61 protein-coding genes (2 of these 61 cut by a window edge) are annotated in these 57,072 nt (G+C 39.5%); 41 read left to right on the forward strand and 20 right to left on the reverse strand.

The genetic code is table 11. The features are described from left to right. The 4 genes from BUA53_RS01410 to BUA53_RS01425 all read left to right on the forward strand — a co-directional run. Window positions 1–1,391, forward strand: partial view of a M61 family metallopeptidase gene (locus BUA53_RS01410; RefSeq protein WP_072833447.1) — the 3' portion only. 418 nt of this gene lie to the left of the window's left edge; only the last 1,391 of its 1,809 coding nucleotides appear in the window; its start codon lies off the left edge, out of view; its stop codon occupies window positions 1,389–1,391. Window positions 1,392–1,553: 162 nt separating this feature from the next. Continuing rightward, a complete protein-coding gene (locus BUA53_RS01415) occupies window positions 1,554–2,798 on the forward strand; it encodes an MFS transporter (protein WP_072833448.1) in 1,245 nt (414 codons plus the stop codon). Between the two features lie 61 nt (window positions 2,799–2,859). Then, window positions 2,860–3,456, forward strand: a complete 597-nt coding sequence (locus BUA53_RS01420; protein WP_072833449.1) for a Crp/Fnr family transcriptional regulator — start codon at window positions 2,860–2,862, stop codon at window positions 3,454–3,456. A 101-nt stretch (window positions 3,457–3,557) separates the two neighbouring features. Next, the gene (locus BUA53_RS01425) at window positions 3,558–4,268 is read left to right on the forward strand and encodes a hypothetical protein (protein ID WP_072833450.1); all 711 of its coding nucleotides are present in this window, start codon (window positions 3,558–3,560) and stop codon (window positions 4,266–4,268) included. A 13-nt stretch (window positions 4,269–4,281) separates the two neighbouring features. Here BUA53_RS01425 and BUA53_RS01430 read toward each other — a convergent pair whose 3' ends face one another. After that, window positions 4,282–4,752 (reverse strand): TspO/MBR family protein, encoded by a 471-nt coding sequence (locus BUA53_RS01430; RefSeq protein WP_072833451.1) that lies wholly within the window; start codon window positions 4,750–4,752, stop codon window positions 4,282–4,284. Between the two features lie 271 nt (window positions 4,753–5,023). Between BUA53_RS01430 and BUA53_RS01435 the strand changes: the two genes are divergently transcribed. After that, entirely contained in the window at window positions 5,024–5,719 is a 696-nt protein-coding gene (locus BUA53_RS01435; RefSeq protein ID WP_072833452.1) for a DUF4397 domain-containing protein, read from the forward strand. A gap of 118 nt (window positions 5,720–5,837) precedes the next feature. Further along, entirely contained in the window at window positions 5,838–7,061 is a 1,224-nt protein-coding gene (locus tag BUA53_RS01440; protein WP_245792987.1) for an NAD(P)-dependent malic enzyme, read from the forward strand. Between the two features lie 41 nt (window positions 7,062–7,102). Here BUA53_RS01440 and BUA53_RS01445 read toward each other — a convergent pair whose 3' ends face one another. The 4 genes from BUA53_RS01445 to BUA53_RS01460 form a co-directional block, all read right to left on the reverse strand. Beyond that, window positions 7,103–7,348 carry a hypothetical protein gene (locus BUA53_RS01445; protein WP_072833453.1) on the reverse strand — a complete coding sequence of 82 codons (246 nt, stop codon included), beginning with the start codon at window positions 7,346–7,348 and terminating at the stop codon, window positions 7,103–7,105. A gap of 63 nt (window positions 7,349–7,411) precedes the next feature. After that, the gene (locus BUA53_RS01450; RefSeq protein WP_072833454.1) at window positions 7,412–8,173 is read right to left on the reverse strand and encodes a ZIP family metal transporter; all 762 of its coding nucleotides are present in this window, start codon (window positions 8,171–8,173) and stop codon (window positions 7,412–7,414) included. A gap of 142 nt (window positions 8,174–8,315) precedes the next feature. Then, window positions 8,316–8,690, reverse strand: coding sequence for a response regulator (locus tag BUA53_RS01455; protein WP_072833455.1), 375 nt, complete (start codon window positions 8,688–8,690; stop codon window positions 8,316–8,318). Between the two features lie 157 nt (window positions 8,691–8,847). After that, window positions 8,848–9,822 carry a PKD domain-containing protein gene (locus BUA53_RS01460; protein ID WP_072833456.1) on the reverse strand — a complete coding sequence of 325 codons (975 nt, stop codon included), beginning with the start codon at window positions 9,820–9,822 and terminating at the stop codon, window positions 8,848–8,850. Window positions 9,823–9,971: 149 nt separating this feature from the next. Here BUA53_RS01460 and BUA53_RS01465 point away from each other — a divergent pair, with 149 nt between their 5' ends. Together BUA53_RS01465 and BUA53_RS01470 are read left to right on the forward strand one after the other, a co-directional pair. Continuing rightward, a complete protein-coding gene (locus BUA53_RS01465; RefSeq protein ID WP_072833457.1) occupies window positions 9,972–12,419 on the forward strand; it encodes an ABC transporter permease in 2,448 nt (815 codons plus the stop codon). Window positions 12,420–12,509: 90 nt separating this feature from the next. Then, the gene (locus BUA53_RS01470) at window positions 12,510–13,487 is read left to right on the forward strand and encodes a carboxylesterase family protein (RefSeq protein ID WP_072833458.1); all 978 of its coding nucleotides are present in this window, start codon (window positions 12,510–12,512) and stop codon (window positions 13,485–13,487) included. Window positions 13,488–13,491: 4 nt separating this feature from the next. Here the strand turns inward: BUA53_RS01470 and BUA53_RS01475 are convergent, their stop codons facing one another. From BUA53_RS01475 to BUA53_RS01505, 7 genes are all read right to left on the reverse strand, one after another. Then, window positions 13,492–13,911: a DUF3037 domain-containing protein gene (locus BUA53_RS01475; RefSeq protein ID WP_072833459.1), complete on the reverse strand. Its 420-nt coding sequence runs from the start codon at window positions 13,909–13,911 to the stop codon at window positions 13,492–13,494. Further along, on the reverse strand, window positions 13,889–14,683 hold the full coding sequence (locus BUA53_RS01480; protein WP_072833460.1) for a HipA family kinase: 795 nt from the start codon (window positions 14,681–14,683) through the stop codon (window positions 13,889–13,891). Before BUA53_RS01480 ends, BUA53_RS01475 begins: the two co-directional genes overlap by 23 nt. 190 nt (window positions 14,684–14,873) lie before the next feature. Further along, window positions 14,874–15,089, reverse strand: a complete 216-nt coding sequence (locus BUA53_RS01485) for a hypothetical protein (protein WP_072833461.1) — start codon at window positions 15,087–15,089, stop codon at window positions 14,874–14,876. A gap of 118 nt (window positions 15,090–15,207) precedes the next feature. Beyond that, a complete protein-coding gene (locus tag BUA53_RS01490; protein ID WP_072833462.1) occupies window positions 15,208–15,951 on the reverse strand; it encodes a hypothetical protein in 744 nt (247 codons plus the stop codon). A 153-nt stretch (window positions 15,952–16,104) separates the two neighbouring features. Then, on the reverse strand, window positions 16,105–17,181 hold the full coding sequence (locus tag BUA53_RS01495; protein ID WP_072833463.1) for a fatty acid desaturase family protein: 1,077 nt from the start codon (window positions 17,179–17,181) through the stop codon (window positions 16,105–16,107). A 129-nt stretch (window positions 17,182–17,310) separates the two neighbouring features. After that, the gene (locus tag BUA53_RS01500) at window positions 17,311–17,631 is read right to left on the reverse strand and encodes a hypothetical protein (protein WP_072833464.1); all 321 of its coding nucleotides are present in this window, start codon (window positions 17,629–17,631) and stop codon (window positions 17,311–17,313) included. Then, the gene (locus tag BUA53_RS01505) at window positions 17,628–17,906 is read right to left on the reverse strand and encodes an RNA recognition motif domain-containing protein (protein WP_072833465.1); all 279 of its coding nucleotides are present in this window, start codon (window positions 17,904–17,906) and stop codon (window positions 17,628–17,630) included. Before BUA53_RS01505 ends, BUA53_RS01500 begins: the two co-directional genes overlap by 4 nt. A gap of 442 nt (window positions 17,907–18,348) precedes the next feature. On the opposite strand from BUA53_RS01505, the gene BUA53_RS01510 reads away from it, so the two are divergent. Continuing rightward, complete coding sequence (locus tag BUA53_RS01510) at window positions 18,349–18,657, forward strand: RNA recognition motif domain-containing protein (protein ID WP_072833466.1); 309 nt, start codon at window positions 18,349–18,351, stop codon at window positions 18,655–18,657. Between the two features lie 228 nt (window positions 18,658–18,885). Here BUA53_RS01510 and BUA53_RS01515 read toward each other — a convergent pair whose 3' ends face one another. Both BUA53_RS01515 and BUA53_RS01520 read right to left on the reverse strand, forming a co-directional pair. Beyond that, entirely contained in the window at window positions 18,886–19,335 is a 450-nt protein-coding gene (locus BUA53_RS01515; RefSeq protein ID WP_072833467.1) for a cold shock domain-containing protein, read from the reverse strand. A 130-nt stretch (window positions 19,336–19,465) separates the two neighbouring features. After that, window positions 19,466–19,783, reverse strand: a complete 318-nt coding sequence (locus BUA53_RS01520; protein WP_072833468.1) for an RNA recognition motif domain-containing protein — start codon at window positions 19,781–19,783, stop codon at window positions 19,466–19,468. Window positions 19,784–20,122: 339 nt separating this feature from the next. Between BUA53_RS01520 and BUA53_RS01525 the strand changes: the two genes are divergently transcribed. The 5 genes from BUA53_RS01525 (at window position 20,123) to BUA53_RS01545 (ending at window position 25,455) form a co-directional block, all read left to right on the forward strand. Next, on the forward strand, window positions 20,123–20,887 hold the full coding sequence (locus BUA53_RS01525) for an SDR family NAD(P)-dependent oxidoreductase (RefSeq protein ID WP_072833469.1): 765 nt from the start codon (window positions 20,123–20,125) through the stop codon (window positions 20,885–20,887). After that, window positions 20,884–21,327 carry a DUF5990 family protein gene (locus BUA53_RS01530; RefSeq protein WP_072833470.1) on the forward strand — a complete coding sequence of 148 codons (444 nt, stop codon included), beginning with the start codon at window positions 20,884–20,886 and terminating at the stop codon, window positions 21,325–21,327. Before BUA53_RS01525 ends, BUA53_RS01530 begins: the two co-directional genes overlap by 4 nt. Window positions 21,328–21,450: 123 nt before the next feature. Further along, window positions 21,451–22,494, forward strand: a complete 1,044-nt coding sequence (locus BUA53_RS01535; RefSeq protein ID WP_072833471.1) for a S41 family peptidase — start codon at window positions 21,451–21,453, stop codon at window positions 22,492–22,494. A gap of 202 nt (window positions 22,495–22,696) precedes the next feature. Next, window positions 22,697–23,773 (forward strand): methyltransferase, encoded by a 1,077-nt coding sequence (locus tag BUA53_RS01540; protein ID WP_072833472.1) that lies wholly within the window; start codon window positions 22,697–22,699, stop codon window positions 23,771–23,773. A gap of 212 nt (window positions 23,774–23,985) precedes the next feature. Further along, complete coding sequence (locus BUA53_RS01545) at window positions 23,986–25,455, forward strand: tetratricopeptide repeat protein (RefSeq protein ID WP_072833473.1); 1,470 nt, start codon at window positions 23,986–23,988, stop codon at window positions 25,453–25,455. A 65-nt stretch (window positions 25,456–25,520) separates the two neighbouring features. Here BUA53_RS01545 and BUA53_RS01550 read toward each other — a convergent pair whose 3' ends face one another. Then, window positions 25,521–27,215 carry an FAD-dependent oxidoreductase gene (locus tag BUA53_RS01550; protein WP_072833474.1) on the reverse strand — a complete coding sequence of 565 codons (1,695 nt, stop codon included), beginning with the start codon at window positions 27,213–27,215 and terminating at the stop codon, window positions 25,521–25,523. A gap of 765 nt (window positions 27,216–27,980) precedes the next feature. On the opposite strand from BUA53_RS01550, the gene BUA53_RS01555 reads away from it, so the two are divergent. The 3 genes from BUA53_RS01555 (at window position 27,981) to BUA53_RS01565 (ending at window position 30,903) form a co-directional block, all read left to right on the forward strand. Continuing rightward, the gene (locus tag BUA53_RS01555; RefSeq protein WP_084079744.1) at window positions 27,981–29,588 is read left to right on the forward strand and encodes an OmpA family protein; all 1,608 of its coding nucleotides are present in this window, start codon (window positions 27,981–27,983) and stop codon (window positions 29,586–29,588) included. A gap of 303 nt (window positions 29,589–29,891) precedes the next feature. Beyond that, window positions 29,892–30,281 carry a hypothetical protein gene (locus BUA53_RS01560; protein ID WP_072833475.1) on the forward strand — a complete coding sequence of 130 codons (390 nt, stop codon included), beginning with the start codon at window positions 29,892–29,894 and terminating at the stop codon, window positions 30,279–30,281. Window positions 30,282–30,312: 31 nt separating this feature from the next. Next, the gene (locus BUA53_RS01565) at window positions 30,313–30,903 is read left to right on the forward strand and encodes a DsbA family protein (protein ID WP_072833476.1); all 591 of its coding nucleotides are present in this window, start codon (window positions 30,313–30,315) and stop codon (window positions 30,901–30,903) included. A 49-nt stretch (window positions 30,904–30,952) separates the two neighbouring features. Here the strand turns inward: BUA53_RS01565 and BUA53_RS01570 are convergent, their stop codons facing one another. After that, on the reverse strand, window positions 30,953–31,609 hold the full coding sequence (locus BUA53_RS01570) for a TMEM175 family protein (protein WP_245792988.1): 657 nt from the start codon (window positions 31,607–31,609) through the stop codon (window positions 30,953–30,955). 197 nt (window positions 31,610–31,806) lie between these two features. On the opposite strand from BUA53_RS01570, the gene BUA53_RS01575 reads away from it, so the two are divergent. From BUA53_RS01575 to BUA53_RS01620, 10 genes are all read left to right on the forward strand, one after another. Next, the gene (locus BUA53_RS01575) at window positions 31,807–32,475 is read left to right on the forward strand and encodes an HAD family hydrolase (protein WP_072833477.1); all 669 of its coding nucleotides are present in this window, start codon (window positions 31,807–31,809) and stop codon (window positions 32,473–32,475) included. A gap of 23 nt (window positions 32,476–32,498) precedes the next feature. Then, the gene (locus tag BUA53_RS01580) at window positions 32,499–32,870 is read left to right on the forward strand and encodes a nuclear transport factor 2 family protein (RefSeq protein WP_072833478.1); all 372 of its coding nucleotides are present in this window, start codon (window positions 32,499–32,501) and stop codon (window positions 32,868–32,870) included. Window positions 32,871–32,888: 18 nt separating this feature from the next. Next, on the forward strand, window positions 32,889–33,440 hold the full coding sequence (locus BUA53_RS01585) for a GNAT family N-acetyltransferase (RefSeq protein ID WP_072833479.1): 552 nt from the start codon (window positions 32,889–32,891) through the stop codon (window positions 33,438–33,440). Between the two features lie 102 nt (window positions 33,441–33,542). Then, complete coding sequence (locus BUA53_RS01590) at window positions 33,543–34,442, forward strand: DnaJ C-terminal domain-containing protein (RefSeq protein ID WP_072833609.1); 900 nt, start codon at window positions 33,543–33,545, stop codon at window positions 34,440–34,442. Beyond that, complete coding sequence (locus tag BUA53_RS01595; RefSeq protein ID WP_245792989.1) at window positions 34,439–34,744, forward strand: chaperone modulator CbpM; 306 nt, start codon at window positions 34,439–34,441, stop codon at window positions 34,742–34,744. Before BUA53_RS01590 ends, BUA53_RS01595 begins: the two co-directional genes overlap by 4 nt. A 20-nt stretch (window positions 34,745–34,764) precedes the next feature. After that, entirely contained in the window at window positions 34,765–35,991 is a 1,227-nt protein-coding gene (locus tag BUA53_RS01600) for a serine hydrolase (RefSeq protein WP_072833480.1), read from the forward strand. A gap of 116 nt (window positions 35,992–36,107) precedes the next feature. Next, entirely contained in the window at window positions 36,108–37,097 is a 990-nt protein-coding gene (locus BUA53_RS01605) for an aldo/keto reductase (protein ID WP_072833481.1), read from the forward strand. Window positions 37,098–37,228: 131 nt separating this feature from the next. Next, window positions 37,229–37,732, forward strand: coding sequence for a DUF4382 domain-containing protein (locus BUA53_RS01610; RefSeq protein WP_072833482.1), 504 nt, complete (start codon window positions 37,229–37,231; stop codon window positions 37,730–37,732). 194 nt (window positions 37,733–37,926) lie between these two features. After that, window positions 37,927–38,133: a dodecin family protein gene (locus tag BUA53_RS01615; protein WP_072833483.1), complete on the forward strand. Its 207-nt coding sequence runs from the start codon at window positions 37,927–37,929 to the stop codon at window positions 38,131–38,133. A 38-nt stretch (window positions 38,134–38,171) separates the two neighbouring features. Continuing rightward, window positions 38,172–38,717 carry a DUF937 domain-containing protein gene (locus tag BUA53_RS01620; protein WP_072833484.1) on the forward strand — a complete coding sequence of 182 codons (546 nt, stop codon included), beginning with the start codon at window positions 38,172–38,174 and terminating at the stop codon, window positions 38,715–38,717. A gap of 359 nt (window positions 38,718–39,076) precedes the next feature. Here the strand turns inward: BUA53_RS01620 and BUA53_RS01625 are convergent, their stop codons facing one another. After that, complete coding sequence (locus BUA53_RS01625; RefSeq protein WP_072833485.1) at window positions 39,077–41,827, reverse strand: M16 family metallopeptidase; 2,751 nt, start codon at window positions 41,825–41,827, stop codon at window positions 39,077–39,079. A gap of 159 nt (window positions 41,828–41,986) precedes the next feature. On the opposite strand from BUA53_RS01625, the gene BUA53_RS01630 reads away from it, so the two are divergent. The 9 genes from BUA53_RS01630 (at window position 41,987) to BUA53_RS01670 (ending at window position 48,124) form a co-directional block, all read left to right on the forward strand. After that, a complete protein-coding gene (locus BUA53_RS01630) occupies window positions 41,987–42,199 on the forward strand; it encodes a hypothetical protein (RefSeq protein ID WP_139256305.1) in 213 nt (70 codons plus the stop codon). A gap of 136 nt (window positions 42,200–42,335) precedes the next feature. Further along, entirely contained in the window at window positions 42,336–43,406 is a 1,071-nt protein-coding gene (locus tag BUA53_RS01635; protein ID WP_072833487.1) for a 3-oxoacyl-ACP synthase III family protein, read from the forward strand. Between the two features lie 129 nt (window positions 43,407–43,535). Then, the gene (locus BUA53_RS01640) at window positions 43,536–44,279 is read left to right on the forward strand and encodes a nucleotidyltransferase (protein WP_072833488.1); all 744 of its coding nucleotides are present in this window, start codon (window positions 43,536–43,538) and stop codon (window positions 44,277–44,279) included. Between the two features lies 1 nt (window position 44,280). Beyond that, a complete protein-coding gene (locus tag BUA53_RS01645) occupies window positions 44,281–45,018 on the forward strand; it encodes a metallophosphoesterase family protein (RefSeq protein ID WP_072833489.1) in 738 nt (245 codons plus the stop codon). Between the two features lie 95 nt (window positions 45,019–45,113). Next, window positions 45,114–45,617 carry a GNAT family N-acetyltransferase gene (locus BUA53_RS01650; protein WP_072833490.1) on the forward strand — a complete coding sequence of 168 codons (504 nt, stop codon included), beginning with the start codon at window positions 45,114–45,116 and terminating at the stop codon, window positions 45,615–45,617. 18 nt (window positions 45,618–45,635) lie between these two features. Beyond that, a complete protein-coding gene (locus tag BUA53_RS01655) occupies window positions 45,636–46,076 on the forward strand; it encodes a GNAT family N-acetyltransferase (RefSeq protein WP_072833491.1) in 441 nt (146 codons plus the stop codon). 64 nt (window positions 46,077–46,140) lie between these two features. Continuing rightward, complete coding sequence (locus tag BUA53_RS01660; protein ID WP_072833492.1) at window positions 46,141–47,100, forward strand: NAD(P)/FAD-dependent oxidoreductase; 960 nt, start codon at window positions 46,141–46,143, stop codon at window positions 47,098–47,100. Between the two features lie 89 nt (window positions 47,101–47,189). Continuing rightward, window positions 47,190–47,693: a DUF4251 domain-containing protein gene (locus tag BUA53_RS01665; RefSeq protein WP_072833611.1), complete on the forward strand. Its 504-nt coding sequence runs from the start codon at window positions 47,190–47,192 to the stop codon at window positions 47,691–47,693. Window positions 47,694–47,821: 128 nt separating this feature from the next. Beyond that, the gene (locus BUA53_RS01670; RefSeq protein ID WP_072833493.1) at window positions 47,822–48,124 is read left to right on the forward strand and encodes a hypothetical protein; all 303 of its coding nucleotides are present in this window, start codon (window positions 47,822–47,824) and stop codon (window positions 48,122–48,124) included. Between the two features lie 72 nt (window positions 48,125–48,196). Here BUA53_RS01670 and BUA53_RS01675 read toward each other — a convergent pair whose 3' ends face one another. Further along, window positions 48,197–48,700 (reverse strand): hypothetical protein, encoded by a 504-nt coding sequence (locus BUA53_RS01675; protein ID WP_139256306.1) that lies wholly within the window; start codon window positions 48,698–48,700, stop codon window positions 48,197–48,199. Window positions 48,701–48,912: 212 nt separating this feature from the next. Here BUA53_RS01675 and BUA53_RS01680 point away from each other — a divergent pair, with 212 nt between their 5' ends. After that, complete coding sequence (locus BUA53_RS01680; RefSeq protein WP_072833612.1) at window positions 48,913–51,381, forward strand: DUF5686 and carboxypeptidase regulatory-like domain-containing protein; 2,469 nt, start codon at window positions 48,913–48,915, stop codon at window positions 51,379–51,381. Between the two features lie 56 nt (window positions 51,382–51,437). Here the strand turns inward: BUA53_RS01680 and BUA53_RS01685 are convergent, their stop codons facing one another. Then, window positions 51,438–51,899, reverse strand: a complete 462-nt coding sequence (locus tag BUA53_RS01685) for a DUF4268 domain-containing protein (RefSeq protein ID WP_072833495.1) — start codon at window positions 51,897–51,899, stop codon at window positions 51,438–51,440. A 165-nt stretch (window positions 51,900–52,064) separates the two neighbouring features. Between BUA53_RS01685 and BUA53_RS01690 the strand changes: the two genes are divergently transcribed. The 4 genes from BUA53_RS01690 to BUA53_RS01700 all read left to right on the forward strand — a co-directional run bounded on the left by BUA53_RS01690 (window position 52,065) and on the right by BUA53_RS01700 (window position 56,651). After that, window positions 52,065–54,671 carry a PKD domain-containing protein gene (locus BUA53_RS01690; protein WP_072833496.1) on the forward strand — a complete coding sequence of 869 codons (2,607 nt, stop codon included), beginning with the start codon at window positions 52,065–52,067 and terminating at the stop codon, window positions 54,669–54,671. 123 nt (window positions 54,672–54,794) lie between these two features. Next, window positions 54,795–54,938 carry a hypothetical protein gene (locus tag BUA53_RS21110; protein ID WP_175545993.1) on the forward strand — a complete coding sequence of 48 codons (144 nt, stop codon included), beginning with the start codon at window positions 54,795–54,797 and terminating at the stop codon, window positions 54,936–54,938. 316 nt (window positions 54,939–55,254) lie between these two features. Then, a complete protein-coding gene (locus tag BUA53_RS01695; protein WP_072833497.1) occupies window positions 55,255–55,776 on the forward strand; it encodes a GNAT family N-acetyltransferase in 522 nt (173 codons plus the stop codon). Between the two features lie 149 nt (window positions 55,777–55,925). After that, window positions 55,926–56,651 (forward strand): pyridoxine 5'-phosphate synthase, encoded by a 726-nt coding sequence (locus BUA53_RS01700; RefSeq protein ID WP_072833498.1) that lies wholly within the window; start codon window positions 55,926–55,928, stop codon window positions 56,649–56,651. A gap of 80 nt (window positions 56,652–56,731) precedes the next feature. On the opposite strand, the gene BUA53_RS01705 is transcribed toward BUA53_RS01700, so the two are convergent. After that, window positions 56,732–57,072, reverse strand: partial view of an MBL fold metallo-hydrolase gene (locus BUA53_RS01705; protein ID WP_072833499.1) — the final stretch only. Its footprint extends 766 nt past the window's final position; 341 of the gene's 1,107 nt are visible here — the last part of the coding sequence; the start codon falls outside the window, past its right edge; it ends in the stop codon at window positions 56,732–56,734.

Consider the following 57,072-nt stretch of genomic DNA (forward strand, 5'->3'; position numbering starts at 1 on the left):
TGGAAAATGCGCCCATCACCATCCATTTTTCCGATGTTGACAAAAGCTGGAAGATCGCTACACAGCTAAAGCCTTCCGGAGAGGCCAATACTTTTACAGCTTCGGGATTACAATATTTCATGGATTCTCCTGTCAAGATCGGTAAGCTGCATACCAGGGAATGGAAGGTGACCAATCCTGACCATAAGACCTACACCTTCAAGCTGGCGCTGGAAGCAGAAGCATCTGAATCGCTGGTTGATTCCTTCACCCAAAAACTACAGCTTATTGTAAAAGAAGCACAGGCCGTGTTTGGAGAAGTGCCTGCTTATGATAATGGAAGCTATACATTTATTGCCAGCTTAAACCCTTATGTGCACGGAGATGGCATGGAACACCGCAATTCAACTATGATTACCAGTGGCCGGGTATTCACCGGAGCTAATAGTTTCCTGGGCACTTTTGCTCATGAATTTTTTCACTGCTGGAATGTGGAACGAATACGCCCCAAATCGCTTGAGCCCTTCAATTTTGAAAAGAGCAATATGAGTGAAGGCCTGTGGGTGGCTGAAGGGTTCACTCAATATTACGGATTGCTCTTAATGAGAAGAGCAGGTTTAACCCCTGATTCTATTTTCACCCTGCAAATGGCTTCCCTTGTCAATGCAAAGGAAAACACGCCAGGGGGGAAATATTATACTCCCCTTGAAAACAGCCAGCGTGCGGTATTTGTAGATGCAGGTGTTTCTGTTGACAGGACCAATTACCCAAACATGTTTACTTCTTATTATTCTCATGGTGGCGCATTAGCACTTGCGCTGGATATGGAACTGCGGGATAGGCCCGGCAAATCGCTGGATGGGTTTATGCGTGAACTCTGGAAGCGCTTTGGCAAAACTGAAAAACCATATACTATGAATGGCTTACAGGATGCATTGGCTGCTTATACGAATGCTGATTTTGCTAAAGTATTTTTTACAAAATATGTATACGGGCATGCTTCCATTGATTATAGAAAGCTATTATCAAAAGCAGGTCTTGAAGTTTCAAGTACAGGTGCAGTAGCTGACATTACAGGCAGTACACGTTTGGAAACAGAAAAGGGCAAACTGGTAGTTGCAGATAATACCATTCGCGATACCCCCTTGTATGATGCAGGTGTGGATGCTGGGGATGAATTAACAGAATTAGATGGTGAGGCACTTCATAATGAACAGGATTTAGAAAGTATCTTGTCAAGGCACAAAGCTGGCGAACAGTTGAAACTGGTTTATAAGCACCGCAATGCGTTAATTGAAACCAGCATAAAATTGAAAGGCAATACTGTGTTGAATGTTATCCCATCCAACAAGCTTAATACTTCCGGGAATGAAAAATTAAAATCCGATTGGCAATCATCAAGGGCAAAGTAAAAACAGAAAACATAAAAAGATAATGCAAATGCATCCAGCGTAAATTATTAACCACGAAGGAGAAGAAAAGCGACCCCTATGTAAAACACTCGCATTTAAGCATAAACTTTGTTTAGCATTCCAGGGACAGGTTATATATAGAAAGGCTTTAAAAAGTGCCAGATGAAATTACCAGGTGGTTTAAAAGCATTGCATTATTATAATTTCCGGCTATATTTTTCAGGACAGGCTATTTCATTGATAGGTACCTGGATGCAACGTATAGCCGTGAATTGGCTGGTATATACGGTGACGCATTCAGCTTTTATGCTCGGCCTTGTTGCTTTTGCGGGACAGATACCGATGTTGATATTATCACCCTATGCCGGAGCCTTTGTTGACCGTCATAGCCGTTATCGTACGTTATTAGTTACACAGATAGCATCAATGGTGCAGGCAGGCCTCCTGGCCCTTATCGTATTGACAGGCTTTTATAATATTCCTGCCATTATCTTTTTAAGTGTGCTGTTGGGTGTGATCAATGCATTTGATACTCCTGCCCGGCAATCGCTCATGATAGTACTTGTAGAAAACAAGGGCGACCTTCCCAATGCCATTGCACTGAATTCCTCGATGGTAACCCTGGCGCGGCTCATTGGCCCCGCGCTTGCTGGTATCCTGCTAAGCAGCTTTGGTGAAGGTGTTTGTTTTCTTGTCAATTTCCTGAGTTTTATTGCAGTCATCCTATCGCTGCTTTTGATGAAAATTAAGGTGCCGGAACGTAAAAAACATACTGAACCCATATGGAAAGGATTAGTGGAAGGGTTTAATTACATGAAAAAGCATAGGGGCATCAGTTCTGCAATTGGTTTAATGGCGTTGACAAGCCTGATCGTAATGCCTTATTCCAATCTGTTCCCGGTGTTTGCCCAAACCATTTTCAAAGGCAATGTCACCACCTTCAGCTGGCTTAACAGCATATCTGGTTTAGGAGCCCTTTTTGGAGCTATTTATATGACCACTATCAAGCCTGGAAAAAGCCTGTTGCGCATCATCGTTTTATCAAGCCTGCTTTTATCTGTATCCCTGATGTTTTTTGCATATAGCCATTCCCTGCTTGCTGCCCTCATTTTCATACTGGTGGGTGAAAGCGGCATGCTGGCACAGATAGCTGCTACCAACACCTATGTGCAAACGAATGTTGATGAACATATGCGGGGAAGAGTTATCAGTTATTACGTTATGGCTTTCCAGGGCATGCAGCCAATAGGAAGCTTATTGGTTGGCTGGTCAGCACATGCAGGAAGTGCACAGGCAACAGTTTTCCTGGAAGGATTGGCAGGTGTTGTCATTGCCTTGTTGTTTATCCCCGCTTTGAAAAGAGTTAAAAGAATGTCCCTGGAAAAACAACTGCACCGTAACAACTGATCATAGCTCCCTGTCAATAAGATGCTATTATCTTTTCTAACTTTAGGAAAAGCATCTAACCATGAGCGACGAAGATAAAAAGAAGTTGCACCTATTCTTTGAACAAAGTGGATTCATCAATGCTTTAAAAGCGAGAGAAATTGGTGAATTTTTTAATCAAAGAAAAATTGATAAGAACCAGCTATTTTTAAAAGAAGGACAGGTAAATAATGAATACCTTATCCTGGAGGAAGGGTGCATGCGGGCATATACTTATGATGTTACAGGAATGGAAGTAACTACTGCATTTTATGAAGCAATAGAACCTGTCTTTGAAGTAGCCTCCTATTTTAACCGTACGCCTTCAAGAGAAAACATCCAGGCTTTAACAAGCTGCAAAGGTTGGAGTATCAGTTATGAGAAACTGAATTACATTTTTCATGCTATACCCGAGTTCAGGGAATTTGGCAGGTCAATACTGGTGAAGGGCTTTGCCGGTTTGAAAGTCAGGATGCTCTCTATGATCACTGAAACAGCAGAAGAAAGATATACTGGATTATTAACCGCTAAGCCCGGGATATTTCAATATGCTCCACTAAAATATATTGCTTCCTATCTTGGCGTTACTGACACTTCCTTAAGCAGGATAAGAAAAGAAAGAATGAAAAAAATCAATTAGTCCATCGAATTATTTCAATTTTATTGGAGCAGTTAATTCTTGCCATTTGGCAAGAGAAATGAATTTGAACTTTAATTCCTTTGTTGTATAAATATTCATTTATGCAACACTTACCTTTCTGGCTGCCACTCCTTTTCATACTGATCACATTTTGCACCATCAGTGTATTCTATTTCGCTTCAGGCAAACGAACAATTTTTCTTGTTATCATTCTATGCTTCCTCCTGGTAGAAGCTGGTCTGGGCCTCTCAGGCTTTTTTACAAAAACAGCTGGCATACCTCCAAGACTGGCTTTGCTTGTCCTACCTCCCCTATTATTCATTATTGGCCTGTTCATTTCCTCAAAAGGACGTTCTTTTATTGATAGTTTGAATATGGCAACACTCACCATTTTACATACCATCAGGATAGGGGTTGAGATAGTGTTATTTGGCTTGTTTCTTTATAAGGCAGTACCCGGGTTAATGACATTTGAAGGCAGGAATATGGATATCATTTCAGGCCTTTCCGCTCCCATTGTTTATTATTTTGGGTATAAAAAAGCCAAGCTACCTTCAGCAGTCATTCTTGGTTGGAACCTGCTTTGCCTGGCCATATTGCTCTTTACAGTTATCAATGCTATTTTATCTGCACCTACACCTCTGCAACAATTGGCTTTTGATCAGCCAATGATCGCCATTCTGTATTTTCCATTTGTATGGCTGCCGGGAATAGTAGTACCTCTTGTTATACTATCACATCTTTCTGCAATTAGACAACTGGTAAAGTCATTACTATTAAAAAAGCAAACAAGGGTAACATTGGCCATTTAAAGCAATGCCAGGATCAATTTAATTTCCAGATGGTATAATTTAATATGCCGGCAAAACTGACCCAGGATATATAGGGTACTAATAACCAGGCGGCAGTTTTATTGATTTGGGAAAAGAGGATTATAGTCACCAGCAAACAAATCCAAAGCAATACGATATCAATAAAAGCCAGTCCTATCTGGTGTTGATTGAAGAAAATAAAGGACCAACAGAAATTAAAAAATAATTGTAATGCAAAAAAGACCAGTGCCACTCTTTTTTCGTCTACCGGCTTATCATTCTTCCATACCAGGTATAGCGCAATGCCCATAAGGATATACAGTATTGTCCATACGGGACCAAAAACCCAATTTGGCGGGTTCCATGAAGGGGTTTTAATGGACCTGTACCAGGTACCTGTCCCAGTAGCTGTAAAATAACCTGCAATTGCTGCCACTACCAGGGGAATGGCTATTGATATAACGAGTTTGGTTGTGTTATTCATATCCGTGACGATAAATTTAATACAATCGAATAGAAGAATTGTTTATTGTCCTGCCAGATAATGAGCAGAACTGAAACAAAACCCGGATTGAAAAAGTGTTGCTATTCCACAATTTGTCATGGAATGATTGTTTATACATTTTGTGGAATAAAAAATCAATGGATAAACAATATTATGTACACCACAATAAATCTTCTATTTTGATTAAAAAAAACATGCTAATCCTTCAACAATTTTTGATCCAGCGGTGTTATTCTGACAAATTAATCATATGAAAAGAATACTGTTGCACTCACTCCCATTACTATTATTAATAGGTTTTCTAACCTCCTGTTCAAAAGAAGATGATGTGATGGCACCTGCTACCGCCCGCGTGATGGTGGTGCATGCTTCACCCAATGCACCTGCTGTAGACGTAAGAGTAAATAACACTGTTGCCTTATCCAATGTGGCCTATCCTGTGAACAGCGCTTATACAAGTATCAATGCTGGCAGTACGAATTTAAAAGTGTCGCCAGCCGGATCCACCAATTATGTTATTGATGCTACTGTAGATCTGAAGAGTAATATGAACTATTCAGTATTTGCTATAGATTCAGTTTCTAAGATCAAGGCAGCGGTTGTTATGGACGATCTGACTGCACCAGCAACTGGAAAAGTACATGTGCGTTTTTTCCATTTCAGCCCTAATGCCCCGGCAGTGGATATTGCTGTAACCGGAGGACCAGTAGTGTTTTCAAACAGGATGTTCAATGACCAGGCAACAAACGCTTCTTTGTCCAATTTCACTCCTTTGGATGCTGGTACCTATAACCTCGAGGTTAGGCTGGCAGGAACCAATACTGTTGTATTAGCGCTCCCTAATGTAACGTTAACTGCAGGCAAGATCTACACTGTTTTTGCCAAAGGATTTGCAGGCGGAACTGGCATGCAGGCATTAGGTGCACAGATCATAGTAAATAACTAATTATCCTTATTATCTAGCTATTGTGCCCCGCTTTATGTGGGGCATAGTACTATATGATATTTATTTTTATACTGACCATCATCTGTCCTTATTATAACCAAAATCATAGATTACGGGTGTGTCTCCTACTACCTTTACACCCTATATGGAATACTATAAACAATCATTGGCACTTCATAAGCGCCTGGAAGGTAAAATTGAAACAGCCATTAAAATTGATATAGAAACCAAAGAAGATCTTTCACTTTTATACTCGCCGGGTGTAGCCCAGCCCTGCATCGAGATTTCCAAAGACCCTTCCACTGTATATGATTATACGCTTAAAGGGAATACCATAGCTATTGTATCCGATGGCTCTGCCATCCTGGGCATAGGTAACCTTGGTGCCCTTGCAGCCATTCCGGTAATGGAAGGCAAGGCTATGCTATTCAAGAAATTTGGCGGTGTTAATGCTTTCCCTATTTGCCTGGATACGCAGGACACGGAAGAGATCATTGAAACCATCAGGAGAATAGCCCCTGTATTCGGTGGCATCAACCTGGAAGACATTTCTTCCCCACGTTGCTTTGAAATAGAAGAGCGCCTGCAAGACCTGGGCATACCAGTTTTTCATGATGACCAGCATGGAACAGCTATCGTAGTACTTGCTGGACTTATTAATGCCTGTAAAGTGGTAGGTAAGAATATATCAGACCTGAAAGTGGTGATCAATGGAGCAGGAGCCGCAGGAATTGCCATTACAAAGATGCTCAAGTGCATTGGCTATGATGACACTATTGAATGCACACCTGTAAAAGATGTCATTGTTTGTGATACTAAAGGTATTATCCATAGTGGAAGAAAGGACCTCAATAAAGTAAAGATTGGCCTGCTTGATTATACCAATACGAATGATATTTCCGGGACGCTGAAAGATGCTTTGAAAGATGCAGATGTATTTATTGGTGTGAGTGGACCAGGTATGCTGCATGAAAGTGAAGTGCATACAATGGCCCCGGATCCGATCATATTTGCCTGCGCTAACCCTACTCCTGAAATAACCCCTGAGGAAGCTTTCAAAGGTGGTGCTGCTATATTCGGTACTGGCCGAAGCGACCTGCCCAACCAGGTAAATAATGTGTTGGCCTTTCCTGGTTTGTTCCGTGGCGCGCTGAATGCAAAAGCAACCTGCATTACCCCGGGCATGAAACTGGCCGCAGCCTATGCTATTGCTGCCTGTGTGGAATTCCCAACAAAAGACAAGATCATTCCGTGCATTCTCGATCTGACTGTAGCTGATAAAGTGGCAGTTGCGGTCAGTGACGCATGGAAAGAATACCAGGAAGCCTTGCTTGTTGGATGAACATTTTACTAAATAAATAATTCTGCCTAATCAGACAGGAGCTAAGCTTGTTGCTCTATTGATTTACGTGCATAGGTTAAAGCTGCAACGGGAGATTCAAATAATTTAATATTCCCGTCTTCATCTTTGATAAACTCACCCCTATCCGATTCAACTTCAGGTTCATTGCTGAAAAAGCTCACAGTGAAATATTCTGTAGGTATGATTTGGGGGTTGGAACGTTCCACTTTATAAGGATCTACTTTTAACCAAACGTCCCTATCCCTGATGGTTTGTTTTTCTATCATAACTGTTTTAATAAAAAGTACAAAGTTGAGGCCATGTACATTCTTTCTTTAAAGTAATCAGATCTACATCTTGGTCAAAAGGAATGCAGCCAGGAAGCCCAGCACCGTAATAATCCCAACAAAATCATGTCCTTCTTCAAATGCTTCAGGCATCATAGTATTGGATAACATGGTAAGGATAGCTCCTGCGGCTACAGCTACAGTTGCTGATATCACCTCAGTAGAAAACATTCGGAATACAGAAAAGCCTACCAGGGAAGCTATCCCGGAAATAACAGCTATAGCTGACCAAACTGTGAAAATGTATTTAGCTGACCTGCCAGCCTTTTTCATACCCGCAGAACTTGACATTCCTTCAGGCAAATTGGAAAGGAAAATAGCAATAACAGCAGCCGTGCTAACTGCACCCCCAGCTATCATGCTTACCCCTATGGCAATTGATTCAGGAATTCCATCAATCAGTGCGCCTATTGCTATGGCCAGGCCACTCCCCGGATGTGACGATTCATCAGCTTGTTGTTCTCCAGACCTTTTCCGGTGCCGGGCTCCTTTTTTATTTACAAGGTAATTAGCCAGGGAATAGATCAATGCCCCTGAAACAAAACCAATGGCTGTAGCCGGAAATCCACTCCTTTGAAAGGCCTCATCCATCAGGTCAAAAGCAAGTGCTGATATCAACACACCGCTACCAAATGCCATAACAAAAGCGATGATCCTTTTTGGCAAATCTGCCATATAGCCTGTGGCGGCCCCAATCACCAATGCAGAACCAGAAAGAAATCCCCAGAGGCTGGCTTTTAGCCATAATGGTAAAAAAAGGAGCATAGTTTATGGATGGTGCAACAATACTAATGCCCCAGTTACAAGCTTTATAATGTAGTCTGAAAAAGACTGCTGGAAAATGAAGAAACCAGGCCTGATAGCCCGGCTTCTAAAAATAATGGTTAAGGGTGCGGAAATGCTTTTATTAATTTGACAATTCTACAATAGACTTATACAACTGGTCACGCGTAAAAGGCTTTTCGAGGAAAATATCAGCACCATTTTCAATGGCTACATCCTTTGCGGAAGAATCAAAGCCCGATATCATAATGATCTTTATATCAGGATAATTCTTTTTGATGGTAGTAATAAAATCTATTCCAAATCCATCAGGAAGCTTGTTATCCAGGATTACTACAGAAGGTTTTTCCTCCTTCAGATATGCTTCGGCTTTGGAAAGGTTTTGAACGTGGTCAAGCTCCATGTCTTTACCATTGAGTAAAATATTCAACAATAAGCACATGTCCCCTTCATCCTCGATAATAAGTACCTTCTTTTTTGCAATAGCAGTCTTTGACATGATGTGAGTATTTATAAATGATTTAAATGGTTTAATAGGCAGTATCGGGTGGCAAGCTATGTCTATTTCCAACCTAAATAAGCAGCCTTATCCGTATATAATAAAAAACCGTTCCAATTTTTTTGTGGAATTACACGCGCTTTCCTGGCTCCCGGGATCAAATAAATCTTACTTTAACCAATACAGGTTTTCCAATAAAACTGCTGGCACCTGCAAGTGGAGTCCTGTAAACAAATAATGTTCTTTGATTAACCAGGTAGTAGTATTTTGAGCCGGCAGGTAAAGGATCTTTGTATGGAAGTACAGTCACCCATGTATTGTTATCCTGCACAACAACTTCCATAGGAATATTTGGGTTTGCAAAAAGATTAAAACCAGGCAGGATTGTGACAAATACATCATTATCATCACAACGATCTTTACAGGTCCAGAAAAGGTTGAATGTAAAGCCCCCGCCTTGAACTACAGGTTGAAGCAATTCACATTGTATTGTGTCTGCCCCAGACAGTCCACCATTATCCGTTACAATTAATACGAAATGGTAAGTTCCTTTTTTTAAATTCGTAACCAGGGTATGTACATTATTGATGTCTTCTATATTGGCCAGTGCAGGCCCATCCAGCTGTTTCCATTCATAGGAAACGATCCTTCCATCCGGATCAAAAGAAGAACTACCATCAAGGTTCATGGTATCTGCAGGCAATGTAAAACTTTGGTCCTTTCCTGAGATGGCAACGGGTGGAATATTGCCTGTTGATGGCACAACACTTATCTGAAGAGTATCACTTCCCGTTGCACCTTTATTATCTGTTACTATTAATTGAACCTGGTAGGTACCTACAACCAGATTCCTGAATATAGTTTGTACGGAATGGGGATTATTAAAAAGGTACAGCGCAGGTCCTGAAATAACAGTCCATTCATATTCTAAAATCTTTCCATCAGGATCGAAGGAGGCAGAGCCATCTAATAAAATACTATCTAATGGCTTTTGAAGGACCTGGTCGGCACCTGCCTTTGCTATGGGAACCTGATTAATCCCATCTATGCAATTTTCACATGAGCGTTCTTTCTGGCAGGAAATCATCCAAAAACCAGTGATGCATAAGATTAAAAGGTGTAGCGCTTTCATTTTAATTGCCCACTATAGCAAGTTAGTATAAATACACCTAGTGAAAACCCAACCAATTTAGTGAACGCCACCACCTATTGTGATGAACGGCACGAAAGCCATCGTATTTCTTTCTACCTTTTATTTCTTGTTTACTTAAAATTGATAAGATGCTTAAAACTTATATCAAACTGGCTTTCAGAAGCCTGATAAAAAACAGGGTATTTTCCTTTATCAATATTTTCGGTCTTTCCCTTGGCCTCACCAGCTGTTTGCTCATATCTTTTTATGTACTCAGCGAGTTTAGCTATGACTCTTACCAAAAACTAGGCCCACGCCTTTTCCAACTTGACGCCGTATCAGCCAGGGATGGAAAAGAATATTCTACCGGCCATACACCCGCACCTATGTCGCAAGCGCTTCAGTTGGAATTTCCAGAAATAGAGTCTACTACAAGACTAATTGACGCCTTCCAGGATGATAAGACCTTATTACAATATCAATCAGGAAATGATATAAAGTCTCTTTATGAAACCAAAGTTTTTTTTGCCGACTCTAACTTCTTCAGATTATTCACCTACAAGTTTAAAGAAGGTAATTCCCTCACTGCTCTCAATGAACCCAATACGGTGGTGCTATCAGAGGATATTGCCAAAAAGCTTTTTGGTAACGAACCTGCTTTGAACAAAGTGATTCATATTAATAGCAATACAAATGGAGAATATGATTTTAAAATAACCGGTGTTTTCAAATCCATAGCAACACCTTCTCACATAGACGCTCGCCTTATAATGAGCATCAAAGGAGGCAGCATAAGTGAGTGGATCAATTCCATGGGCAATAACCTGGTGGACAACAATATGTTTTTTACTTATTTGCTATTAAAGCCTGGTATAGACCATAAACAACTGGAAAGTAAGTTGAAAAACTTCATGGAAAAACATGCAGGAACTGAACTCAGAAGTTCCGGGCGTTCTGTAAAACATTTCCTGGTGCCGGTAAAGGATATTCATTTATATGCAACAGAAGGTAATGTATCTGCCGGAGGCAACATTGCATACCTCTTTATCCTTATTTCCATTGCTATCGTTATATTATTAATAGCCTGTGTAAATTTCATGAATCTTTCCACCGCCCGTTCTTCCAAAAGAGCTATTGAAATAGGCGTTCGGAAAGTGCTGGGAGCTGAAAAAAACTCCTTGATATTACAATTTCTTTGGGAAGCTATTTTGCTTTCTTTTTTCGCATTCCTTGTCTCTCTTTGTTTCGCAGTATTATTATTACCCTTATTTGAAAAAGTTACAGGAAATGAATTTCAGTTCACAACATTTCAATCTATTTATTTACTCATTGGACTATTAATTATAACAATCCTGGTAGGATTACTGGCAGGCATCTACCCCGCTTTTTATTTATCAGCATTTAAACCCGTTAAAGTATTAAAAGGAAAATTCACTAATTCGCTTGGGGCGGTTTCATTTCGAAAAGTACTGGTAGTTTTTCAATTTATAATAGCTGTTACACTGATAGTCGCATCCATAACGATAGGCAATCAAATGAAATATTTACACACTAAGGACCTGGGTTTTGAAAAAGACCAGCAAGTTGTCATTCCTCTCCGCACATCAACTTCAAAAAATATTTATCCCGCCTTAAAAAACGAATTATCAATGAATTCATTTGTTTCCAGGGCAGGAGGATCACTATATTACCCAGGTATAAAAAATGTAACAGACTGGCTTTTGTATAAAAAAGGCAATTCACCTAATCAAACCAGGGACGTTTTTATTAATTGGGTTGATACAAGTTATTTGCAAACCATTGGCGTTCACCTTGTAGCTGGAAGGTTATTTTCCAGGGAGTTTCGGGCTGATACAGCCAACAGGATCATTTTGAATGAACAGGCAGCCGGGGATTTTGGGTTTACTTCAGCAGAAGAAGCAATTGGTAAGGAAATAGCAGCCATGCGCGGCAACAGGGAAGATATTTATACTATTGTAGGTATAGTTAAGGATTTTAATTTTGAGGGATTACATTCCCAGATAAAGCCCTATGGGTTTTTATTAAATCACGGAAATGACTACAACTACCTGGTAGCACATACAGCAACGGGTACTATCCAAACTGCTTTAAAAGCAATATCTGAAGCATGGTCAAGGTTAAATCCTAACGAGCCATTTGAGTATAGCTTTCTTGATGAGGATTTTCAGAAAAACTATATTTCAGATGAGCGCATGGCGGCAATCATCCGCTATTTCACTGTCATTGCCATATTTATCTCCTGTCTCGGATTGTTTGGATTGACAACATTCAGCGTTGAACAAAGAATAAAAGAGATAGGGATACGAAAAGTGTTAGGGGCAAGTACAATGGGTATTGTATCATTATTATCGAAGGACTTTTTAAAACTGGTTTCTATTGCTTTTCTTGTTGCCTCTCCTCTTGCCTGGTTTTTTATTCATAAATGGCTACAGGATTTTGCATACAAAGTCCCATTTACTATATGGATCATTATAGCGGCATGGGTTCTGGCGTTATTGATCGCTTTTTTAACCATAAGTATACAGGCAGTGAAAGTTGCCCTGACAAACCCTGTCCAAAATTTACGAACAGAATAAAGTGGATAATATCCGAAACCGTAGATGTTTTATAATCGATGATTTAATGGATAGTTGGAATTGAAGTAACTTTCTATGATAAATAAAATCATGACTAGCGCTTCATCTTATAAGATCATCTTGCTGCTGTTTATATTGTTTTTTAAAGGTCTGCCGTCAATCGCACAACAGACAGCACAACAATTCACGCAGCAGATCAGTTATTTATTAGCACTACCGGAAGGTTATGATAAGGATACAACTGCAAGGTGGCCGCTTGTCATCTTCCTTCATGGAAGCGGGGAAAGAGGCAATGACCTTGGAAAAGTAAAAAAGAATGGGCCACCTAAATTAGTTGACCAGGGTAAAAAATTTCCATTCATCCTGGTATCTCCTCAGGCAGGTGCTGAAGCAGCCTGGGACCCTGAAATGCTTTATCGGTTGGAGCAATACCTTAAAAAAGAATACAGGGTCAATAGCGATAAGGTTTACCTGACGGGTTTAAGCATGGGTGGATATGGTACCTGGGACCTCGCCATGAAACACCCTGAGGAATTTGCAGCCATTGCACCCATATGCGGCGGCGGCGATGCTGCATCTGCCTGGAAATTGCGCAATATACCTATATGGTGCTTTCATGGTGCAAAGGATAATGTAGTGCCCTTAGCAGCTAGTGAAAATATGGTCAAGGCTGCAAAGGAATATAACCCTGATGTAAAGTTTACTGTATATCCCAATGCAGATCATAACAGTTGGGATGCCAGTTACAATAATGATGCTCTATATACCTGGCTATTGTCAAATAAAAAATATGTTTATAAAGAGGTTTCTGTGAAACCTGCTATTCTAAGATCATATGCCGGGAAATATTTGGGCCCGGATAAGGACACTGTGTCCCTGGTTTTTGAAAAAGGAAAACTAATAGCAAGACCAGGTAAGGACACGGTACCTTTAAAACCGGCAGGTGATAATCTATTTTTTATAGACGCGAATAAGCCTATGGATATCCGCTTCCAGCGAAATAAATCAGGAATTGTATCCTTCTTATTCCTGGGCGATAGAAAGTTATTGTATCGAAAGTTCAAATAATAAATCAGGAAATACCTGCTACATTAGTACTATCTGATGGTATCAACACCAATTGTTCCAAAAGCTTTTTGATTGCTTCACCCGGATTACCACAAAACCCTGGATGAACTTTGGAAGTTTGTACAATGGTGCTTCGGGTTGCTGTAAGCCACCTGAAACGTGAAGCAAGATCCATTCTTGCAATAGGTCCACCCCCACTGTCTCCTTTTGATATTAATTCAAATGCGCGCAGATGATGTTCAATATCATTAATATCAAGTGAAGGATTGAGAGCTTTCAGCCTGTTTGAATCCAAAGCAAAAAGGGTTTGCAGAAATTTAGCGTCTCTTGAATAAAGTATGATACCTACATTCAAAAACTCTTCTCTCTCCACTCTTGGCACAACCCGGATAACGGCATACTCAAATAATTGCTTTTCTTGCATGTTGTGCTTCATTTAAAAATATGGCGGCATGAGCTAAACGGTTCATTAAGAACTCTTCGTAAACTTTTCGGTTTGCTTCAGGATCAGGAAGGGTTTCAAAAACCAACCATTCCGCAGGGATAAAGCTAACAATAGTCTTTATTTTTTCGGGTGTTAATTGTTCCAGGAAAATAGCATTGACCTCTTCCAGTGCTGAAGCCCATGGCAACAAAACATGATCCTTCACCTGGACAAAAGGCCTTTCTGACTGTTGTTTCCAGTTATCCCATGAATGGTGAAAATAGAAAGAAGCACCATGATCTATCAGCCACAACTCTTTTTTCCACATGAGCATATTTGTATTCCTTACGGTGCGGTCAACATTGGTAATAAGACAATCCAGCCAAACAATTTGCGATGCCAGTAATGGATCTGGCTTATTCACTCCCGGATCAAAGGTTATGGCGCCCGACAGGTAATGTAACCCAAGATTCAAACCTTCACTGAATTTAAGCAGATCCTGTATTTCTTCATCCGGCTCTGTTCTGCCAAATGCAGGATCTACATTTGCATATACTATTTCAGGCACCCGGAAGCCCAGAATCCGGGCTATTTCCCCACCAAGAAGTTCTGCAATTAATGCTTTGATCCCCTGACCTGCACCCCTGAACTTCAGTACATACAAAAAGCCATCATCAGCTTCTACAATTGCAGGCAGTGAGCCACCTTCCCGCAAAGGTGTTACATAACGTGTTACATCAACCGTCCTTATCAGTGCATTATTATTTACCATCTATGATATTATGTACCTGCAGAATCCAGGAAAAAGAAAATTAAATTATAAAAACAAACCTGATCTCCAACGAATGAAATTAGCACAACAGGAGAGTTTTACTCTAAAGATGAAGGCTGCAAACAGGTATGTACACCTGGAACCAATTGAAGTTCATGAAGTATTTTGTTAATCAGGAATAATTAAAACTTCATCCTGCGATGCCTTTATTAAAAGATACACTTTCAATCCAGGTTTTAACTTCCGAAATAGATTTATTCATTTTCCGGGATAATCTTTCCAATAGTTCTTTTTCACCTCCAGGCTTTAATTCCAGGTCTTCATCTGTCAATTCCATGTTCACTTCTTTGAGCATTTCTTTGACCTCAGGCCAGGGAGCTTCCAGTTTTAATTGATAACTATCCATGTTCATTGTTTTATGCATCCCAAAGGTACCTGTTCTGCTTAGCCGAAAAAAGAATAAATAGTACTGGTATTAATGATGAGCCGGTAATTCCGAACAAGGAATTCCCCAATTTCTCATATCACAAAGGTGCTGTTGCTGTTGCAATTTCAGTTCCTTTTATGTCCACTTCAGCACTTGTGGTTGTTGAAGTAAAGGCATTGATTAAGGCTTTCCAGAAAAATAGTACCATCAACAGCATTACAAGCGTATGTATGATTATAATATCAGGAGTACCCATTATGGTTATACCTGTTCCTATACCTTTATGCAAAAGGTAGTTGAGGAACATATGGTGGTAAAGCATTCCATAAATAAGAGGCAGCGCTAAAAAAGCGGCTATGATCCACCCCCGCAATTTATTGGAAAGATTACGGTACACCAGTACTACCGGCGGGATAGCCAATAATCCTACTATCAAAATAGCTGCTATTTTGGGAAATATACCCAGGCCTGTCAAATGTTGCAATACCACTTTCTCATCTCCCCCTCCCATAAAAGCTGTAAAAAGTCGTGCAAAAGGAAGGTTGGCAAATAGTATAGAAAAACCAAGCGCTTTTCTGGAAATATTTAAGCTCCTGCTAAACCACAGGCCCCCAAGCCACATCAGTATAAAAGAGTAGATCGGTCCTGCGAGGGTGGCCAGGAAACTCCAATCTGAATGGGCACAATTATCACAGGTTGACCATACACTAAAGTCGCGCTCACCGTAGCAACCACAAATGAAGTAGCCTGTTGTAATATGTGCCTGCTCATGAAGTTCACCAAGAAACATATTCAGGCCAAAAAATGCCAGTACATATTGCCAGCTGATCCTGAAAGACATAATTACCTTTTGATAAGTAAATTAAGGTCCTTAGGCCATGCCTGGTCCTGGCATTGACATTAACTGTACATTTTCTGTCATGAATTGAAAAACTGTCCTGGAGAATAGAAGAAATAAAATAATGCCTGATGATTAGTTGTGCCAGTTCACTGATTACTGAACGTGCTTTTGCCCAAGGTGTTTCATGGTCCTTAAATGAGAACCTATAGCATGACTTACTGTAGGGAATGAATGATAAGGAAGCTGGAACTGCTGGCAATGATCCTTTACGATCTTGCTCAGTGCCGGGTAATGAATATGGCTTACACGGGGAAATAAATGGTGTTCGATCTGGTAGTTCAATCCACCAACAGCCCATGAAATGAATTTATTCTGGGGAGCAAAGTTAGCTGTGGTCTTGATCTGGTGCACAGCCCATTCTGTTTCTATCATCTTGTCATCAATACCTACAGAATCAAATTCAGGGCCTTCCACTGCATGAGCCAACTGGAATACATAAGAGATGACCACACCGGTAACAATGCCCATGGTGAGGTATCCTATCAACCAGGCAAGTGGCCCAACACAAAGAATAGGTATCAATACATAAAAAACGAGGTATAATGCCTTACTTACCCAAAAAGTAATGTGCTCATTTACACTCATAGGCTGTAAGGGAGTATTATGTATCTTCCTGGTAAAATACTTTTCAAAATCCCTAACGCCAACCCACATAAATAAGGTCAGTGCATAAGCAACCGTTACATAAATATGTTGGTAACGGTGAAAAGGCTTCCATTCCTGGGCAGGGCTTTGGCGTAATAATTTGCTTTGTGCTATATCGTCATCTGCACCTGTAATATTGGTGTAGGTATGATGCAGTACATTATGTTTTTGTTTCCAGAAAAAAGCATTTCCCCCAATCGCATTCAAAGAAAGACCAAGTATATTGTTCAGCCATTTTTTACTGGAATAACTTCCATGGCATGCATCATGCATCACATTGAAGCCTATACTGGAAAGCGTTAATCCTAAAAGTGCACAAAGTACCAACGCTATTGCTGTTGGCATTGTAAAAACCATGAGACTTATATATAAACCTATTGCTGCGGGAATTAATATCAGTGATTTGGAGTAAAGACGCCAGTTGCCGGTTTTTTTGAGATCGTGTGTTTTAAAGTAATCTTCTACGGAGTGCTTAAGAGACTGAAAGAAAACATTGTTGGAATTGTTAAACGAGACTTTATTCATAGAGACAAGGCGTTGTTACTTAAAATATTGTATCTGAAGATACGTATTACTGCGCATATAGAATGTTAATGAAATGAACTTTATGTTGTTGATGGCAGGAAAAAGAACAATTATAACTTAACGCATATGCTAGCTGGTTAATTCCAATATATTTTTAAAGGCTAACACTTTTTTAAATCTTACAATAAAACGGCGGATGCTAACTTCACGTTGGCTACTCTTTTTATACAACTCATTGGTCTTCCCATAAGCAGATTCCTGCACTCTCTTAAGGTCATCTAATAATGGATTCTCCCTGGCATCATTACCATATTCCCTTGCTATTGACAAGGCTTCATAAAATAACAATTCCACCTTTAGAAAAGCGCTTTCCTTACTACCAATAAGGGTGACCTCTTTTCTTATTTCTTCCAATCTTCTTTTATGCTGATCCGTTAATATCAATGTCATAATAATAATTTTGCTGAACTGATGCCCTCATCTTTATCATTGGGAACTTCAACTACATTAAGTGTTTTACCTGCAAACTCCCGGCCATGCAAACTAATTATAGCTTGCTTTGCTTCAATATTCACAGGCATTTGTATCAATGCTTTTCCCCTGGAACGATTGTTCAACTTGTCCCGGACGATACTAATGGAACCAATCTCTCCATATGGTGTAAACAATCTTTGCAAGTCCGTTTCAATTAGATTAAGATTCAGATTACTTACCTGGATATTCATAATTTGGATTAAGAAATGTTGAGTGTAGCAGGGTAGTAATTTATGACCGAAAGAAAAACTGATCAAGTACTAGAGTGCAATGGCTCATGAACGGAATACCTTAAAGATAACTTAATTAATCCATACTAAGCATAGCTGGGCTGACTGCGTTATAAGACAGGAAATCAAACAACAATGTTCATGACTTATTCATGCCAATTGAACTCAGATATGCCATGTGAAACAATCGTATTAATTAAAATATATCAATGAAATTACAATGCATAATAAAGACGCCATACAATGGATCACTTCAATTAGCACCAGGTATCTGTATTTAATAACGTACCTTTACGCATTAATTGTTTGAGCGCTGGGCTTCAGTATTGGATCTCCATCATTTTCTGTTCTCTACTTCTTGGCACATTCTCAAATTTTATTTCACTCTTAATAAGAACTTTTTATGAATATATATATAACCCAATTAGATACCCAGTGGAAGGATTTGGACCTGAAAAATCTTTTTGCTCCCTATGGCGAAGTTGCTTCAGCAGAAATTTCAATTGACTCTTTCACTGAAAAGTCACGTGGCTTTGGTTACGTGGAAATGCCCAATGATGAGGAAGCTCAAAAAGCAATCAAAGCGCTTAATGAAACAGAAGTAAACGGTCAAAAGATCACAGTGCAGCAAGCAGAACCAAAAGATGTCAGGAAAGGATCCTACAAAGTAGGCAACGGTGCAGTGAATATGTATCGCTTCAGAAAGAATTAATAATCAGAAATTAAACTGACCTGACCTTGTATTAAAGGAAAAGATTCAGTGCAATATAGTTCATGGCCATTTTGTTCATATTACCAGGACATAATGGCCATTTTCATGTGCAGCCGAAAATCAATCCCTATTTTATACTAGGGGTATAGCCTGAAAAAATAAAGCCCTCAACAAATTGAGAGCTTTGAAAAAAGACGATCTGTAAAAAGTATTCCTATAATTATTTGATTATACTGCTTTCTTCACATTAACAGCATTCAGGCCCTTAGGTCCATTCTCTACTTCAAATGTGACCTTATCCTGTTCATAGATCGCTTCAGTCAATTGGTTTACGTGGATAAACACCCGCTCCCCTGTTTTTGAATCGTTAATGAATCCAAATCCTTTTGATTCGTTGAAAAAAGTAACCACACCTGTCCTGATGGGATCTTCTTCTTCTGCCTGGTACTTGGGTACACCTATCTGCATGTCTTCTATGTTGAAGACCTTCTTTTTCTTTGGATCCGGTGGTGTATTGGATATGTTGCCGTCTTCATCAATATAAGCCATCATATCATCCAAAGATTTTTTGCCTGCATTGGCTTTTCTCTCATCCATCTTTTCTTTCTTCTCCTGCCGCAGCTTTAAACGTTTTTTTTCCTTTTCTTTTTTACCAAATGTTTCCTTTGATTTAGCCATATAAGTTTTTTAAGTTAAAGATTGAGAGCTGCTCTTTTTCAGTTCCCATTATTTAATTAGTGAATGAATTGTGTGTTTTTTAATATACTAAATAAAAAGCCCCCATCCGGAGGCTTTTATATAAAAAATCTTACCACTTTTTTTTATAACCGCCCCCATTATCATTTCTGAAAGGGCTACCACCACCGCCACGCGCTGGTCTGTCTTCCCTTGGCTTGGCTTCCATAACCTTTATGGTTCTGCCTTCTACTTCACCATTATCCAACTCAGCAATAGCTGTTTTGGCAGCAGCGTCATCAGACATCTCCACAAATCCAAATCCTCTTGATTTGCCTGTGAACTTATCATTGATGACTTTGGCAGAAGTCACTTCCCCATACGGTGTGAAAAATCCTTTTAGGTCTTCATCCTGTATGTTGAAGCCTAAGTTTGAAACATAAATGTTCATACTTGATGTTTAATTATTAATAATGATCTGAGGAAGGCAACAAGTAAGGGACTAACTAAGATGCAGAGCAGAATAATTAACGATTACTAATGCGAGGCTCAAATTAACATGGTAAAGATAGCTTTTAATTCCCAGTATTATTACTAAGTGATTCATAAAGTCAACTTTAGTTGGGCCTATCGTTAATGTATGTTTGATAATCCTGGTTAACTCCTCACCTTTTTATCCATGAATTTGCAGTCAGGACTCCATTTGCGGGGCCTTTACCCATCCATTATTTCTAATGAGTTTATATATGTTTTATCATTATAATCGCACCTTTGCCATCAAAATCAGAATATGTCAGCAGCACAAAAAATAGCACTTGTAACTGGTGGAAGCCGGGGATTAGGAAAAGAAATGGCCTTAAGCCTTGCCAGGAAAGGTATAGATGTGATCATTACCTATCGGGCAAATGAGGAGGAGGCTAGTAATGTTGTCGCAAGCATGCAACAATTAGGTAGAAAAGCAGCAGTGCTTCACCTTGATATGAGCCGTTTTCAGGATCTTGATCAATTTGTAAATGCTATAAAAGGCACTCTTCAAACAGTTTGGCAATCAAACAGTTTTGATTTCCTGGTCAATAATGCTGGCATGGGTGCAACAGTTCCCTTTGAACAGGTAACTGAAGACCTATTTGACGAGTTTATGAACGTTCATTTTAAAGGTGTTTATTTCTTAACCCAAAAATGTATACCCTTACTGAATCATGGGGGAAGGATCATAAATATATCTTCCGGAACTACCAGGTTCAGCAACCCGGGGTACTCTGTTTATGCCTCTATGAAAGGAGCCATAGAGGTTTTTACCCGCTACCTTGCTAAAGAATTAGGAACGAAAGGTATAGCCGCAAACGTTGTAGCTCCAGGTCCTATCGAAACAGATTTTAATAATGCAGCCATCCGCAATAATCCTAATATGAAAGGAATTCTAAGCTCCTTAACTCCATTGGGTCGCGTAGGCACTTCCGAAGACATTGGTGGTGTGGTGGCTTTTTTATGTAGTGAAGAAGGACGTTGGATTAACGGGCAAAGAATTGAGGTCAGTGGAGGCATCAACTCATGATAAACCCGCTTGTAGATCTTACATTACAGATCGCATTTGAAGCTTCACCACAAGGGGTGCTTTTCGGAATTCAGAAAGGCAGCGGAAGTCATTATGAAACTATTCAGCCACAAATCGGAAATGGCAAGACGCTTTATTTTGAATGTACCATCAGGATGAAAAAGGATCAAAATGGTCAAATAGACTTTTCAGGCCCTATAGTGCAGGGATCTCCGGGTATCCGCTTTATCTATATAGATATTGGCACTGCCGCCGGACAGCATGGTAGTGAATGGAGCAGGCGATTGAAGATACCATTGTCAGGCTATTTGCATCCAGGCGATGATCTTACCAGCCTGCCTGGTGGCATTACCTTCCAGGCAACCATCAATGCCATTGGTAAAGATGGGAGTCCTGCCTGCGGTACAGTAAAGAATTTTAAAGGCTGGATCATTGTCTAGACAGGGATAATGCCTGATTTAAATCTCATACCTTTTATTGTCCGTTTCATACAGCAACTATAGCAGGTAGTTACATAAGATAAGCCGGAAATTTTCTATATTTCTACCTTAGTAAAAACTGCCATGAGACAAAAATTAATTCTGCTCTTCATTTTATTACAGATTGCCATTATTTCCAGTGCTCAATCAAATGACAGTGTCCGGGTATTTGTAGACAGTGCATTAAATATCATGCAACGCAGGTCAATATTTGCCAGTTCACTGAATTGGATGGTAATCCGTGATAGTGCCCATAAAATGTCAGCTAAGGCCACTAACTATGCTGAGGCAATTCCAGCCATTCAGTTTGCTTTCAATCTCCTCCAGGATAAACATGGGTGGCTTGATTTAAATGGTGTACAATATTTCAACCCATTTGTAAAAAGGGATGAAAGCAGGATCAATGAACAAACTTTGAAAGCTATAGTCAGAGCTCCCATAAAAAGTGCGCTTTTAGAAAAGGGCTATGCCTACCTGGCAATACCTTTCACTAATGGACAAACGAAAGATAAGATGAACAGGTTTGCCCAGCAGGTGCAGGATTCATTATGTAAGGTTGTTACTTCTACCACCAAAGGACTGGTCATTGATCTTAGGTTAAATGGCGGTGGCAATGTATTTCCTATGATCATCGGGATCATAAATGTGCTGGGAGATGGTAATTATACAGAATCTGTCAATAGCCTTGGAGAAAAAGAAGGAGAACTGGTAATTAAGGGACAGCAGATCACTCTCTTGGATACTATCGTGGTTAAACTACAGAAAAGCTGTGGCGACCTTACCGGGTTACCAGTGGCCGTATTGACCGGGCCCGCAACCGGCAGTTCAGGCGAACAGTTAGCCATTATCCTTTCTATGAGAAAGAATACCATTTTGATAGGAGAAAATACAGCAGGATATACAACAGGAAACAATGGATTTCTTTTACCCGGAACTGATAATGGCATCGTTATCGGTGAATCTTACACAAGGGATAAGGCAGGCAAAATATATCTAGGCGAAGTGAGCCCTTCTATCTATGTTATAGGAGGAGATAATTTTATTGACTTCACCAAAGACATTAAGATACAATCTGCGCTAAAATGGTTGAAACAACAGGGAAGTAAACCCCTAAAGCGAAAGCAGTAAAGCTAGACATTTTATTAGCCTATTTGCAACAAATCACACAAATCCAAGACTTGCATACCCTAATTTTTTGGGTAAAAGGCGGATGCTCATTGCCTAACCTCATCCATAAATCAATAGTCGAAATAATACAATAAGTTGGAGCAAATATGCTCTAACTTTATAAGGACCATTATCAGTATCTCTCATCCTTAAACCTGAATTTATGAATACTGAACTTACTGCCGAAAAAACAACCCAGTTAAAAGGCCAGTTAACTCCTTCAAAGATCATGCAGGTTGGCATGGGCTTCTGGGCTTCCAAAGCACTGTTAAGTGCAGTACATTTTGAACTATTTACACTTTTAGGTCCTGGTCCATTATCGGCACATGACATACAGGAAAAATTATCATCCAAAGCTTCAATCCGTCACATTTACGACTGGCTGGACACCCTCGTTTCACTTGGATTTCTTGAAAGAAAAGGTTTGCTGGATCAAGCTGTTTATTCCAATGCTGAAGACACCGACTTTTTTCTTGACATGAAGAAGCCCGGGTATATGGGTGGCATACTTGAAATGGCCAATAACAGGTTGTATAAACACTGGATGAACCTCGATGAAGCCCTGCTTACCGGCCAGCAACAAAATGAGAGCAAGGATGACCCTCATGGGAATATGGATTTTTTTTCCAAATTATACCAGGATCCCGGAAAACTCCAGGAGTTTATGAACGCCATGAGTGGCATACAAACCGGTAACTTCATAGCACTCTCCAATAAGTTTAATTTTGATAACTATTCCAGCCTGCTTGATGTGGGCGGTGCTGACGGATGGTTAAGCATACAGGTTTGCCTGCATCATACCGATATTCAATGCACTACATTTGACCTTCCTCCCATAGAGCCGCTGGCAAAAAAGAAGATAGAATCATATGGACTGAAAGACCGCATACAATTCATGCCTGGCGACTTCTTTAAAGATGAACTTCCAAAAGCTGATATTATAGTCATGGGAAATATACTTCATGGCATGAATGAAGAGGGCAAACTGCAATTGCTTGATAAAGTATTCAAGACCTTACCTGATGGTGGTGTATTTATGACGGTCGAAAACATCATTGACAACGAAAGAAGACAAAATACTTTCGGGTTGTTAATGAGCCTCAATATGTTAATAGAAAACGGCGATGCCTTTGATTATACTTTGGATGATTTTAAAAACTGGACTTCCAGGGCTGGTTTCAAACGTGTTGAATTGTTACCACTTAGCGGCCCTACCAGCGCAGCAATAGCATATAAATAAATGTCGGTAGACCAAAGACAATTATAAAATAGTTACAGGCTTATAGCAAAAAAAGGACAATATAAAGGGCTCTATAAGAAAATGGAATGACCTATTTATTTAGTCATCTATAAGATAAGAGGCTTTACATAATTGTTCTTTCACCTTCCCTACTGAAGTACATTTCGATGATCCTCCCTAGGATTCAATTTTATCAATCTAAATCAAAATGTATGAAAGTTATCAGCAAGTTTCTCCTCATTATCCTGGGCATGGCATGTTACCAAACAGAACTTCATAGCCAGCAAAATAAAATATCAGGTATAATGTTTTCCAGTTCTTCCAATGAAGCGCTTACATCGCTGCAGGAAGGAATAAAATTCTATGATCTTAATGAGAACAAAAAGGCACATGGTTACTTTGAAAAAGCGATACAACAGGATCCTAAATTGACAATGGGCTACCTATTGCTAGCTGACCAGGCTAACTCCCCTGGCGAATTTGTAAAGTATTTGGACAAGGCAAAAGAGAACCTTACCAATGCCAGCGATTGGGAAAAGATGTACTATACCTATGATGAAACATTTTTAAGTGATGATCTAAATAAGCGCCTGGACGCTGCGCAGAAAATAGTAGCTAAATTTCCTGACGTTCCACGCGCCTATCTCATGCTTGGGAATGCCTACGCTGAAACAAATGACTTTGCCCATGCCCGGCTCAATTATCAAAAGTCAATTGCAACTGATCCCAAATGGACTGGTGGCTATTATGCACTAAGCAATTCTTTTTTATTCCAGGACCCAAAGAATTTTAAACAAGCTGAGGCCAATGCTGCAAAGCTTACAGAACTGGCACCCGAAAGTTCTGGTTCGTTTATTTTATTAGGAGATACATACAGGGCCCAAAATAATATGCAGAAAGCCTACGAATCCTATTCTAAAGCAGTAATGCTTGATCCTGAATCTCCCACAGCACTTTATAAGAGAGGTCATGCAGAAACTTTTTTAGGTGAATACGAAAAAGCAAGGGCAGATTACCAACAAGCCGGCTCCCTGGATGTTTCTCCTGGTTTTGCTATACAGGTCATTTCCTTTACTTATTTATACCAGGATCAACCTGGTAAAGCCATGCAGGTTTTATTGGATGAAGCCCAGAGAACGGGTGATGTGAAAGATGCCAACAGGGATGTTGTAGATAAATTCCAGTTATTAACCACGGCGGCACAAATAGCTTTTCATACCGGGGATGCCAACAAACTGGAAACAATTATCAATATGCTTGAACCTGTTTCTGAATCAATGGGAAAAAGTATTGGAACCAACGAAGGAATAATAAACCAAAAGAGCAATATGCTTTATTGGCAAGGAATGGTGAAAACATTGAACAGGGATCTTATGAATGCAATGGCAAAAGCAACGGAAATGAAACACATGCTGGAACCTATTCAAAATCCGCGCAAACTGGAAGCTTATGAAGAATTATTAGGTCATATTAACTATTACCAGAAGAACTATAAGGAAGCTACCCAACATTTTGCAAAGACCAATCCCCTCGATATCTATCAACGTTATTGGTTAGCCAGGTCTTATGAAGCATCTGGAAAAAAAGACAAGGCAGAAGCTATATATAAAGAGATAGCTGATTACAATTTTAATAACATTGGTTTCGCACTGGTGCGCAATGATGTAAAGAAAAGATTGTAATAAGTGTAATATATAAAGGGCCCACCAGGCAGGTGGGCCCTTGATTATTTGATAAATACCGCAAATTAAGCTATGGCCAGGTCAGCCTTTTTCGCTTTCTCACCGATCATGATCTCATTATGACAGGCCTGCCAGGTGGTAAAACCTCCTGAAAGATTGTTTACTTTTTCAAAACCGCTTTGTTTCAAAATGCGGTATGCCAGGTAGCCTCTTAAACCAACCTGGCAATAAATATTGATACCAGCATAAGTACGCAACTCTTCCAAATGATTTCTTAATTCATCAACAGGAAAAGAAAGGGCTCCCGGGATATGAGCTTTATTATATTCTTCGCGGGTGCGGACATCTATAAGCACTTCGTTTTCTTTTACAGCCTCAACTTCATCCCAATAAAATAACGACAATTGACCCGCCAGTATATTCTCGGCAACAAAACCTGCAATATTCACAGGATCCTTAGCTGAAGAAAATGGAGGTGCATAGGCATGCTCAAATTCCGTCAATTCATGAATGGTGCTTTCCCGTTTAATAGCAGAAGCCAGAAGATCCAGGCGCTTATCAACTCCCTTAAACCCGGCCACTTGTGCGCCCAGCAATTGGCCCGTGCCTGGAGCAAAACAGAGTTGAATACTCATTTGCTTAGAACCAGGATAATAACCGGCATGTGAACCACTATGTGTGGTGGATACTAAATGATCTATTCCTGCAGCCTGCAGGTGTTTGGATGCCATACCCGTGGTGCCTACCGTCATATCAAACACTTTCACAATAGCTGTATTGATGGAACCAGGATATTTTTGAACATTGCCCAGCACCATATTATTGGCACAAATGCGGCCTTGTTTGTTAGCAGGACCAGCGAGGTAAGTACTCATTGATCTGCCGGTTAGCGGGTTAGGAAATTCTATAGCATCCCCCACTGCATAAATATCAGGGTCAGAGGTCTGCAAATATTCATTCACTTTAATACCTTTTGATGCTCCCAGTTCAAGCCCGGCTGCCTGGGCAAGCCTGGTATCGGGCCTCACACCGATAGATAAAATAACCACATCAGCATCAATGGGCTCTGCATCCTTCAACATTACCCGAACTCCATTCTTTAATTTATCAAACCCCGTAACGGCTGAAGATAACCGGAGGTCCAGCCCTTTAGACCTGATATGTTGCTGCACAATGGCAGCCAATGGAAAGTCCAGCGGCGCCAACACCTGGTTGCCCATTTCAATAATGGTTACTTTCATTCCCAGGTGGTGCAGGTTCTCTGCCATTTCCAATCCTATAAATCCACCTCCAATGATTACGGCATGCCCCAATCTCCTGTTTTTGGCAAACTCCTTTATCCGGTCCATATCGGGTACAGATCGTAAAGTGAAAATACCATCCAGGTCTATCCCGGGAAGTGGTGGCCGGATAGGTTCAGCGCCGGGTGACAATACAAGCTTGTCATAGCTTTCAGTATAAGTTTCGCCCGTTTTAAGGTCAGTGACAGTAATTAATTTCTGAGCAGTATCTATACTTTTCACCTCTGAATATATCCTGACCTCGATATTAAAACGCTTGTTAAAGCTGGCCACAGTTTGAACAAAAAGCAGGTCGCGGTCATTGATCACCTCACCAATGTAATAGGGCAATCCGCAATTGGCATAAGAAACATACCCGCCTTTTTCAAAGAGTATGATCTCTGCCTGCTCATCCATTCGTCTCAGCCTGGCTGCCGTACTGGCACCTCCGGCAACAGCTCCTATTATTAAGTATTTCATGGCTCCAATTCTATTTCCTACAAAGGTGAACCCTTTAAAATACCCCTTCCATGACTTAGGTCACATGCTAAAAAATCATATACCCTTACCTATATATTTTAATTCAACCTGCTTAACCGCATAAAGTAAACTGTGATTTCATAAAATCAGTAACTATATGATGTATAAGTTTAGATAACTGTTTTATTTTAACCAATATCAATGAATTACAATAGTTATGCGTTGACTCATATCCACTCGTTTCTCCCATCCAGATACCATCTGAATGAATGAAATCCCTTCACAGGGAAAGAGAAATATATTCCAGGCAGGATTAAAAAACTTTCAGGCAATTGCAATTTTAAACTGACTTCTGTTTAACACCGCTCACTCTTCCTGTATAAGCTCTCTGAACAGCGGACAATAGAGCAGGATGTCCCGAAGATATCCCGAGGATATCCCGAGGATAAGCCGACGATAAGCCGACTCTTATAAAGTCGGGATATCCTCGGGACATCTTTGGCTTATGTATGTGATAATGGTAGGATATGGCGGCTCTCACAATTGTTCCGTAAAGTTTTCGAAAAGGTGGAGATAGCTGGAAATAAGTAGGGAGTTCGCCTACCTATTTTCATTTTATTAATTGAAGTATAATTTCATTTACATGCTATATAATGATGATTATTAATTAAATGTTTAAGTAAAACTGTAAAGCATTACAAGTAGGGAGGTTTGAATAGTTAGAATCATTTATTATTTTACGGTCGAACCGAAAATCCAAACCCCATGAAAAGGATCCTTTCCTTTTTTGCAATAACTGCCTGCATCCATACTATTTATGCCCAACCCTCAAATGATACCCTGGGGACACTGGTAGCGCAAAAGGAAAATATCATTACCTCCTCCACCGTCATTAAAATTGAGAACCTTGGATGGAAGATCAATTCTGAACTGGCTGAATTAAGGCCAACCATTTCAGCAGATGGTAATCTTTTATTTTTCATTTGCGAGAATCACCCCCTGAATACTAAGTTCAATTCTGTCCGTAATTCACAGGACATCTGGTATTCCGAAAGAGATAGTTTTGGCCGCTGGAGTGAGGCAAGACATATGGGATACCCATTAAATACTTACCATTATAATGCGGTTTACTGGGTTTCGCCTGATAATAACCGTATTCTTATACGCAATGCTTTTATCAATGGAGATTATTATGGTAATGGTGTAAGTATGAGCCACCGGCAAGCAAATGGCAGGTGGAGCCCACCGGAGATGCTCAAGATCCGCAATTATGCAAAATACGACCGGGGAAGACAAAATGGTGCCACAATGGCACATGATGGACAGACCCTATTACTTTATATGACTGAGGAAAAAGGTGGCGTTAATAACGACCTGTATGTATGTTTTTTGTTGCCGGACGGAACGTGGTCAGAACCTAAAACACTGGGTAAAAAGATCAATCTCCCGGATTATGATGAAATGACTCCCTACCTGGCCTCAGATGGTGCCACCTTATATTTTAGCAGCAACCGCCCAGGCGGACTTGGAGATAACGATATCTGGATGACAAAACGATTGGATAAGACCTGGCAAAAATGGAGTGAACCGGTAAACCTGGGAGCTCCGATCAACACCCCTGAATGGGATGCATTCTTTACCCTTGATGCCGGTGGCGAATATGCCTATATGACCAGCAGTGACGGAGGCTATGGCGAAAGTGATATAGTGCGGGTAAAACTTCTTGAAAGAGAAAAGCCTGACCACGTGGTACTGGTTAGCGGAAACGTATACAATAAAAAGACATTGCAACCTCTTAGTGCTTCGCTTGTGTATGAAACACTCCCTGATGGAATCGTTGCGGGCAATGGCATGTCCAACCCGGGTGATGGAGCATTTAAAATGGTGTTGCCTTACGATAAGAATTACAGCATCAGGGCCACCGCTGATAAATTTTTCGCCATATCTGAGAACCTGAACCTTGACTCATTAGTAAAGGCGGGATATAAAGAAATTCATAAGGACCTGTACCTGGTACCTATAGAAATAGGCCAGGTGGTGAGATTAAACAATGTATTCTTTGATTTTGACAAGTGGAACCTGAGGCCTGAATCATATGTAGAACTGGACAGGGTGGTAAAACTGCTGCAGGAGAATCCCGCAATTGAGATAGAAATGAGTGCGCATACGGACAGCTATGGTTCGGATGACTATAATTTCAAGTTGAGCGATAACAGGGCAAGATCAGTAATGGAATACATACTTTCCAAAGGAATTGCCACCACGCGCATTACTTCAAAAGGATATGGAGAAACCAAACCAGTGGTTCCGAATGACACTGACGAAAACAGGCAGCTTAACCGCAGGGTAGAGTTTAAAATCCTTAAAAATTAATGTTCTTCACCTTTACAAAAGACCCCTCAATTTGGAGTCTTTTAGTTTTACAATAAGGAAAACCACGACTATTCAAATGACTTATGGGCACCTTTTAACATTTATTTGGCCGACATTGGGGCATTGTAACATATAAAAACATGACGGAACGATAGTAAAACTTACATTGCACGCTATTTGCATAGTAGGTGAGTCCAGCCCCATTCAAAAACTCTCCAAAACTGGCCTTATTGCTGTTTAACAGGATTAACCCGTGGCAGCAGGCGTGAAAGACCTTTTTAATCAATCTAAGCAAATTAAAACATGAAGCATAATAAACATATATTGATCATATCAGACCCTGGACTCAACAGTGTCTTATCTGGTTTCACAGCTATGCCTGGAAATATGCAGGCTTATTTTGCCAGTGATGAAGAAAGAGCAATTGAAATGGCGAACAACCAACATTTTGACCTGGCAGTTATTGATAACACCAATAATTACATTGATAATAAAAAGCTCTCTGTGGTCCTCCCTATATTATTACCGGATATTGAATTGGTAGCATATAAAGGAGAATCATTAACCGAGTTGAAAGAAGAAATTCAGAAGGTATTTGATTTTCAAAAGTACCAACGCATCAAAAGAATGCTTGTTCTGGATTCATCAAGCAGGGAAGATATTAATAAGCTTCCCCCCTTTTCATCCAACTAATACTATAATATAAAAAACACTAAAGCATAATATGAAGTTTCAAAAAGAAGTAGTACCAGTTATACCATCCAAAGATATAGTTACAGGCAATCCTTCGGCAGGCATACAGGTAGTAATGTTTGGAGATTATGAAAGCGATGCCTGTGCAAAAGCAAATGATGTGGTAGCTGAACTGCTTGAAGAATATGATGGAAAGATCAATTTCGTTTTTCGTCACTTCCCATTGACCCGCCTTCACCAGAAAGCGCATAAGGCAGCCGAAGCCTCAATAGGTGCAGGACAGGAAGGAAAGTTTTGGGAAATGCATCAATACTTGTACGGACATCGTAAAAGCCTGGGTATGATCAGCCTGAAATCTTATGCCCGCGAAGTAGGTGTGACAGATAAAAAATTCCTTGATCACCTGATGAACAGCTACTATGGTTGGTTTGTACAGGACGACCTGAAGGATGGGTTGAATCTTGGGGTAACTGATATACCGGCATTCTTTATCAATGGCAAGCGCTTTGACAAAGAGCCATCCTTGAAGAATTTTAAGGCTTATATAAATGACCTCGCGAAAGAATTAGGCAGCAAAGCTGGTAAACCTAAAGAAAAGAAAAAAACCCTGGTAGCAGGATAAGCTTTTTAATAAAGCCTTTTTATAATTTATAAAGAAACGACGCCTTCCATTACATCAGTGGAAGGCTTTTTTTATGGCTATCTGTTTCCAAAGGCGTTTCCCCATCATTGTCATCAATAATTTCACCAGCCTTTTCAAACCGTGTATCGGGCCTGAACCAGATAATGGCAACTACTACATATAATCCAAACCCCACCAAAGGATGAATAAAACTCAGGCAGATCCCGGTAAGGTAAATCAACATAGATATCTTACCCTTTTTATCTGAACCAAGTGATCTTGAAAACATGGAATTTTTACCGTGCAAAAGGGTTAAATTATGCGCCAGTATAGTATAGGAAATAGCCGCCATAAGCAGGATGATCCCATATAGTATGACCGGCCAGGTACTGAAATGATTTTCTCCCATCCAGGCAGTGACAAAGGGTACTAATGAAAGCCAGAAAAGCAATAAAGAATTAGCCCATAGTACAGCACCATTGACATGCTGGGCAGCATGCATCATATGATGGTGGTTATTCCAGTAAATTCCAATATAAACGAAGCTTAGGACATAACTGATAAAAACGGGTATCAATGGCTGCAATGACTGTATTGTATCAGCATGAGGCACTTTCATTTCCAATACCATGATAGTAATGATAATGGCTAATACCCCATCACTAAAAGCTTCCAGTCTTCCTTTTCTCATTGCAACCCTGGCCATAGAATTTTGCAATTATATTTTATAGTTTGAGACAACCGGTACTAAAAGTTCCGGTTGTTTTCAAATACCCAGGTAATTTACAGAATTTATGTCTTCCTCTATTCTCCTCTGATTATATCAAAAGCTTCTATCCCCGGCGACAGTGTTGAATGTAACAACCATTATTTACCATCTTTGCGGTTAAAAGTGGAAAAAGCATGAAAGTGAACGCAGCGATCTTTGACCTGGATGGTACCCTTATAGATAATAATTCTTACCACCTGCAATCATGGTTACAATACCTGAAGGACATGAACAGGCAGATGTCGGAAGAAGAATACAAGGCCAATGTGAACGGGCGCACCAATAAAGATGTCATTGAATACATCTACCAGCGTAAGATGGATGATGAGGAAGCCATGAAATATGCACATGAAAAAGAAGCCATTTACAGGCAGCTTTATGCACCTTACATCAAGCCCGTAGCCGGGCTGCTGGAACTGCTGGAAAAGCTAAGATCATTATCTATACCTATGGCCATTGCTACTTCGGGTATCCAGGTAAATATTGATTTTTTATTCGAACACATTCCGATACGCTCCTATTTTGACGTGATTGTAAATTCAGCCCATATTTCAAAGGGAAAGCCTGACCCCGAGATCTATATAAAAACGGCAGAACTGCTGAAGGTTTCTCCTGCCGAATGCCTGGTATTTGAAGACGCGGTAGTTGGCATCAATTCGGCAAAAGCCGCAGGTATGAAAGTGGTTGGTGTTCTTACCACGCATAAGGCTGAAGAACTATCTGGTGCAGATATATTGATAAAAGATTTTTCAGAACTGGTTGCGGAAGAAAACAGCTTTGAACAGGTAACTTCCGGTTTGTAAAAATTTTATATCTTTTATAATTTATGCAGGAATCAGAGATCATTTCCAGGGAAAAAGAATGGATGGATGCCTGGATAGCTAAAGATGTTTCAGTCTTCAGGGATATATTGTCTGATGATTTTTTGTTAAGCAGCGCCAGGGGAAACTTAATGGAAAAGACTGAATGGATCAACAATGCTTCCGGCCCTTTTACATGTAAATCTTTTATATGGAAGGAAATCAAAGTGCGGACATATGGAAATACTGCAGTAGTAAATGCTTTTGTGGAGCAGGTGGCCTCGGTGGGTGAAAAAGACTGGAGTGGCTTCTTCATGCTCACAGATGTATGGGTGCAGCAAAATGGAAAGTGGCAGGTCGTTTCACGTCATGGTACAGGACCATTGGCAGATCAATAAAATAATAGGATTAATTACATGAACTCATTTCAATTCTCCCCATTTCCGGTATTGGTTACTGAAAACCTGCTGTTAAGGCAGTTGGCCATAAGTGATGCACCAGACATATTAGAATTGCGAAGCAATGAACAGGTGAATAAGTATCTAAACCGTAATAAAGCATCATCATTAGAGGATGCACTAACATTTATTGCTCTTATTAATAAGAGCATAGCTAATAATGAATCGATCTACTGGGGGCTGCAACTTAAAGACGATCTACGCATAATTGGAACCATCTGTTTATGGAATCTTTCGCGGCAGGATAACAAGGGAGAATTAGGTTATGAGCTATTACCGGAGTACCAGGGAAGGGGGTTCATGCAGCAGGCCATATCGGAAATCATTGACTATGCATTCAAAATAATGGACATAAAAACCATTGAGGCCTGGACTGTTTCGCAAAACCTTGCTTCAATCAGGATCCTTGAAAAAAATGGTTTTGTAATAAATGAAGAAGCATATGGCGTTATGACTGAAGAAGAAAGGAAAGCAGGTAATATTGTATATACATTGCAAGCAATAGACTGAGTTACATTCTTTGTTTAAAAATTTTAATTTACATAAGACTTTGCTTGCTGATCCTTGCCTAATTTTATAAGGGGTATATTATTTGATGATCATAACAGCACCATGGAATTTGTAGATTATTATAAGATACTTGGCCTGGATAAAAATGCCAGCACAGAGGATATTAAAAAAGCCTACCGTAAGCTGGCAAGGAAACACCACCCTGACCTCAACCCTAATGATAAAGAAGCCCATAAAAAGTTTCAGCAGATCAATGAAGCCAATGAAGTGCTGAGTGATCCTGAAAAAAGAAAGAAATACGACCAGTATGGAAAGGACTGGCAACATGCTGAACAGTTTGAGCAAGCAAGACAACACCAACGTCAACAGCAGCAATATGCAGGGTCGGCAGGTCATGAATTTTCAGGTGATTTTGGAGACACGGATTTTTCTGATTTCTTTACATCCATGTTTGGTGGAGGCAGTCGATCACAAAGAAGTCAAAAAGGATTCAAGGGTCATGACTATGAAGCAGAACTGCATTTGAGCTTGAAAGAAGCTGCCACCACGCACCAGCAAACCCTTACTGTAAATGGTAAGAATATTCGTATCACCATTCATGCGGGAGTGGAGAATGACCAAAAGATCAAACTCAAAGGTCATGGGGCCCCCGGTCATAATGGAGGACCTGCAGGTGACCTTTACATTACTTTTAAAATAAAAGAAGATACCAGGTTCAAAAGGCTGGGAAGTGATCTGTACACCACAGAGCATGTGGACCTGTATACAATGGTTCTGGGTGGGGAGGTAATGATAGACACACTGAATAGTAAGCTGAAACTAAAAGTGGCCCCCGGCACTCAAAATGGAACAAAGGTCAGGCTAAAAGACAAAGGTTTTCCGGTATACAGGCAGGAGGGACAACATGGTGATCTATATGTTACCTACGAGGTAAAACTCCCGACAGTGTTGTCTGAAAAAGAAAAAGAATTGTTTACCCAATTGTCAAAACTAAAATCATGACCATGGCAAATGAAAACCTGATTCCAGCACAAGAGTTTTGTATCCATCATAATATAGAGATATCTTTTATTGATTCCTTGCAGGAATATGGACTACTTCAGGTTCATACCATGGAAGGAGCAGGATATATAGATGAAGAACAACTGGAAGAGCTTGAAAAAATGGTTCGTCTTCATTACGACCTGAATATAAATATGGAGGGTATTGATGCCATCAGGCATTTATTACAGCATATGCATTCCTTACAGCATGACCTGGTAGCATTGCGCAACAGGTTACGCTTATATGAAACAGGTGATTGATTTTTTAGGATATTAGCTTCATGATCTATTACCGCATTGTATTTTTCTTCTTTTTGCTTTGTCATATCTCCGCAAAAGGCCAGGCTAAAAACGATCCCTGGCTAAAGGAAATACTGGAAAAAAAAGGCTCTCCCCTACTGCAACATGTGCTGTCAAACCCAGACAGCTTTCAATACCAGGTGATCTATACAAGAATAAACAGGGATAAACATAACAAACCTCATTTCAGGAATTACTATGTAAACGTTGACCGCAACCGGTATTTTAATCCTGCTTCTACAGTGAAACTTCCCACAGCATTAGCGGCCCTGGAAAAGATCAATAAACTTAGGAAACAAGGAATTGATAAAAATACCACGATGCTCACAGATAGTTCTTATGAGGGTGAAACCAGTATAGCCACGGACACTTCATCAGCCAATGGCCTGCCATCTGTGGCACAGTATATAAAAAAAATATTCCTGGTTAGTGACAATGATGCCTATAACAGGCTCTACGAATTTGTAGGACAGGAACAATTAAATAGAACTTTGCAAAAGAAAGGTTATAAAGATGTTCGCATTACCAGGAGGTTTGTTCCTATGAATGAAGAAGAGAACAGGCACACCAATGCCATAAGATTTATGAAGGAAGGAAATATCATTTATGAACAACCCGCTGCTTATAGCCAATACCATTTTGACTTTTCAAAGAAAATAAATATTGGCAAAGGCCATTACAACTGGAAGGACAGTCTTATCCAGGAACCAATGGACTTTACCACGCACAACAACCTTCCCCTGGAAGACCTGCAACAGATGCTGCGATCTGTCATGTTTCCGCAATCCTTGCCCCGAAAGAAAAGGTTCAACCTGGGGCAGGAAGACCTGGCTTTCCTGTATCAGTATATGTCCGCTTACCCTTCAGAAAGTCATTTTCCAACTTATGACACCACTGAATATTTTGACAGTTATACAAAGTTTTTCTATAAAGCAGGAAGACAAAAACCACCTCCCTACATACACATTTATAATAAACCAGGTTGGTCCTATGGATTCTTAACGGATGCAGCCTATGTAACCGATTCCAGGAATGGTATTGAATTCATGTTGTCTGCCGTAATATATGTAAATAGGGATGGAATACTGAACGATGATAAATATGAGTATACGGAAGTGGGTTATCCTTTCTTTAAAGACCTATATGAAGTAATCTACAATATGGAAAAGGAAAGAAAAAGAAAATACGTTCCCACCTTTTCACATTAAAGCCATGACTTTAAACCTTTGATGAACCTGGTTCTCATGAGCTGAAAATTGTTTTCATTTCCGGCCTCATCTATTAATATACATTTCATGAAGTGTACCTTTCCAAAAAAATAATTATGCGAATAAAACCATTGGGTAACCAGGGATTAAAAGCATCTGAACTTGGATTGGGCTGCATGGGCATGAGTGATTTTTATGGAAGCAGGAATGATGAAGAATCTACCAGGGTAATTCAGCATGCCTACGATTTAGGTATAAATTTCTTTGACACAGCAGATATGTATGGTCCTTATACCAACGAGATACTGGTGGGCAAGGCAATAAAACCCTTTAGAAAGGATTGCACGCTGGCTACAAAATTTGGCATTGTAAGAGATCCTAACGATCCTTCACGCCGGGGCATAAATGGAAAGCCGGAATATGTACGTAGTTCCTGCGAGAACAGCCTCAAAAGACTGGATGTAGAAGTAATTGACCTGTATTACCTGCACAGGAAAGATCCTGACACACCTATAGAAGAAACTGTTGGAGCGATGTCTGAACTGGTGAAGGAAGGAAAGGTGCGAGGTATTGGATTAAGCGAAGTAAATGCTGACACTTTACGGAAGGCACATACAGTGCATCCCATCACAGCGTTACAATCCGAATATTCCTTATGGACCAGGGAGCCCGAGGATGGCATACTAGATACCTGTAGAGAATTGGGAATAGCATTTGTTGCCTATAGCCCGCTTGGCAGAGGTTTTTTAACAGGCCAGATCAAAAAATTTGAAGATTTTGAACCAGGAGATTACAGGCGTTTTTCTCCCCGATTCCAGGGAGAAAACTTTGACAAGAACCTACAATTGGTACAAAAGATGGAAGCAATGGCCAGAATGAAAGGATGCACGGTATCTCAATTGGCATTAGCCTGGGTGCTTTCGCAGGGTGACCAAATATTTCCTATACCAGGGACGAAGCGTATTAAATACCTGCAGGAAAATGTGCGGGCCCTCGATGTATCCCTAAGCCCTGAAGAATTAAAAGATATAGATGCTATAGCGCCTAAAGGAGTGGCAGCTGGTTCAAGATATCCTGAATCTGCAATGACATCAGTAGGGCGTTAAAACACATGATTATACCCGGATATTAGTGCTTTTACTTAGAATATTTACTATTAGAAGCAAATTTGGATCATAAATATGCGCTGGCATTTACCAATTCTTTAAAGCTAGGTTAGTTTTATAAAAACCGTTCCATGAAAACACTAAGCTTAATTTCTTTCTCCCTTGTAATGGGATGCCTGCTACTATCCTGTAGTAAAAACGAAAAAGCAGTTCCTATTAAGTTGCTGCTTACAGATAACCCTGCGGCTTACGACTTAGTCAACATTCATATACAGGGAATAAAAGTAAAAATGAATACTGAAGAAGATAACTGGATCAGCGTGCAAGCCAAAGATACCACTGTCAACCTGCTTGATCTGCAGAATGGAGTAACAACAGTTATTGCGCAGGACAATGTACCTGCAGGAGTATTAAAAGAAGTAAGGTTTATTTTGGGTTCGGACAATTATGTAGTTGTTGATGGCATCCGCCATGATCTTCAAACACCAAGTGCTGAAGATTCAGGATTAAAGATCAAAATAGACAAAGAACTGGGAGAAACCCTAAATACATTTGTGCTTGATTTTGATGCTGCCTTGTCAATCAAAGAGCAAAATGGAGCCTATAAATTAATGCCCGTGATCAAGTTGAAATAAGTTGCATTGCAAATAAATAGAAACCCGCCAATTGGCGGGTTTTCTTTTTAGGATATGCCTGTCCTTTAGTTTTTTCCAAAGCTGGAATGCTACAAGCATGAGGTTAATATTAGGAAGGTTTAATATTTTTTATAAACCCCTCAATTGTACGTAACTTTTAAAGGTTAATAATTATATCACCTTAAACCTTAACCATGCCTATTGTAAAAGTTATCGAAGTAATTGCCTCCTCTGAGACAAGCTTCGACGATGCTATCAAAAATTGTTTGGAAGAAGTATCCAAAACAGTTCACAATATCGACTCTATTTATGTAAAGGATTTCAAAGTCCATGTAAAAGATGGAAAACTTGCATCTTATGGTGTTATATGCAAAGTATCATTCCGTGTAGATAAAAGTTGATTGTAACCAGTATTCTTTTTTTATTAATTACATACATTATGCTAGAAAATCTAATCAATCTTGTACGCGAGCAATCAGGAAACGTTCTTCAAAATAATCCTGCAATACCGGCTGACAAGAGCCAGGAAGCAGCACAAACGGCAGGGAATTCTATATTAGCTACTTTACAGGGAGCACTTTCAGGGGGGCAACTAAATGAAGTACTTGGCTTTTTCAAAGGAGGAGGTTCTTCCGCACCCGGGCTGGTACAACAAGCCACTGGAAATTATGCACAGGACCTTCAAAATAAATTAGGCCTTGATCCTACCCAGGCTCAATCGGTTGCAGAACAAGTGGTGCCGGGCACAATGAATCAACTTGCATCTAAAGCAGCCGATCCTGCTGATAACAGTTTTGATTTACAAAGCATATTTAATCAACTGAGTGGTGGAAAAACGGGCGGTATAGACATCAAGAGTATGCTGAACCGGTTCGGAGGTGGAAAACTGGATAAAGATGGTGATGGCGATGTAGATCTCCAGGACCTTAAGTCCATGTTTTCTGGCGGTGGGGTAATGGATACCGTGAAAGGATTATTTAAATGAACGTGAAATATCAAAGTAAGACCAGCCATTAGGCTGGTTTTTTAATTTAAACTAAGTAGTATTCCGTAAAGGTCAAAAAAAAGAGCTTGTTATAGTTGGCCTTATTTGCAAATACAAATGATTGTATTATCTTGATTATCCATTCATCCTAATAAAAACAATTTGATCTCATGAAAACCCAACTAAAGAGGCTAAGCAGCCTGCCATCTGCTTCCATTTTACGAACATTTTTCATCTCTTTACTATTCCTTTCCTTTGTTCTGTTAACACTATACATTTTGATCAATAGTCCTGCATAACAAGAGGGCTATTTATAAAACAGCCCTCTTTATTCTGTCGATTCTTTAAGTAATATTATCCTACATTGGTCTTGCTATTGGTTTACCCTGTGGAGTAAGATAATGTACGGTACCAATGTTTAATTCATGAATGCCTTTTTCGATTTTGGCCTTATCTCCCACAATCACCCACACAAGGTTATTTGGTTTTACCACTTTCCCTGCCGCTTTTTGAACCTGGTCTAATGTCATTTGTTGTAATAAAGCCGGATAGGTTTTGAGATATTCTGATCCTCTACCATAATTGATTGCTTCTTTGAGCGAAGACATTACAGACCAGTTTGTTTCCCAGATACCAGGAAGTTGCATAACGGTATTCACCTTAACTTTTGAGAACTCCTCTGCTGTAGCAGGTTTAGAGGCAATATAATCAGACAATTCCTTTTGCAGTTCTATAATGGATTCCTTAGTCTTATCTGTTTGAACCGGTGCATATACTGCAAAGAAACCTGGCCCTTTAGCATCCACATTTACAGAACCGGAACCATAAGACCAATGTTTGTCTTCCCTGAGGTTCATATTTACCCGCGAGGTGAATTCACCGCCCAATATCCTGTTCATCATTATTATGGCCTCATGATCCTTATCACTTCCGGTAGTGCTGATCTCTGCGGCCAGTATAATTGATTGCTGTGCTTCGGGCTTGTCCATGATATAAACGACAGGCTTTTCAGCTATAGCAACATCTTTGATATTTTTTTGAGGTACAATTGAAGTTTTCCAGGACCCCAATTTAGCTTCCAGTTTATTCTTCAAATCATTTTCTTTAATATCCCCTACCACCACAAGTGTAGCATTATTAGGCGCATACCAGGATTTGTGAAAAGCAAGAAGATCGTTCCTGGTCATTTTAGACACCGAAGCTTCTGTACCTGAACCTGTGAAAGGATTACTGTAAGCATGGTCCTTTCCGTATAATAATTCAGGCAAAACACGCAAACCCATGGCAAATGGCTGCGCTTCTTCCTGTTTAATATTTAAAATTTGTTCCTTTTGCACCCGCTCAAAATCCTTTTGCGGGAAGGATGGATGCATCAAAATATCAGCATATAAATTCAATGAATTATCAAAGTTTGTCTTCAGGGCTGAAAGATCCAGGTAAGAATTATCAAGATTTGAGTAGCTGTATATGGATGCTCCCATGTCATCTGACTGGTCACTGATCTGGAGGGAAGTTCGTGTTGCCGTTCCTTCTTTCATCATTTTACCAACCATGGAGGCAAGACCTGCAAGGTCCTTTTGATCTGCAGCATAACCCGCATTTACCATTAGTGACATATTAACAACAGGTACTGAATTCCGTTCTACCAGGTACACATTCAGTCCATTACTCAATTTGAATTGTTTTGTTTCAGGAAACTGCACCACAACTTCTTTCCCAAGTGCGGGTTGTTCATTCCTATTCAATGAACTAGCAGTATTTTTAAATTCACCAAATGGTAAAATCTGCAATACATAATCACCATCCGAAATCCAGTCAGCCGCTTGTTTTTTTATATCGGCCGCAGTGGCTTCCTTCATCCATTTTAAAACCTGTTTGTAATGATCTGCACTACCAGAAAAAGTTTCATTCTGTGCCAGTACATCTGACTTCCCTCCAAAACCCCCTATACGTTCAAGCCCTTTAACAAAATTGGCAAACTGGCGTGTTTTTGCGCGTTCGAGTTCAGCCGGAGTAACACCATTTTGCAATACTTTGTGCAATTCCTCATCAATAATATTTTCTACGCGGGATAGTTCAATGCCAGGCTTTGCATCAGCCACAATAAACAATTGACCCCCTATTTCTCTTTGAGCCGTATAGGCATACACATTACTGGTAAGTTGGTCATCATAGACCAGGCGCTTATATAACCTTGAGGTTTTTCCATCTGCCAGTATACTTCTTAATAATTCCAGGTACGTACCTTCTTTTGTACCGTAGCCTGGAATATTCCATGTTTTTTGAAGCCTGGCCTGGGGCACCCTGTCCTGTGCTACCTGGTAATGCCGACCGGTCATTTTGGTGACCCATGCGGTATGCTTTGCAATGGGAGGACTGGCTGGTATATCTCCAAAATAATGTTTTACTTTTTCAACAACCTCATTGGTGTTCACATCACCAGCAATGACAACGATAGCGTTATTTGGTCCATAGTATTTTTTAAACCATTCTTTTACATCCTCAAGTGAAGCAGCATTCAGATCTTCCATTGATCCTATCACAGTCCATGAATAGGGATGACCAGTGGGATAAGTACTTTTCACTGTTAATTCATCAGCTATTGCATACGGCTGGTTCTCCCCTTGCCTTTTTTCATTCTGCACTACTCCCCGCTGCTCATTCAAGCGTGCTGAATCAATTACACCTAATAAATAACCCATGCGGTCGCTTTCTGCCCATAGTACTTTATCCAAAGCACTTACAGGGAACGTTTCGAAATAATTGGTTCTGTCCTCATTGGTAGTTCCATTTAGATCTGTAGCACCAATTGATTCCATCAACTGGAAATAATCCTTATTATAATGTTCACTGCCATTAAACATCAAATGTTCAAATAAATGAGCAAAGCCCGTTTTCCCGGGCTTTTCATTTTTGGAGCCTACATGGTACCAAATATTAAAAGCAGCAACCGGTGCTTTATGGTCTTCATGAACGATCAAAGTAAGACCATTGTCAAGAACGAACTTTTTATAGGGAATATCTATATCCGGATATTTATTTTTATTGGGTTGGGCTATTGAAAAAAAACAAGAAAGCAGTAATACTGTCACCAGGAAGAATGATCTCATAACGTGTAGTTTTATGGTTAAATGTTCTATTACTAAATTTAATTAATTATGCGGCTTTTCAATCCGAATTATTAAGTCCTGGCATAAAGGATATGATTTATGCATGCTTTTTGCTTCCTGATAGTTATTATTATTTTCTCATTTTAAAACATTATGATCATGGAAGACAAGAACATCAGAAGGGAAAACCAGCCAGGACAGCAACAAACGGATTTGGAAGGTCGTGATCAAGAATCGCGTCAACAGGAGCATTCAGGTGAAGATGTAAATGTATCTAACCCTCAACAGGGTACAGAGTGGAGCAACTACAGAACACGTGAGCTAAGTTCCAATGAGAACAACAGTTCGTCAGAAACATTGAATGATGAATAATAAAGAAAACCCGGTGAAAACCGGGTTTTTTCTTCCCCAATTAACGCATGAGCTTTATCAGCTCTTGTTTTTTGAAATAGTTTATATTTGACTGCAACGATTGCTGCTATTTTTTAAATAGCAGACCAATACATCTATGCAGAAAAAAACTATTATTACAGGCACAGGTAGTTATATTCCTTCCGAGATCGTTAGCAACAGGGACTTTACTGTGCACAACTTCTACGCTGAGGATCACAAAAGAATTGAAACGGCTCCCCAGGAAGTAGTGGATAAATTTCAACAGATAACCGGGATCGCTGAAAGGCGATATGCCCCTTCCCACCTGAATTCCTCTGATATTGCCACCATAGCTGCCCAGGCAGCAATCGAGGATAGTGGAATAGATCCTGAGACCCTTGACCAGATCATTGTAGCACATAATTTCGGGAATGTTATCAAGCATACTATCCAAACTGATGCTGTACCTTCTCTTGCCAGCAGGGTAAAACACAATCTGAAGATTCGCAACCCTTATTGCGTAGGTTATGATGTTTTATTTGGGTGCCCGGGTTGGGTACAGGGTATGATACAAGCTGACGCCTTCTTTAAAGCGGGAGTGGCCAAAAAGGCTTTAGTAATAGGAACTGAAACCCTATCGAGGGTCATTGATAAATATGACAGGGACAGTATGATCTTTAGTGATGGTGCAGGCGCTACTGTAATAGAATATAAAGAAAGTGATGGTAGCGGTATATTGTCATCTTCCGCAGTCAGCCATTGTACAGATGAAGCCTATTATATTCAATTAGGGCAATCGAACTTTCCTGGCAGCGATCCGCGCATACGCTACATAAAAATGAAGGGTCGCAAGGTATATGAATATGCTATTAAACATGTAGCTGAAGCTATGAAGGAATGCATGGACAAAGCGGGCATTGATATTCATGATCTAAAAAAAGTATTTATTCACCAGGCCAATGAAAAAATGGATGAGGGCATCATTAAGGTGCTTTATAAACTGTATAATATCACTACTGTACCAAAAGACATTATGCCAATGAGCATACAATGGCTTGGCAATAGTTCTGTTGCTACTGTACCCACGCTATATGACCTTACTTTAAAAGGAAAGGTAAATGGACATCGATTGGAAAAGGGTGATATCATTCTTTTTGCTTCTGTAGGTGCAGGAATGAATATCAACGCAATTTGCTACAGGATGTAAGTTTTTTTATTAATGTAAAGTTATAAGGGTGAAGTTATATTCACCCTTTCTTTTTGGCACATATTTTTTATTCATTCCCCGGTTTGATATGGGATATAAAGTTGAAATAGTATTAAGCCAAAAAGAATTATGATAGTTACAGAAGAGCAAAGAAAAGAAGCACATGCCTTTTACAAACAGGCATTGGACATATTAAATGAAAGCGGTGTCCCGTTTATGTTAGGTGGCGCGTTTGCAATGTTTCATTATACCGGTATTTACAGGGATACAAAAGATCTGGATATATTTTGCAAACCAAGTGATTACCCGCGCATTCTGAAATATTTTGCGGATAAAGGTTACCGGACTGAACTATACGATGTCCGATGGCTAGCTAAAGTGCACCATGGTGAATATTTCATTGACATTATATTCGACACAGTTAATAATATCTGTCGTGTTGATGATTCTTGGTTACAGCATGCTCCTAAGGCAAGATTTGTTGGAGTAGATGTATCCCTTTTAGCCCCTGAAGAACTTGTCTTTTGTAAACTATATGTTCTTAACAGGGAGCGGTATGACGGTGCAGATGTCAACCATGTTTTATTAAAAACCGGGAGAAACTTTGACTGGAAACGATTGTTGTTTCATATGGATCCCCATTGGCATATTCTATTGGCCCAGTTACTTCAATTCCAGTTTGTATACCCCTCAGAATATCATGAGATCATTCCTAAATGGCTTTTTGATGAATTAATGCGCAGGGCACATGAGCAATATGACCTGCCCCCAGCGTTTGAAAAAGTTTGCAGGGGCCCTATGATTGACCAAACACAATATGAGGTAGATATCAAGGAATGGGATTATAAAACCTATACGATAAAAACTGTTTAGGATGGAGGAAATAAAAAAAACGAAGATAGCAGCAGTTGCAGACATACATGTGAAAGAAGGTGATAAAGGAAAATGGTTAGAATATTTCAAGGAAATATCTTCTCAGGCATCAATCCTGGTAATAGCAGGTGACCTTACTGATACAGGTGATGAAATGGAAGCCCAAGTCCTGGCAGATGAATTAAAGGCTTGTACAATACCTGTCGTAGCTGTTTTGGGTAACCATGATTTTGAAAAAGGGAGGCATAAACTTATACGGCAAATACTTTCAAAAACAGGTGTTCATATATTGGATGGCGAGGCAATCATTATTGATGATGTAGGGTTTGCAGGCGTTAAGGGATTTGGTGGGGGCTTCGATAAACATATGCTTTCCTTTTTTGGCGAAGGAGCCATGAAGGCTTTTGTTCAGGAAGCCGTTGATGAAGCACTGCATCTTGATAGGGCCTTATCGCGCCTGGATGCTGAAAAAAGAGATATCAAGAAAATAGCAGTTTTACATTATTCTCCCATAAAAGATACTGTAATAGGGGAACCTGAACCGATATACCCCTTCCTGGGTTGCTCACGGTTAGCTGAACCATTGAACAGGCACAAGGTTTTAGCTGCCTTTCATGGCCATGCACATATTGGCTCGCTAGAGGGAAAGACCAGTGATGGGATAGCAGTGTATAATGTTGCCATTCCAATTTTACAAAAAGCAGGTTTAACCGTTCCATTTTACATTTTTGAAGCATAAAATAATCAGCTAGATTATATGGTGTAGCAACAACGCATATAAATTTTAGATACCTTCCCAATGGAACTTCAACGTAAAGTTGTGGTATTTTTTGTATGGAATTCAAACTCAGGCCATGGAACATTGAAGACCGGTATAGCCTTGTCGAGTATGCGAATAACTATAATATAGCGAGGTTTATGACCGATAAGTTTCCATACCCCTATACACTGGAAGATGCTCTTAATTTTATTGAAATGGCATTTATGGGTGAACCACCAAATATTCTTGCTATTGAAGTAGACGGTAAAGCAGTGGGTGGCATTGGCCTTCATATTCAGCCAGATATTTATCGAAAGAATGCAGAAATGGGGTATTGGCTGGGAGAACCTTATTGGGGAAAAGGTATTATTTCAAGTGTCATTCCCCAAATGGTGGATTATGGATTTAAACATTGGTCTATCAACAGAATTTTTGCCCGGCCTTTTGGGATCAATAAGGCATCTCAAAAGGTCCTGGAAAAAGCAGGTTTCCTATTGGAAGGGAAATTCGAGAACACCCTTTATAAAAATGGAGAATACCAGGATGAACTTATATATGCTATACGTCTGAAAAAGTAATTGCAAATAAAATACAAGATGATAATAACCAGAAAAGCAACTTCAGAAGACCTTGAAAGTCTAAGTATCTTATTTAACGCTTACAGGGTATTTTACAATCAAGCTGATGACCTAAAGGGCGCTTTTGAATTTTTAAAAGAAAGGCTCCTACAGCAGGAATCCGTGATTTTTGTTGCAGTCAATAATAATAAGATAATTGGTTTTACACAACTCTACCCTATTTTCAGCTCTGTTAGTTTGAAGAAAGCCTGGCTATTGAATGACCTGTTCATAGATCCATCAGCAAGACGGTTGGGGGCTGCAGAATTGCTCTTGAATGCTGCAAGGAAGCATGGTATAGATACAGGATCCAAGTGGCTATTATTGGAAACTGCTTTGGACAATATTCCTGCACAGAATTTATATGTAAAAAATGGATGGGTGAGAACTGAGGACATCTTTTATACATTGGCTCTTTAGGGTTTCCGAATTACGTTAGACAACATTAGCATTCTATTTGTTACTTACGATTAAATCATAGTATATGGATGTACAGGATTGCATCATTATTGGGGGCGGACCGGCAGGATTAAATGCAGCCGTGGTTCTGGGACGTTGCCGAAGGAAGGTATTAGTATTTGATGTAGGTGAATATCGAAATAAAGCATCTCATGGTATGCATAATTACCTGACAAGGGATGATATTGTGCCTAAAGAATTTATCAAGATATGTCACCAGGAACTGGAAAAATACAGCGTGCAATTACTAAGAAAGAAAATTGTTAAGGCTGAAAAAGATGGTGATGGGATGTTTATTGCAAAGGATGAAGAAGGCAGAACCTATTCGTCAAGGAAATTATTAGTGGCCACAGGACTTACAGATAATATTCCTGATATACCAGGATTTAAAGAGTTTTACGGGAAATCGGTATTTCATTGCCCCTATTGTGATGGATGGGAAATACGCGATAAAAAGATAGGAGTATATGCCCGAAACAAAAACGGATCTGAACTGGCGTTATCCTTAAAAGGGTGGAGTGATTCTGTAGTTTTGTTTACTGATGGCAAAAACAAAATAAAACCTGCGGAAAAGGAACAACTTGATGCATTAGGTATTCCTGTTATTCAACATCAGATTAATCGGCTGGAAGGAAAAGACGGGCAAATACAAAAGGTAATTTTCAGCAATGGAGAACAAATAGATTGTGATGCCTTGTTTTTTGTTAATGGGTATAAACAGCAATGTGACCTTGCGGAAACCTTTGGGTGTGAGATCAGTAAAAAAGGGGTGGTAATTACCAACCGTTTTCAACAAACCAATATAGAAGGACTATATGTAGCTGGAGATGCTGCTAAAGACATGCATTTTGTGGTGGTAGCTGCTGCTGAAGGTGCAAAAGCAGGTGTTATTATCAATAAAGAATTGCAAAAAGAAATAGTACAGAAACTTATTAAAAAGCCTCAGCAACCCCAGGTTTCATTGAAGCATATCCCTGCAAAATAAAAGTATAGCTAAGTGTTTATTTAACTTTCAGGAAAGTAAAAATTTGGATGGCTCAAGGCACTTGGTATACCTTTTGGGATTTTTACAATATGAAAATATCCTTTGTTACAACCAAAAGACTGGCTATACCAATTTGTATGATTTTAAGCTCCTTATTTATACAAAGTTCTTCTTTTGCCCAGGACTCTAAAAAAACAAGCTTAGAACAAGCCATTCAATCTAAACAATTTATTTTTAAGGCTCAAACCGCATTTCCTATGCGCGGAGGTATGAGGCAATTAACATCTGAATATGATCTGAAAGTTAAGGGCGATACTATAATAGCCTATCTACCTTATTTTGGACGGGCTTATGTAGCTCCTATTGATCCCACCAAGGGTGGAATTCAATTTACTTCTACACAAAACAATTATACCTTGAAGGCCAAAAAGAAGAACTCAGAAATAACAATTGTCCCTAAAAATATACAGGAAGTTCACCAACTTCATCTTAACATTTCCCCTAATGGGAATGCCAGTTTACAAGTGATCAGTAATAACAGGGATCCGATCACTTTTAATGGATACGTTGAGGCTCTAAAGGAAATAAACTAATATTTTTAGAATCCCATGCATCTGAGGCATCAAACTATCGGTAATTGAGTTTTTATTTAGTCTTTTGTCCTGAAAATTCTTATTATGGCACAGCTTTTTTACTATGTAGATAACAATAAATCTTTGTTATGTCACAAGATCATTTGAATGCACAACCCGGCGATGATAATAATAACAGGTTAAGGGATGAACCTTTTGAAAGCGATACCCAGAAGATCGTTAAACGTCACCTTGAAAATAAGGATGATGTGATCACTGAAGAAGATATAAGGAATGTCAGGGTTGGAATGACTCCCCCTCTTGATGATGCTACTGAAGAAGCCCTTGAGGAAAGGGAGGAAAAAATTGCAGATCGTAAAACTATCGATGAAGATGTGACTCCAGGTGGGCAAAAAGTAACTCCATGGGATATTGTGGAACCTGAAGAGTAATTAAGAATTGTTGGTCGAAAGGTACATTGACAGTTGCCAGGAAACTCAAAAATGGAGCGCCCTATGTATATTTTATTGTTGGATCAGAACCTTTGCTTCTTTTACCAGGCACCCTAACTTTTCCTGGAGCTGTTGTTTTTCATCATCTTTTAAGTTGATATCAATTTTCTTTTTATTATTATCGGTCAAAACAATTGAAGTCAACTTCTGCTGTGTCATTTTTTGCAAAACAGAGGGAGTTGTTGTTGAGTTTCTGAAAACTATAGTGAAAATGCCATCACAATTCATAGTGGTAGCATTCCTTTGCGTGCTTTTAGTACGAGTGCCGTCAAAAGTAAGTGCCGCTGAAGATTCATCATCAAAACAATTTCCTTCCCCCATCGAAAACAACAATTTCACTTCCTTAGCATCAGCCACCATATTAAGAGAAAACTTTCCTCCCCAGGAAGAAAAACGCATAAACCCGGTAGAGAGCTGGGGTTGTTGTGTAAACGGGTCTTTCTCCTTTTTTAACTCACAATTCTGAGCTGATACAAATAGTGGTACTACAAAAATCAAGAGTAATAACGACTTCATAAGTTATAATGAATAATAAAAATAGAAGCTATTGTTCACTAATAGAATTGTTTTAATGTTAAAATAGGGCTAACAAGCACAATGGATATTCTTTGTTTGAGCTGGTTTAGTATTTTACCAATTGATTTCTGATGTTAAAGGCATTTGGAAATTATTACTATACATTTAAGGCAAAATCCTATTATCGAATTTTGATTGGCAAGCATCCATACATGTACAAAAATCTATACCTCTCTATATTTTTACTTTTAATTACTTCCACCCTTTTTAGTCAAACCACTTTCCGTATCAGTGGAAAAGTTACTAATAACAAATTGGAGCCCCTGGCTTTTGTAAGTATCCAGTTAAAGCAATCGCAGGCAGGAACAATCACTAAAGAAGACGGGACATACAGTTTGACTGTTGATGAAGGCACATATGACCTTATGGTTAGCATGGTTGGCTACAAACAACAAAATTTAAAACTGACACTGAACAAAGATTATGTTCAAAATATAATCATGGAGGAAGATGACACCAAAAACATGGAAGATATTGTCATCAAGGTGAAGATCAGGGACCGGTCAGAAGAAATTGTAAAAAATACAATTAGACAAAAAGATCAGATAGAAGCTGCCGCAGGGCCGTATTCGGTCCGGATGTACATCAAGGCTATTCAACAGGATTCATCCCTAGGAAAGAAAGAAAGAGCCAAAATTGATAGTTCTCTTTTCCATAGTTCCAATGCTGACCTGAATGGCATGGCAATGACAGAAGTTTTGTTACAATTAGATCATGAATCTGACCAGCACATTAAGGAAGAACGATTGGGGGTGAAAAGTTCAGGAGAAGCTGCCGACAACCTTTTTTATCTTTCCGCCACAGCCGGAGATTTCAACTTTTACAACAACCTGGTAAAAGTTCCAACCATATCGGAAACTCCTTTTTTATCCCCTATCAGCTATAGCGGTTTGTTGGCCTATAAATTCAAAATGCTGAAGATCGAAAAGAGAGATGGGAAAAGAATTTATACCATATCAGTAAAACCCCGGCAGATCAGTAACGCAACTGTTGAAGGTGAAATGACCATCCAGGATAGTACCTGGGCATTGTTACATACCCGTTTTGTTTTTCCATCCTATCATCTTCCAGAGTATGATTTCTTTGAAGTAGAGCAAAACTATGACTTTGTTCATGATACTGCCTGGATGCTGAAAGATCAACGCTTCAGCTATTATACGAAATCAAAAAAGACCCGTCTATCAGGACAAACACTGGTTACCTACAGTGATTATGAATTAAATAAGAAATTTGATAGGAAGCATTTCGGTGTGGAAGTGAGCGCCACAGCCCAGGAAGCCTATGAAAAGGATAGCTCTTTCTGGGAAACTGTCCGAACTGTTCCACTTAGTGAAAAAGAGATACGTTTTATACGTTACAGGGACAGTATATTCAGGGTAACTCATACAGAGGCTTACCTTGACTCCATAGAAAAAGCCAACAACAAGATAACCTGGAAAAAAATAGGTCTTTTTGGACAAACATTGATCGACAGGAAAAAAGAAAGGACATGGATGATACCTCCCATAATCTCTCTTTATGAACCCTTCCAGTTTGGGGGTGCTCGTGCCCACCTGGGATTTTATTATTTTAAAAGGTATACTTCCAGGAAAGACCTGACCCTTTATTCTGACTTAAGTTATGGTTTCCGCAATAAGGACATAAATGGCAGTATTAAACTTACCCGCATGTACAATCCCTTTAACCGGGGGTATTACATGTTCGAGGTAAACCGGAATTTCGACCGTATTTTCCAGGGAGATGCCTGGATCAACCAGATCAAAAGAAGCAGTTATTTTCTGAATAACTATTTTGCTGTTGGGCATGGATTAGAAATTGCAAATGGCCTGTTCCTATATACCGAAGGTGATATAGCGCTGAGAAGATCTGTAAGGGGATACAGGACAAATGATAGGTTAGATAGCCTTTTAAAAGGAATACTTGATAATAACCAACCGGTTTATTTTGACCCTTATAATGCTGTGTACGGGCTCGTAACACTTAAGTATACCCCAAAACAGCGTTATGTAAGGGAACCCCGGGAGAAGATTATCCTGGGGTCGAAATGGCCAACCTTATTTGTGACTTTCAGGCGGGCATTTCCCGGTCCTTTTAACAGTATAGCTGATTTTGATTATTTAGAATTTGGCCTGGAACAAAAGATCAGTCTTGGCCTTTTAGGAACCACCAGGTATACTACCCGAACGGCCACCTATCTTAACCAAAAGAACCTTCGTTTATTAGACTATTCTTATCAACGACAGGGAGACCCTTTCCTATTCATGAATCCTGACGAAGCTTTCCAGGCCCTTGACTCAACTTTTCCCTTATTCAAAAGGTTTTATAATGGGCATTTGGTTCATGAATTCAATGGTGCCCTGATCAATAAGATCCCATTATTAAAAAAGTTGCAATTACGGGAGATAGTTGGTGGAGGGTTTCTTATTGCACCGGAAAGAGATCTTCGCTACGGTGAATTATTTGCCGGAATAGAAAGAGTTTTCAAATGGCCATTTAACCCTCTTACAAAATTCAAATTGGGAGTATATGTGGTAACCTCTGCAGCAAACCAGTTTAAAAATCCTGTGCAGTTTAAGGTAGGTTTTACAACCTGGGATAAAAGAAGAAATAAATGGAATTAACCATCCAGCTCTAATTACCAATAATTATTTATCGGACTGTATTTATTGAAATTCAGTTATTTCAATGAATCAAAGCTATATTTAACCATATTCCAGAATTCATCCAGGGCTATTATCCTGGGCTTGAAAAAAGATATCAGCTTTGGCCAGTCTTGTTTATTAAAAATACTTACTCCTTCAATCTCATCATATACAATACTTACTGGTTGCCCGTTTTCATCTTCTGAATTCAATAACCATTGCCAGGAACCGGGTAATGTTTTATCCATAACATTTTTCAATTCAAATAATTGCTCAAAATATAATTCCCTGATACCAGCATCTTTATGATTTAATACTATTGCCGTATATGCAGCTTTATTATCAGCGTGCATTTTAAAGCGTATATTCTTTTCGCCTGTTTTATAATTTACCCAATTGATCTTTTCTCCTTCCGAAGACAATAATGGATTCATATACAGGCCGAAACTTGTCCAGAATTGGTGTTTTAAAATTGAAGCTTCCTGCTTTGAATACATATAAACAAAATTAGCAGGCAATAATTTTATTATTTGGAAATACTATTGAAAAAAACAAGCATCACAATGGTAATGAATGGACAACCTTTTGCAAAAAATAACGTATATTCATAAGACACCTTTCCTTCTTAAAATGCAATAACCTGGATAAGCCTTTATCATTTTATGAAAAGGTTTATTGTTTTTCTTCTTGCTTTTTTCATTGCGCTTTCTTTCAAGGCCAGGGCTGATCATATAACCGGCGGTGAGATGTTTTATTCTTTTGCAGGTAAAAGTGGAACTGATAATAAATACAATGTGACTCTTAAGCTTTACATGCTTTGTAATAGCGGAAGACGATTCAATGACCCCACAACAATTGCCATCTTTGACAAAAGCACATATCAAAAGATCCAGGAAATCCCTGTTCCTTTGGCGGAACAATCAACCATTAGTTTAAATAATCAAAACCCTTGTATCACCAACCCGCCAACAGTTTGTTATGTTATAGGATTTTATCAATTTTCCATCGTATTACCTCCGAATACCGATGGCTATTTAATTGTGGGGCAGGTTAACTTCCGTATTGCAGACATCAATAATTTCATATTGGGCTATAGCCAGGTTGGTGCTACTTATACTTCAGAGATCCCTGGGAATGCCATTTTATCTAATGCACCAGAAAATAATAGTGCCCATTTTACAGGTAATGACCTGGTAGTAATTTGTGCAAATAACCCCTTTTCATACAGCTTTGCTGCTGCAGATGCAGATGGAGATGAACTACGTTATTCCTTTTGTGATGCATATCAAAGTGGAACAAGCGGCCCTAACGCTGTTCCACCACCTCCGCCCTATGATCCTGTGCCATATGGACAAGGTTTTACAGGTACATCACCGTTAGGAAATAATATAACATTAAATACACAAACTGGGTTGATCACAGGTATTGCTCCGTCAGCCGGGATATACGTAGTTACAGTTTGTGTACAGGAGATCAGACATGGAAATGTAATAGCAACACAAAGGAAGGACCTGCAAATAAATATTGCAGAATGTACAATTGCCTCTGCTAGCCTCTTGCCTGAATACTTATTGTGCAGAAACTCTAATTCTCTAACAATTTCAAACTTATCCAACAGCCCATTGATCAATTCTTATAACTGGCAGTTTTCAAATAGCTCCGGTAATATAATTTTCAGTTCATCCAATGCATCACCAACAGTCAACTTTACTGATACAGGTATTTATAAGGTTACGCTATCTATCAACTCAGGGCAATCATGCACGGGTACCGCAAGTTCCCTTATAAAGGTGTACCCCGGCCAAACTACGGACTTTTCAATTGAAGGGATATGTGTGGATAAGCCAACTTCATTTATTGATAATTCAAAAACAGTGTATGGTGTTTTACAATCCTGGCTTTGGGATTTTGGCGATCCTAATACTACACTTGATACTTCTAATAAACAAAACCCTTCTTACACACACAGTGAAACTGGTCCAAAGCTTATTCAATTGATCGTTACAACCAGCACTGGTTGCAAAGATTCTGTAAAAAAGGTTGTAAATATTGTTGACAAGCCTCCTATTACATTTAACTTCAGGGATACATTGATCTGCAATGGTGACAGCGTACAATTAAAAGCTATAGGGTCAGGCATATTTACATGGTCTACTTCAACAGGAATCATCAATAGTAATTCACCCACGTTGCTGGTTCATCCTGAAAAAACTACCAATTACATTGTCAGCCTTAATGATAATGGTTGTATCAATAACGATTCGCTTAAAGTAAACGTGGTAAATTTTGTAACATTAAAACCTAGTAATGATACTATTATTTGTGCTAATGATCCAGCATCCCTGACATGTATAACAAATGGACTTTCAATAAGCTGGTCACCTGTCACAGGTATTGAAGATCCTTTCTCGTTAAATACTCTTGCCAGGCCAGATACAACCACAACCTACAATATACTTTCTACAATAGGCCATTGCTCGGCTACAGCCAAGGTTAATATCAAGGTAGTGCCATTACCCACGGTTAATGCAGGAGTTGATACCACCATTTGTTTTCAATCTGTAGCGCGGCTACGTGGCGCTACTAATGGAAACAAATTTAATTGGTCGCCTGGTTCTCTGGTTAGTGATTCAAATAGCCTGGAACTTGCAGTGCATCCGCCAGGGAGTATGTATTTTGTATTATCTGCAACCGATAATAAAGGCTGCCCTAAAACAGCAAGAGATAGTGTATTTATAAGGATGCTACCCGAGGTAAAGGCTTTTGCAGGAAATGATACTTCAATAATTTTAGGACAACCATTACAATTAAATGCTTCAGGTGGTGTACGGTACCAATGGTCACCTGCATTGAATCTTTCTTCCACTTCAACTAATAATCCTATAGCTACATTTTACGAACCAGTTGATAGGGTTATCTACAAAGTCCAGGTATACGATGAGGCCGGATGTAACGACTCCTCATTTATTGCTATCAGTGTATTTCAATCAGAACCGATAATTTTTGTCCCAAATGCCTTTACTCCTGGAAATGATGGCAAGAATGATATTTTGAGACCTATTGCTGCTGGCATGGCCAAAATTGAATACTTCCGCATATATAATCGTTGGGGCCGTTTAATATTTGAAACCACCCAAAATGGAAGAGGCTGGGATGGAAGTATTAATGGCTCTCTGCAAGGAACACAATCCTATGTTTGGGAAGTAAAAGCCACAGATTATAAAGGCCAATCTTATTTTCAAAAAGGTATTGTAACTCTTATAAGATGATAACCTTTTATTTTGAGGTTTCCCTTCCACATGCTGGAGATATTTTTGTGGCAATACTAAATTTCTTTTTGTATTCAGGTAAATGGCACATTGTTCGAACTATTGTTACAAAATTGAAATATTATGAAACAGTCGTGGAAAAGATTAGTTGAGCAAACTGAAGTGAAGGCAGGCAAATTAAGATTTAATACTGCCCTGTTTATGATATTTATGTTCCTTGCATTTTGGGGCATTAGTTTTTATGTGCTTGTCAATAGCCTTGCATAAATGATCAATATTATTAAACACCACCAGGTGCTAATTCTTAATTATATTAATTCAAATAATGCCTGTACTAAAATTCTTTTTTGGAAATAAAGTGCAGGCTATTTAATTCATTGTATAGATTTTCAAGAAATCTGAATCGACTTTTAATAGATCTATTTTCATCTCAATTCAGCAGCTTTATGCAGATGAATACATTAGAAGACATTATATCGCCCAATAAACTCCAGCAATTAGAACCAGGTTTACTAAAAGTTATTTTATGATTTACATTCCTGAAGTTTGAAAAGAAGCACTGTTGCATTCTTATTTTTGTGGTATGCCTGGAAACTTACATTTTTCAAATTCTTCTGACTCTGATATTCCTGAACTGGTCAAACTGGTCAATAGTGCATACAGGGGTGAAACTTCAAAGAAGGGATGGACAACAGAAGCTGACCTGTTGGATGGAATAAGAACAGATGAAGATGGCATCTATAAAATGCTTCATCAACCTGGTTCTGTTATCTTAAAATGTATGGTTGGCAATAAGCTTGCTGGTTGCGTGTATCTTCAAAAACAAGCAGATTTTCTTTATCTCGGCATGCTAACAGTTTCACCGGAACTCCAGGCTTCGGGTATTGGAAAAGAATTATTAAAAGTCTCGGAAGAATATGCCCGCAAGGAAGGTTGTCATTCCATCAAAATGACGGTAATAACTGTTCGAAGCGAGCTAATACGATGGTATGAACGAAGGGGTTATTTTCAAACTGAAGAACGCCAACCCTTTCCTAATGATTCAAGGTTTGGGATCCCAAGGCAACCCCTTGAATTTCTGGTAATGGAAAAGAAACTAAGATGAGATTTATAAAACAATCCATGCCGTTCAAAAATTTTGTTGCCAGTGTTCAACTGCTTGCTGACAACATATGATAGAATTACAAACCGGATCAACAGTTCCTTAGGCTTTTCATATTTATATTGAACAAAGCTTCTCCTTAAATTTGCTTCATGTCAACTAAGCTCTCGGTAAACATTAATAAAATTGCCACACTTCGTAATAGCCGGGGAGGTAATAATCCTGATGTTGTGAAAGTTGCTATAGATGCGCAACGCTTTGGTGCGGATGGCATCACTGTGCACCCCAGGCCTGATGAACGACATATACGTTACCAGGATGTAAGAGATATAAAAAAGGTAATCAATACAGAGTTCAATATTGAGGGCAATTGCAGGGAACAAAAGTTTGTAGACCTTGTTTTGGAAAACATGCCTGACCAAGTAACCCTTGTGCCAGATGAACTTGGTCAGATAACTTCAGATCATGGTTGGGACACCTTAAAGAATAAGGAATATTTAAAGGAAATGATTGCTGTATTCAAATCTGCAGGCATAAGGGTCTCCATCTTTGTTGACCCTGTTATTGAAATGGTGGAAGGCGCCGCCAGAACAGGAACAGACCGAATAGAACTATACACTGAAGGATATGCCAGGCAATATGCATCCGGAAACCGAAATTCAGCAATAACACCTTATGTGGCTGCAGCAAAAAAAGCCAAAGAGTTGGGTCTTGGTTTAAATGCAGGACATGACCTTGACCTTAATAACCTGAAATTCTTCAAACAAAATATTCCATGGCTGGATGAAGTAAGCATTGGACATGCACTCATCAGCGACGCTATTTACCTGGGTTTAGAAAATACCATACAGATCTATAAACGTCAACTTGCTGAATAATTAAATGCTAATAAGTTATTTGATAAACAATTCAATGATTAAGCCCTCATGATCTTAATCATTGAATTGTTACTATTCATCTAAATAGCAGGAATTAACGGAATACTTGGAAGAGCTGGCGATGCCGCAGCTGTAGCTCCAAGTGCCACCAGTGCAGAAGATTTAAGGGCTGAGCCAAGCTGGCCTGTTGCAAGCTTACTGATTCCCTTTGTGTTTTTCCTTTGCCTGGATATTAAATAACCCAATGCAAACAAAGCCGCAGCTATAGCAATCTTCTTGATTAAAACGCCTTTAGCAGAAGGAATATGTACAGGCTTCCCGTTTTCATCAAAAGCTGCTGCTTCTTTCACATAGCGCCCGGTTGCAGGCATACCTCTCTTCCAAAATTCCCGTGATAATTTATGTAGTTCTTTCCTGGCTA

The sequence above is a fragment of the Flavisolibacter ginsengisoli DSM 18119 genome, assembly GCF_900129295.1.
Lineage (GTDB): Bacteria > Bacteroidota > Bacteroidia > Chitinophagales > Chitinophagaceae > Flavisolibacter > Flavisolibacter ginsengisoli.

What these genes read in the sequence shown, in the direction of transcription:
- BUA53_RS01415 (WP_072833448.1), top strand. Translation starts at nt 1,554, where the DNA reads ATGAAATTACCAGGTGGTTTAAAAGCATTGCATTATTATAATTTCCGG.
- BUA53_RS01420 (WP_072833449.1), top strand. Translation starts at nt 2,860, where the DNA reads ATGAGCGACGAAGATAAAAAGAAGTTGCACCTATTCTTTGAACAAAGT.
- BUA53_RS01425 (WP_072833450.1), top strand. Translation starts at nt 3,558, where the DNA reads ATGCAACACTTACCTTTCTGGCTGCCACTCCTTTTCATACTGATCACA.
- BUA53_RS01430 (WP_072833451.1), bottom strand. Translation starts at nt 4,752, where the DNA reads ATGAATAACACAACCAAACTCGTTATATCAATAGCCATTCCCCTGGTA.
- BUA53_RS01435 (WP_072833452.1), top strand. Translation starts at nt 5,024, where the DNA reads ATGAAAAGAATACTGTTGCACTCACTCCCATTACTATTATTAATAGGT.
- BUA53_RS01445 (WP_072833453.1), bottom strand. Translation starts at nt 7,348, where the DNA reads ATGATAGAAAAACAAACCATCAGGGATAGGGACGTTTGGTTAAAAGTA.
- BUA53_RS01450 (WP_072833454.1), bottom strand. Translation starts at nt 8,173, where the DNA reads ATGCTCCTTTTTTTACCATTATGGCTAAAAGCCAGCCTCTGGGGATTT.
- BUA53_RS01455 (WP_072833455.1), bottom strand. Translation starts at nt 8,690, where the DNA reads ATGTCAAAGACTGCTATTGCAAAAAAGAAGGTACTTATTATCGAGGAT.
- BUA53_RS01460 (WP_072833456.1), bottom strand. Translation starts at nt 9,822, where the DNA reads ATGAAAGCGCTACACCTTTTAATCTTATGCATCACTGGTTTTTGGATG.
- BUA53_RS01465 (WP_072833457.1), top strand. Translation starts at nt 9,972, where the DNA reads ATGCTTAAAACTTATATCAAACTGGCTTTCAGAAGCCTGATAAAAAAC.
- BUA53_RS01470 (WP_072833458.1), top strand. Translation starts at nt 12,510, where the DNA reads ATGACTAGCGCTTCATCTTATAAGATCATCTTGCTGCTGTTTATATTG.
- BUA53_RS01475 (WP_072833459.1), bottom strand. Translation starts at nt 13,911, where the DNA reads ATGCAAGAAAAGCAATTATTTGAGTATGCCGTTATCCGGGTTGTGCCA.
- BUA53_RS01480 (WP_072833460.1), bottom strand. Translation starts at nt 14,683, where the DNA reads ATGGTAAATAATAATGCACTGATAAGGACGGTTGATGTAACACGTTAT.
- BUA53_RS01485 (WP_072833461.1), bottom strand. Translation starts at nt 15,089, where the DNA reads ATGGATAGTTATCAATTAAAACTGGAAGCTCCCTGGCCTGAGGTCAAA.
- BUA53_RS01490 (WP_072833462.1), bottom strand. Translation starts at nt 15,951, where the DNA reads ATGTCTTTCAGGATCAGCTGGCAATATGTACTGGCATTTTTTGGCCTG.
- BUA53_RS01495 (WP_072833463.1), bottom strand. Translation starts at nt 17,181, where the DNA reads ATGAATAAAGTCTCGTTTAACAATTCCAACAATGTTTTCTTTCAGTCT.
- BUA53_RS01500 (WP_072833464.1), bottom strand. Translation starts at nt 17,631, where the DNA reads ATGACATTGATATTAACGGATCAGCATAAAAGAAGATTGGAAGAAATA.
- BUA53_RS01505 (WP_072833465.1), bottom strand. Translation starts at nt 17,906, where the DNA reads ATGAATATCCAGGTAAGTAATCTGAATCTTAATCTAATTGAAACGGAC.
- BUA53_RS01510 (WP_072833466.1), top strand. Translation starts at nt 18,349, where the DNA reads ATGAATATATATATAACCCAATTAGATACCCAGTGGAAGGATTTGGAC.
- BUA53_RS01515 (WP_072833467.1), bottom strand. Translation starts at nt 19,335, where the DNA reads ATGGCTAAATCAAAGGAAACATTTGGTAAAAAAGAAAAGGAAAAAAAA.
- BUA53_RS01520 (WP_072833468.1), bottom strand. Translation starts at nt 19,783, where the DNA reads ATGAACATTTATGTTTCAAACTTAGGCTTCAACATACAGGATGAAGAC.
- BUA53_RS01525 (WP_072833469.1), top strand. Translation starts at nt 20,123, where the DNA reads ATGTCAGCAGCACAAAAAATAGCACTTGTAACTGGTGGAAGCCGGGGA.
- BUA53_RS01530 (WP_072833470.1), top strand. Translation starts at nt 20,884, where the DNA reads ATGATAAACCCGCTTGTAGATCTTACATTACAGATCGCATTTGAAGCT.
- BUA53_RS01535 (WP_072833471.1), top strand. Translation starts at nt 21,451, where the DNA reads ATGAGACAAAAATTAATTCTGCTCTTCATTTTATTACAGATTGCCATT.
- BUA53_RS01540 (WP_072833472.1), top strand. Translation starts at nt 22,697, where the DNA reads ATGAATACTGAACTTACTGCCGAAAAAACAACCCAGTTAAAAGGCCAG.
- BUA53_RS01545 (WP_072833473.1), top strand. Translation starts at nt 23,986, where the DNA reads ATGAAAGTTATCAGCAAGTTTCTCCTCATTATCCTGGGCATGGCATGT.
- BUA53_RS01550 (WP_072833474.1), bottom strand. Translation starts at nt 27,215, where the DNA reads ATGAAATACTTAATAATAGGAGCTGTTGCCGGAGGTGCCAGTACGGCA.
- BUA53_RS01555 (WP_084079744.1), top strand. Translation starts at nt 27,981, where the DNA reads ATGAAAAGGATCCTTTCCTTTTTTGCAATAACTGCCTGCATCCATACT.
- BUA53_RS01560 (WP_072833475.1), top strand. Translation starts at nt 29,892, where the DNA reads ATGAAGCATAATAAACATATATTGATCATATCAGACCCTGGACTCAAC.
- BUA53_RS01565 (WP_072833476.1), top strand. Translation starts at nt 30,313, where the DNA reads ATGAAGTTTCAAAAAGAAGTAGTACCAGTTATACCATCCAAAGATATA.
- BUA53_RS01570 (WP_245792988.1), bottom strand. Translation starts at nt 31,609, where the DNA reads ATGGCCAGGGTTGCAATGAGAAAAGGAAGACTGGAAGCTTTTAGTGAT.
- BUA53_RS01575 (WP_072833477.1), top strand. Translation starts at nt 31,807, where the DNA reads ATGAAAGTGAACGCAGCGATCTTTGACCTGGATGGTACCCTTATAGAT.
- BUA53_RS01580 (WP_072833478.1), top strand. Translation starts at nt 32,499, where the DNA reads ATGCAGGAATCAGAGATCATTTCCAGGGAAAAAGAATGGATGGATGCC.
- BUA53_RS01585 (WP_072833479.1), top strand. Translation starts at nt 32,889, where the DNA reads ATGAACTCATTTCAATTCTCCCCATTTCCGGTATTGGTTACTGAAAAC.
- BUA53_RS01590 (WP_072833609.1), top strand. Translation starts at nt 33,543, where the DNA reads ATGGAATTTGTAGATTATTATAAGATACTTGGCCTGGATAAAAATGCC.
- BUA53_RS01595 (WP_245792989.1), top strand. Translation starts at nt 34,439, where the DNA reads ATGACCATGGCAAATGAAAACCTGATTCCAGCACAAGAGTTTTGTATC.
- BUA53_RS01600 (WP_072833480.1), top strand. Translation starts at nt 34,765, where the DNA reads ATGATCTATTACCGCATTGTATTTTTCTTCTTTTTGCTTTGTCATATC.
- BUA53_RS01605 (WP_072833481.1), top strand. Translation starts at nt 36,108, where the DNA reads ATGCGAATAAAACCATTGGGTAACCAGGGATTAAAAGCATCTGAACTT.
- BUA53_RS01610 (WP_072833482.1), top strand. Translation starts at nt 37,229, where the DNA reads ATGAAAACACTAAGCTTAATTTCTTTCTCCCTTGTAATGGGATGCCTG.
- BUA53_RS01615 (WP_072833483.1), top strand. Translation starts at nt 37,927, where the DNA reads ATGCCTATTGTAAAAGTTATCGAAGTAATTGCCTCCTCTGAGACAAGC.
- BUA53_RS01620 (WP_072833484.1), top strand. Translation starts at nt 38,172, where the DNA reads ATGCTAGAAAATCTAATCAATCTTGTACGCGAGCAATCAGGAAACGTT.
- BUA53_RS01625 (WP_072833485.1), bottom strand. Translation starts at nt 41,827, where the DNA reads ATGAGATCATTCTTCCTGGTGACAGTATTACTGCTTTCTTGTTTTTTT.
- BUA53_RS01630 (WP_139256305.1), top strand. Translation starts at nt 41,987, where the DNA reads ATGGAAGACAAGAACATCAGAAGGGAAAACCAGCCAGGACAGCAACAA.
- BUA53_RS01635 (WP_072833487.1), top strand. Translation starts at nt 42,336, where the DNA reads ATGCAGAAAAAAACTATTATTACAGGCACAGGTAGTTATATTCCTTCC.
- BUA53_RS01640 (WP_072833488.1), top strand. Translation starts at nt 43,536, where the DNA reads ATGATAGTTACAGAAGAGCAAAGAAAAGAAGCACATGCCTTTTACAAA.
- BUA53_RS01645 (WP_072833489.1), top strand. Translation starts at nt 44,281, where the DNA reads ATGGAGGAAATAAAAAAAACGAAGATAGCAGCAGTTGCAGACATACAT.
- BUA53_RS01650 (WP_072833490.1), top strand. Translation starts at nt 45,114, where the DNA reads ATGGAATTCAAACTCAGGCCATGGAACATTGAAGACCGGTATAGCCTT.
- BUA53_RS01655 (WP_072833491.1), top strand. Translation starts at nt 45,636, where the DNA reads ATGATAATAACCAGAAAAGCAACTTCAGAAGACCTTGAAAGTCTAAGT.
- BUA53_RS01660 (WP_072833492.1), top strand. Translation starts at nt 46,141, where the DNA reads ATGGATGTACAGGATTGCATCATTATTGGGGGCGGACCGGCAGGATTA.
- BUA53_RS01665 (WP_072833611.1), top strand. Translation starts at nt 47,190, where the DNA reads ATGAAAATATCCTTTGTTACAACCAAAAGACTGGCTATACCAATTTGT.
- BUA53_RS01670 (WP_072833493.1), top strand. Translation starts at nt 47,822, where the DNA reads ATGTCACAAGATCATTTGAATGCACAACCCGGCGATGATAATAATAAC.
- BUA53_RS01675 (WP_139256306.1), bottom strand. Translation starts at nt 48,700, where the DNA reads ATGAAGTCGTTATTACTCTTGATTTTTGTAGTACCACTATTTGTATCA.
- BUA53_RS01680 (WP_072833612.1), top strand. Translation starts at nt 48,913, where the DNA reads ATGTACAAAAATCTATACCTCTCTATATTTTTACTTTTAATTACTTCC.
- BUA53_RS01685 (WP_072833495.1), bottom strand. Translation starts at nt 51,899, where the DNA reads ATGTATTCAAAGCAGGAAGCTTCAATTTTAAAACACCAATTCTGGACA.
- BUA53_RS01690 (WP_072833496.1), top strand. Translation starts at nt 52,065, where the DNA reads ATGAAAAGGTTTATTGTTTTTCTTCTTGCTTTTTTCATTGCGCTTTCT.
- BUA53_RS21110 (WP_175545993.1), top strand. Translation starts at nt 54,795, where the DNA reads ATGAAACAGTCGTGGAAAAGATTAGTTGAGCAAACTGAAGTGAAGGCA.
- BUA53_RS01695 (WP_072833497.1), top strand. Translation starts at nt 55,255, where the DNA reads ATGCCTGGAAACTTACATTTTTCAAATTCTTCTGACTCTGATATTCCT.
- BUA53_RS01700 (WP_072833498.1), top strand. Translation starts at nt 55,926, where the DNA reads ATGTCAACTAAGCTCTCGGTAAACATTAATAAAATTGCCACACTTCGT.